At 40.4% G+C, this 55327-nt stretch carries 51 protein-coding genes and 1 tRNA gene; 21 read left to right on the forward strand and 31 right to left on the reverse strand.

The window, feature by feature from the left end:
- Window positions 1-307: 307 nt before the first annotated feature.
- The 3 genes from QVH07_RS17185 to QVH07_RS17195 form a co-directional block, all read right to left on the reverse strand.
- Window positions 308-2149: a hypothetical protein gene (locus QVH07_RS17185; protein WP_290002894.1), complete on the reverse strand. Its 1842-nt coding sequence runs from the start codon at window positions 2147-2149 to the stop codon at window positions 308-310.
- Between the two features lie 442 nt (window positions 2150-2591).
- Window positions 2592-2822, reverse strand: a complete 231-nt coding sequence (locus QVH07_RS17190) for a hypothetical protein (RefSeq protein ID WP_290002896.1) — start codon at window positions 2820-2822, stop codon at window positions 2592-2594.
- Between the two features lie 82 nt (window positions 2823-2904).
- Window positions 2905-3159, reverse strand: a complete 255-nt coding sequence (locus QVH07_RS17195) for a hypothetical protein (RefSeq protein WP_290002898.1) — start codon at window positions 3157-3159, stop codon at window positions 2905-2907.
- Between the two features lie 153 nt (window positions 3160-3312).
- On the opposite strand from QVH07_RS17195, the gene QVH07_RS17200 reads away from it, so the two are divergent.
- Window positions 3313-3651: a hypothetical protein gene (locus tag QVH07_RS17200; RefSeq protein ID WP_290002902.1), complete on the forward strand. Its 339-nt coding sequence runs from the start codon at window positions 3313-3315 to the stop codon at window positions 3649-3651.
- Window positions 3652-3845: 194 nt separating this feature from the next.
- On the opposite strand, the gene QVH07_RS17205 is transcribed toward QVH07_RS17200, so the two are convergent.
- Both QVH07_RS17205 and QVH07_RS17210 read right to left on the reverse strand, forming a co-directional pair.
- Window positions 3846-3919 (reverse strand) — tRNA-Asn (locus QVH07_RS17205).
- A 136-nt stretch (window positions 3920-4055) separates the two neighbouring features.
- Window positions 4056-4487 (reverse strand): hypothetical protein, encoded by a 432-nt coding sequence (locus QVH07_RS17210; protein ID WP_290002904.1) that lies wholly within the window; start codon window positions 4485-4487, stop codon window positions 4056-4058.
- Window positions 4488-4575: 88 nt separating this feature from the next.
- Between QVH07_RS17210 and QVH07_RS17215 the strand changes: the two genes are divergently transcribed.
- Together QVH07_RS17215 and ctlX are read left to right on the forward strand one after the other, a co-directional pair.
- Window positions 4576-5430, forward strand: a complete 855-nt coding sequence (locus QVH07_RS17215; protein ID WP_290002906.1) for a hypothetical protein — start codon at window positions 4576-4578, stop codon at window positions 5428-5430.
- Window positions 5430-6359: a citrulline utilization hydrolase CtlX gene (ctlX, locus tag QVH07_RS17220; protein WP_290002909.1), complete on the forward strand. Its 930-nt coding sequence runs from the start codon at window positions 5430-5432 to the stop codon at window positions 6357-6359. Before QVH07_RS17215 ends, ctlX begins: the two co-directional genes overlap by 1 nt.
- A gap of 95 nt (window positions 6360-6454) precedes the next feature.
- Here the strand turns inward: ctlX and QVH07_RS17225 are convergent, their stop codons facing one another.
- Genes QVH07_RS17225 through QVH07_RS17245 form a run of 5 tightly spaced genes read right to left on the reverse strand, consistent with a single transcriptional unit; the run spans window position 6455 to window position 12034 of the window.
- Window positions 6455-7954 carry a glycoside hydrolase family 3 protein gene (locus tag QVH07_RS17225; RefSeq protein ID WP_290002912.1) on the reverse strand — a complete coding sequence of 500 codons (1500 nt, stop codon included), beginning with the start codon at window positions 7952-7954 and terminating at the stop codon, window positions 6455-6457.
- The gene (locus QVH07_RS17230) at window positions 7951-9234 is read right to left on the reverse strand and encodes an MFS transporter (protein ID WP_290002915.1); all 1284 of its coding nucleotides are present in this window, start codon (window positions 9232-9234) and stop codon (window positions 7951-7953) included. The genes QVH07_RS17225 and QVH07_RS17230 overlap by 4 nt, the downstream gene beginning before the upstream one ends.
- Window positions 9231-9710, reverse strand: a complete 480-nt coding sequence (locus QVH07_RS17235; protein WP_290002919.1) for a GNAT family N-acetyltransferase — start codon at window positions 9708-9710, stop codon at window positions 9231-9233. The genes QVH07_RS17230 and QVH07_RS17235 overlap by 4 nt, the downstream gene beginning before the upstream one ends.
- A 10-nt stretch (window positions 9711-9720) precedes the next feature.
- Window positions 9721-11346 (reverse strand): glycoside hydrolase family 10-like protein, encoded by a 1626-nt coding sequence (locus tag QVH07_RS17240; protein WP_290002921.1) that lies wholly within the window; start codon window positions 11344-11346, stop codon window positions 9721-9723.
- Window positions 11347-11350: 4 nt separating this feature from the next.
- A complete protein-coding gene (locus QVH07_RS17245; protein WP_290002923.1) occupies window positions 11351-12034 on the reverse strand; it encodes an N-acetylmuramoyl-L-alanine amidase in 684 nt (227 codons plus the stop codon).
- A gap of 160 nt (window positions 12035-12194) precedes the next feature.
- On the opposite strand from QVH07_RS17245, the gene QVH07_RS17250 reads away from it, so the two are divergent.
- Window positions 12195-12944, forward strand: coding sequence for a DeoR/GlpR family DNA-binding transcription regulator (locus tag QVH07_RS17250; protein WP_290002925.1), 750 nt, complete (start codon window positions 12195-12197; stop codon window positions 12942-12944).
- Here the strand turns inward: QVH07_RS17250 and QVH07_RS17255 are convergent.
- From QVH07_RS17255 to QVH07_RS17275, 5 genes are all read right to left on the reverse strand, one after another.
- Entirely contained in the window at window positions 12925-15021 is a 2097-nt protein-coding gene (locus tag QVH07_RS17255; protein WP_290002931.1) for an acylase, read from the reverse strand. The two genes, QVH07_RS17250 and QVH07_RS17255, sit on opposite strands and share 20 nt — an antisense overlap.
- Window positions 15022-15098: 77 nt before the next feature.
- The gene (locus QVH07_RS17260) at window positions 15099-15476 is read right to left on the reverse strand and encodes a heavy-metal-associated domain-containing protein (RefSeq protein WP_290002933.1); all 378 of its coding nucleotides are present in this window, start codon (window positions 15474-15476) and stop codon (window positions 15099-15101) included.
- Window positions 15477-15481: 5 nt separating this feature from the next.
- On the reverse strand, window positions 15482-17695 hold the full coding sequence (locus QVH07_RS17265; RefSeq protein ID WP_290002936.1) for a TonB-dependent receptor: 2214 nt from the start codon (window positions 17693-17695) through the stop codon (window positions 15482-15484).
- A 57-nt stretch (window positions 17696-17752) separates the two neighbouring features.
- Complete coding sequence (locus tag QVH07_RS17270) at window positions 17753-18130, reverse strand: HYC_CC_PP family protein (RefSeq protein WP_290002939.1); 378 nt, start codon at window positions 18128-18130, stop codon at window positions 17753-17755.
- A gap of 80 nt (window positions 18131-18210) precedes the next feature.
- Window positions 18211-19200, reverse strand: a complete 990-nt coding sequence (locus tag QVH07_RS17275) for a c-type cytochrome (RefSeq protein ID WP_290002942.1) — start codon at window positions 19198-19200, stop codon at window positions 18211-18213.
- A 128-nt stretch (window positions 19201-19328) separates the two neighbouring features.
- Here QVH07_RS17275 and QVH07_RS17280 point away from each other — a divergent pair, with 128 nt between their 5' ends.
- The 8 genes from QVH07_RS17280 to QVH07_RS17315 all read left to right on the forward strand — a co-directional run bounded on the left by QVH07_RS17280 (window position 19329) and on the right by QVH07_RS17315 (window position 30620).
- Window positions 19329-20747 carry an amidohydrolase gene (locus QVH07_RS17280; RefSeq protein ID WP_290002945.1) on the forward strand — a complete coding sequence of 473 codons (1419 nt, stop codon included), beginning with the start codon at window positions 19329-19331 and terminating at the stop codon, window positions 20745-20747.
- 66 nt (window positions 20748-20813) lie between these two features.
- Window positions 20814-23096 carry a patatin-like phospholipase family protein gene (locus tag QVH07_RS17285; RefSeq protein WP_290002948.1) on the forward strand — a complete coding sequence of 761 codons (2283 nt, stop codon included), beginning with the start codon at window positions 20814-20816 and terminating at the stop codon, window positions 23094-23096.
- A 92-nt stretch (window positions 23097-23188) separates the two neighbouring features.
- Window positions 23189-23725, forward strand: coding sequence for a gluconate 2-dehydrogenase subunit 3 family protein (locus QVH07_RS17290; RefSeq protein ID WP_290002949.1), 537 nt, complete (start codon window positions 23189-23191; stop codon window positions 23723-23725).
- Between the two features lie 4 nt (window positions 23726-23729).
- Window positions 23730-25427, forward strand: a complete 1698-nt coding sequence (locus tag QVH07_RS17295) for a GMC oxidoreductase (protein WP_290003014.1) — start codon at window positions 23730-23732, stop codon at window positions 25425-25427.
- Window positions 25428-25513: 86 nt separating this feature from the next.
- A complete protein-coding gene (locus tag QVH07_RS17300; protein ID WP_290002953.1) occupies window positions 25514-26755 on the forward strand; it encodes a hypothetical protein in 1242 nt (413 codons plus the stop codon).
- A 69-nt stretch (window positions 26756-26824) separates the two neighbouring features.
- Window positions 26825-27745, forward strand: coding sequence for a C1 family peptidase (locus QVH07_RS17305; protein WP_290002954.1), 921 nt, complete (start codon window positions 26825-26827; stop codon window positions 27743-27745).
- A gap of 286 nt (window positions 27746-28031) precedes the next feature.
- Window positions 28032-29453 carry a sulfatase gene (locus tag QVH07_RS17310; protein WP_290002956.1) on the forward strand — a complete coding sequence of 474 codons (1422 nt, stop codon included), beginning with the start codon at window positions 28032-28034 and terminating at the stop codon, window positions 29451-29453.
- 69 nt (window positions 29454-29522) lie between these two features.
- Entirely contained in the window at window positions 29523-30620 is a 1098-nt protein-coding gene (locus tag QVH07_RS17315) for a Gfo/Idh/MocA family protein (RefSeq protein ID WP_290002958.1), read from the forward strand.
- 2 nt (window positions 30621-30622) lie between these two features.
- Here QVH07_RS17315 and QVH07_RS17320 read toward each other — a convergent pair whose 3' ends face one another.
- Genes QVH07_RS17320 through QVH07_RS17335 form a run of 4 tightly spaced genes read right to left on the reverse strand, consistent with a single transcriptional unit; the run spans window position 30623 to window position 33943 of the window.
- A complete protein-coding gene (locus tag QVH07_RS17320; RefSeq protein WP_290002961.1) occupies window positions 30623-31777 on the reverse strand; it encodes a retropepsin-like aspartic protease in 1155 nt (384 codons plus the stop codon).
- 8 nt (window positions 31778-31785) lie between these two features.
- Window positions 31786-32157 (reverse strand): VOC family protein, encoded by a 372-nt coding sequence (locus QVH07_RS17325; RefSeq protein WP_290002964.1) that lies wholly within the window; start codon window positions 32155-32157, stop codon window positions 31786-31788.
- 40 nt (window positions 32158-32197) lie between these two features.
- Window positions 32198-33295 carry a Gfo/Idh/MocA family protein gene (locus tag QVH07_RS17330; RefSeq protein WP_290002967.1) on the reverse strand — a complete coding sequence of 366 codons (1098 nt, stop codon included), beginning with the start codon at window positions 33293-33295 and terminating at the stop codon, window positions 32198-32200.
- Window positions 33296-33298: 3 nt separating this feature from the next.
- Complete coding sequence (locus QVH07_RS17335; protein WP_290002970.1) at window positions 33299-33943, reverse strand: DinB family protein; 645 nt, start codon at window positions 33941-33943, stop codon at window positions 33299-33301.
- A 178-nt stretch (window positions 33944-34121) separates the two neighbouring features.
- Between QVH07_RS17335 and QVH07_RS17340 the strand changes: the two genes are divergently transcribed.
- Both QVH07_RS17340 and QVH07_RS17345 read left to right on the forward strand, forming a co-directional pair.
- The gene (locus QVH07_RS17340; protein WP_290002974.1) at window positions 34122-34406 is read left to right on the forward strand and encodes a hypothetical protein; all 285 of its coding nucleotides are present in this window, start codon (window positions 34122-34124) and stop codon (window positions 34404-34406) included.
- Window positions 34407-34442: 36 nt separating this feature from the next.
- Window positions 34443-36077 carry a M28 family metallopeptidase gene (locus QVH07_RS17345; RefSeq protein WP_290002976.1) on the forward strand — a complete coding sequence of 545 codons (1635 nt, stop codon included), beginning with the start codon at window positions 34443-34445 and terminating at the stop codon, window positions 36075-36077.
- 13 nt (window positions 36078-36090) lie between these two features.
- Here QVH07_RS17345 and QVH07_RS17350 read toward each other — a convergent pair whose 3' ends face one another.
- From QVH07_RS17350 to QVH07_RS17365, 4 genes are read right to left on the reverse strand one after another with little or no spacing between them, the layout of a single operon-like run.
- Entirely contained in the window at window positions 36091-36546 is a 456-nt protein-coding gene (locus QVH07_RS17350; protein ID WP_290002980.1) for a DUF4231 domain-containing protein, read from the reverse strand.
- Window positions 36539-36979, reverse strand: coding sequence for a hypothetical protein (locus tag QVH07_RS17355; RefSeq protein ID WP_290002982.1), 441 nt, complete (start codon window positions 36977-36979; stop codon window positions 36539-36541). Before QVH07_RS17355 ends, QVH07_RS17350 begins: the two co-directional genes overlap by 8 nt.
- A gap of 9 nt (window positions 36980-36988) precedes the next feature.
- A complete protein-coding gene (locus QVH07_RS17360; RefSeq protein WP_290002983.1) occupies window positions 36989-37423 on the reverse strand; it encodes a VOC family protein in 435 nt (144 codons plus the stop codon).
- Window positions 37424-37460: 37 nt separating this feature from the next.
- The gene (locus QVH07_RS17365; protein WP_290002985.1) at window positions 37461-38057 is read right to left on the reverse strand and encodes a hypothetical protein; all 597 of its coding nucleotides are present in this window, start codon (window positions 38055-38057) and stop codon (window positions 37461-37463) included.
- Window positions 38058-38141: 84 nt separating this feature from the next.
- On the opposite strand from QVH07_RS17365, the gene QVH07_RS17370 reads away from it, so the two are divergent.
- On the forward strand, window positions 38142-38678 hold the full coding sequence (locus QVH07_RS17370) for a DUF8685 domain-containing protein (protein WP_290002987.1): 537 nt from the start codon (window positions 38142-38144) through the stop codon (window positions 38676-38678).
- 30 nt (window positions 38679-38708) lie between these two features.
- Here the strand turns inward: QVH07_RS17370 and QVH07_RS17375 are convergent, their stop codons facing one another.
- From QVH07_RS17375 to QVH07_RS17385, 3 genes are all read right to left on the reverse strand, one after another.
- Complete coding sequence (locus QVH07_RS17375; protein ID WP_290002989.1) at window positions 38709-39254, reverse strand: DUF2911 domain-containing protein; 546 nt, start codon at window positions 39252-39254, stop codon at window positions 38709-38711.
- Window positions 39255-39315: 61 nt separating this feature from the next.
- Window positions 39316-40683 carry a purple acid phosphatase family protein gene (locus QVH07_RS17380; RefSeq protein ID WP_290002991.1) on the reverse strand — a complete coding sequence of 456 codons (1368 nt, stop codon included), beginning with the start codon at window positions 40681-40683 and terminating at the stop codon, window positions 39316-39318.
- Between the two features lie 64 nt (window positions 40684-40747).
- A complete protein-coding gene (locus tag QVH07_RS17385; RefSeq protein ID WP_290002992.1) occupies window positions 40748-41869 on the reverse strand; it encodes a hypothetical protein in 1122 nt (373 codons plus the stop codon).
- Window positions 41870-42288: 419 nt separating this feature from the next.
- Here QVH07_RS17385 and QVH07_RS17390 point away from each other — a divergent pair, with 419 nt between their 5' ends.
- From QVH07_RS17390 to QVH07_RS17405, 5 genes are all read left to right on the forward strand, one after another.
- The gene (locus QVH07_RS17390; protein ID WP_290002994.1) at window positions 42289-43593 is read left to right on the forward strand and encodes a site-specific integrase; all 1305 of its coding nucleotides are present in this window, start codon (window positions 42289-42291) and stop codon (window positions 43591-43593) included.
- Between the two features lie 135 nt (window positions 43594-43728).
- Entirely contained in the window at window positions 43729-44388 is a 660-nt protein-coding gene (locus QVH07_RS17395) for a hypothetical protein (RefSeq protein ID WP_290002996.1), read from the forward strand.
- A gap of 126 nt (window positions 44389-44514) precedes the next feature.
- Window positions 44515-44781, forward strand: a complete 267-nt coding sequence (locus QVH07_RS17730) for a helix-turn-helix domain-containing protein (protein WP_353890996.1) — start codon at window positions 44515-44517, stop codon at window positions 44779-44781.
- Window positions 44778-46031: an AAA family ATPase gene (locus tag QVH07_RS17400; protein ID WP_290002997.1), complete on the forward strand. Its 1254-nt coding sequence runs from the start codon at window positions 44778-44780 to the stop codon at window positions 46029-46031. Before QVH07_RS17730 ends, QVH07_RS17400 begins: the two co-directional genes overlap by 4 nt.
- Entirely contained in the window at window positions 46024-47454 is a 1431-nt protein-coding gene (locus QVH07_RS17405; protein ID WP_290002999.1) for a DUF6965 family protein, read from the forward strand. Before QVH07_RS17400 ends, QVH07_RS17405 begins: the two co-directional genes overlap by 8 nt.
- Here QVH07_RS17405 and QVH07_RS17410 read toward each other — a convergent pair.
- Genes QVH07_RS17410 through hsdR form a run of 5 tightly spaced genes read right to left on the reverse strand, consistent with a single transcriptional unit; the run spans window position 47451 to window position 54714 of the window.
- Window positions 47451-47963, reverse strand: coding sequence for a hypothetical protein (locus QVH07_RS17410; RefSeq protein WP_290003000.1), 513 nt, complete (start codon window positions 47961-47963; stop codon window positions 47451-47453). The two genes, QVH07_RS17405 and QVH07_RS17410, sit on opposite strands and share 4 nt — an antisense overlap.
- 37 nt (window positions 47964-48000) lie before the next feature.
- Window positions 48001-49698: a restriction endonuclease subunit S gene (locus QVH07_RS17415; protein ID WP_290003002.1), complete on the reverse strand. Its 1698-nt coding sequence runs from the start codon at window positions 49696-49698 to the stop codon at window positions 48001-48003.
- Window positions 49699-51138, reverse strand: a complete 1440-nt coding sequence (locus QVH07_RS17420; RefSeq protein WP_290003005.1) for a type I restriction-modification system subunit M — start codon at window positions 51136-51138, stop codon at window positions 49699-49701. It lies immediately after the preceding gene.
- On the reverse strand, window positions 51131-52336 hold the full coding sequence (locus tag QVH07_RS17425; RefSeq protein ID WP_290003008.1) for a PDDEXK-like family protein: 1206 nt from the start codon (window positions 52334-52336) through the stop codon (window positions 51131-51133). The genes QVH07_RS17420 and QVH07_RS17425 overlap by 8 nt, the downstream gene beginning before the upstream one ends.
- 2 nt (window positions 52337-52338) lie before the next feature.
- The gene (gene hsdR, locus QVH07_RS17430; protein WP_290003009.1) at window positions 52339-54714 is read right to left on the reverse strand and encodes an EcoAI/FtnUII family type I restriction enzme subunit R; all 2376 of its coding nucleotides are present in this window, start codon (window positions 54712-54714) and stop codon (window positions 52339-52341) included.
- 191 nt (window positions 54715-54905) lie between these two features.
- Here hsdR and QVH07_RS17435 point away from each other — a divergent pair.
- Window positions 54906-55327: terminase small subunit (locus QVH07_RS17435; protein ID WP_290003012.1), on the forward strand; the 422-nt coding region annotated here is incomplete at its 3' end.

A 55327-nucleotide genomic window follows, 5' to 3' on the forward strand; every position in this document is an offset into this window, starting at 1 on the left:
AAGATTACCGAATCCAATAATGGAAAAAGAAAGACTGTTACTGTTTCAAATAATTCAAATGCTAAGATGAAGGCACTACTTTTTTTATGGGATTTGGTCAAGGAATCATAATTGCAATTCTTTCAATTTAAGTCAGGAGTTTCCGCAAAAGTAAAACTGTATTTGCCAAGTTTATGGGAGACATTCTCAAAGCTTACCCAAAAAATACGGATATAAAGAAATACTCTAAGAGGTGGCTCAAAAGTACACTTACTAGAAAGAATTTTGTAATCCCACCTCTGATAATTCTGAATTTTTAAGATTCATTTTATCTCTTTGTACATGCGTATGACACAGTGCCATTCGGATGATAGTGATTAACGGTTGTAGGAGGATAAGTTAATGGGTCTGTTGGCTGCACAGCATGTAGATTTAGAAAGAAATTTAAATGGTACCTCCCATCAATTTCTTGAACTTTCGGTACCCTTGTCCAGGGGCAACAAGGATTGTATCTTTCCCCATTTTCATAAAGTGACCACCACTTAGCAAACAAGGATCCATCCTCACGCATTTCAATTACATATTCATAATTAACGGGGGACCCGCCATTAGAAGCCACAACGTCCCATGTACCAACGGCAGCCTGACGGTAGAGTGCCAAAGAATCGACCTTCTCTGTAATATTTACTTGAAAGTTCATCGGGCTACCATAAAGATGATCGCCTTCCTGATCTTTCAATTCAGCTGTAAGGTTTACTACTGCGTTCTCCTGTTGAGGAAGGGTCCACAAAACGGTAGCAATCCCTTCCTCGTTGGTGTCAGAGAAAAGTGCGTTAAGTTCTCCATTCAATGGGGGCACACTCCAAGAAACTTTATATCCAGATTTTTCCCATTCTCCATAATTCGATTTTGCATTCATTTTGACTTGGACTGAAACTTTGTCGCCTGGTAGATATTCGCTCTCGAAACTATTGACATCAACTGCTTCTAGGATTGCAGGAATTGGATTACCTCTGTATTTCTGGAGATTCTCGTCCAGCTTGATCTGAGTTTTTTCAAACAAAGCAAAAGAATATGCCGAGGCTTCACTCACGTCATAGGCGAACTTTGCAGCCTTGTATATTTTGAATATCAGATTAGCGTTTGCAACAATTGCTTGAGATATTATTCTTTTATTCAAAAAAATCGAGGTGCACTTACCGTTATCTGTTATACTTTGTTTCAACACATTTACTGTAGCAGAAATAAAGTCAGTTAAGATTTTTTCGTTTGATGGATTATTTGACTCAAGAACGTAAGTCCTGAAAGTTTTAATTAGTTCTCCAGAAATTGTGGAAACACATCCTTTCAAACCTTCAGCAGGATTTACCCCAATTATGCCTGACATGATTGCCCCTAAAAATTTATTGACCGCCTTGTCCAAATTTCTCTCATAAACCTCTTCATCAGTTTGATCGATAGAAACATGGTAATAATCATCATTGATAAAGGGTCTTTCTATAGTTTCTTTACCAATCGGAGTCAAAGGACCGGGGTTAAGAATAAATTTTTTTGTGTAGTTATCATCTGTCAGGGATTTGAATTTCACACTTACGTAGCTACTAACTTCATTATATATGGCTAATCCTTGATCATTTTTAATAAAGTCTGAAAAAGCCTCATCACCGTTCAAAACCCTATCATTGGGATTATTATTTGAAAAATAGTTTTGAATGATGAAGTCATTTATTGCAAGTATTTGATCAGTAAATTCTGGACGTTCAGAATAGATTGGCTCCTTATTGCTGAGTATAATATTAACAGTTTCTAGTAATGCCATAAAGGAATCATCCCCTTTTACCCTATTTATAAAGTCAAGTCTCTCCTGTTCAGTTAAAGAATTGTATAGAGGAGCTAAATGAAGAAGACTCTCCGTAATAGTTTCAGGACCAAAATTGACGGTTTTGGTAGTTGGGTTATATTGTCCAACTGCATTGATTTCCCCTGATTCATTGTCAATTGCGTAAACGGTAGATGTGTAGTCTTCTGGGGCGTAAAGCTTCTCGTCAGGATCGTTCAAGGAAATTGAATCAACTAAAGTGTGGATTTCATAATTTGAAAAGTCTAGGGATTCATCAACGACAATTATTACCTCTTGAGAATTATTTGGTTGAGGCTTTTCATCTTGCACTAGATCATCATCTGGATCATTAGAAGCAGGTGCCATGTCTTCATCTTGACATCCGATTAAAAAAGCGAAGAGGAGAAAGATTGGGAGATACCGAAAAAGGGATTTCATAAAAGTGGGTAATAGAAATTGGACTATATTTAAAGTTGTAAAGTAAAAAATGAATCTTAAAACTAAAAAAGTGTATTATAAAATTTTAGGGATTGAGTAAATCAGAAGAATCAAAAAAAAAAGAAATACAAATATGGCCTCGGAGTACAAACTCCAATTAGTAACTTAAAAGTGGGTTTAAGCCTCTCTCATTCCCTGGATCATTAATTTCAACAAAAATAGAATGGGGGGTTGACAAAGATTAATTGCCAATTACCTATTAGGCGGCCAGCTTAACTTTACAATTTAGAACCGGGGTATTCCTCGGTTCTTTTTTTATTGAATCATAATGAACTCACAATACTCCTAATTCCTTGAGCTCCTTGATGGTCTTTCCTAATCCTGATTCATCACCTTCATCCAATTGCTTTATTCCTAGGATCAATAAATCACGTATCTCACGGCCCTTGCTTAGTCGTTCATGGGGTATGCTTTCACTAGTAATTACAATTCTCCTGATCTTGGCCTTAACTCGCTCAAGTTGGTTTTCCATATTCTTTCTTTGATCCAGTCTGCTGTAGAACATGATTGAATCTACAAGACTGCAAAATCAATCAAAATTCGACCGACTCAAACTGACCTGGCTTCTCTTATTTATTTAAAGGACTTTACAATTCTTTTGGCTTGTAGTACCCATTTTTTTTCATGATAAGGTAGATCATAAAATCTAATACTCTGAGTTCGGTTTTGGATAGCTCTTCAGCAGCACGCATGATCCAAAATATTTCCTGTTTGTTGTAACCCACTTCGCAGAGCTCTAAAATGCGACCTTTCAAATATTGATTTCTAGGCTTTTTTTCGTTCTTTAAAATCCATAGATGGTACATTTTTAACATTCTTCGGGCTTTTTCCTGCTTATCCATTCTCTGATTCTTTCATTTGGACTTATCTCCGATCGACTTGATTCTCCTTTCGAAACAAATCATTTAGCCAAAACCGTATACCATTCAATATGAAAATATTTTGTAGTTTAATCAAAACCAAAGGGCTGGCTTTAATCTAGCACAATAAAGATCATGTGTAGTCAAGGAGAGCGTTTTAAGTTTTGTAGCTGCCCGGGAAAGGGGGTAGTTCCTGAAAATATTTGGAAGTACCTGGAGAAGGTCTCAGGTTCGTTTGATAACGGTTTAGTGGGAGAACTTATAGCTCCCTACTTGATCAGAACAGAGAAGGGGACAATAATTGATGAGCTAGAATCCGACCTCAATTCTGAGGATGCCTTTGATTTTACGATAAATCCAAAAGACGGAGACTGCTTATGTGCGGAGTTCGAAGCAAATGGATTGGCCCATGTCTTTATTTTCAAGTACTCCAAACTGAATGGGTGGAAGACTTTCCATTTGGAGGAGAAGTGAACAAGTCAAGCTATTCAAAACTTTCTCCTCTGAGAGTATCTGCTACAAATACCCTGAGCAGTTATAAAAAAATCTCGCCCAAAGATTAATGGTTATAGCCTCAATTAGGCTATTAAGCCGCATTTTTTGTGCAAACCGTGTGCAAATAAAAAAGCCACTTACAACATGTATTATGTAAGTGGCTGATTTCTAAGCTCCTCCTCTTGGGCTCGAACCAAGGACCCTCTGATTAACAGTCAGATGCTCTAACCAACTGAGCTAAGGAGGAATATTATTCGACTTTCAGAGCTTTTTCTGAAAACGTGATGCAAATGTAGAAGCATGTTTGATTTAATCCAAACCTTACTCAGAAAAAACTTCCAATTCTTACAAGTAAATTTTCTTTCTTGTTCTATGTCAGGGGTTTATTTTTTCAGTTGATCTTTTAGACTGAATTTTCGAGTCATATTTTTAATGTTGTCCGCTTTCCGAAATCTCAATGCAGACCAGTTTTCATCCATTGCCACCTGCCGCACACCTTCATAGTTTTCCTTAGCTAAAATACCCCAGCCGGCATCTCTTGAAATAGTGGACTTGTACTTCTTCGAAGACTTTTTCGGATAACACATCCAGAAAATCTGATCTTCGTCTAAGCCACTTTTCATCTTCTTAAAAGTTGCTTCCAATTCCTTTTCATCTTTCACAAAGCCTAGTAAAAAATTGGCTGATTTTCCCTCCTCGGCCAAAAATCCTGACTTTTCAATCTCAGATTGCCAGCTTTGGAACTCCTCAGGAACATTCCAAAGCCGAATTTTCATTTCGGTTTTGAAGTTGATTTTTTTAAGTAAAGCGTCCATGGTCTTTTTTTGAATTTAATCAATCGCATGAAAGATTGAAAAATGCAAGATTGAATTTCTTTAAATTGCAGCTCCAAAATTCAAAGCTTTGAAATACCATTTCACCCTCCTTTTTCTGTTTCTTTTTTCACTCACTTTACAAGCTCAGGACAGCTTGTTTTCGGCGCCTGTGAAGGTAAGAGAAGTCCCAAATCCTAACTGGATAGAAATAAGTGGGATTACGGCAAGTAAGGATCATTCCGAGCGGCTTTACATTCATAATGACAGTGGGGGAGAGAATGCTGTCTTTATCATGTCGACAGAAGGAGAGGAGCTTGGGAAGGTTATTTTAGAGGGCATTGAAAACAGAGATTGGGAAGACATAGCTTTGGGCCCAGGCCCAAAGAATAAATCCTATGTCTACCTGGCTGAAATAGGGGATAATCTTGCGCAGCATGAGGAGATTTTTATATATAGATTTCCTGAGCCAAAGAAGGCGAAAGCTACCGTGAAAGCAGAGAAAGCCAGCTACATTTATCCTAATGGTCCCATGGATGCGGAGGCTATTTTCGTGGACCCGATTTCTGAGAGGCTTTATTTGATCTCCAAGCGCGATTCGGCTAATACACTTTTTGAGATGCCCATATCCGCATTCGAATCGGGGAAAACCGAAGAATTGAACCAACTGGGTAAGTTTGATTTTACAAGTACAGTAGCGGCGGATATTTCCCAGGATGGAAAGCAGATTTTGGTTAAGACTTATTTTGCCGTGTATCACTGGGACCGGGAGGAAGGGGATTCAGTGGAGGAGACTTTGGCTAGAAAGCCAAAGCAACTGATCTATACTCCAGAACCTCAAGGTGAGGCGGTAGCTTTTCAAAAGGATGGTAAGGGATATTTTACTTTAAGTGAAGAGCGCTTTGGAATTAAGCCAGTTTTATACCAATATAAAAAGCAGAATTGATGCAGACTTCTCCAAATATATTGATGGTTCGACCGGCACATTTTGGGTTTAATCCTGAAACAGCGGAGAATAATTTCTATCAAAAAACTGATCAGAGGCCTCAACAGGAAATAGAGGAGATCGCAAGGGAGGAATTTGACGCTTACGTAGCACTGCTTCGTGATCAGGGAGTGAATGTGGTAGTGGTGGAAGATACGGCTGAGCCGGTTAAAACTGATGCAGTATTCCCCAATAACTGGTTTAGCACCCATCCCGACGGAAAGGTTATTCTTTACCCCATGTATTCACCGAATAGAAGACTGGAAAGAAGAAAGGACTTGATCGAGTTGCTGATGGCGGCAAAATTTAAAGTGGAGGAGATAATTGATCTAAGCTTTTTTGAAGAAGATAATCAGTTTTTGGAGGGTACCGGAAGCATGGTGATGGACCATGATACCAAAACGATTTTTGCTTGCTATTCGGAAAGAACCCACCCGGTTCCACTGGATTACCTAGCCAAGTTAATTGGATATAAAGTGGTGGGATTCGATGCGGTGCAGGAGATAGATGGAGTCCAAAGCCCTATTTATCATACGAATGTAATGATGCATATTGGTTCAGATCTGGCGGTTGTATGCCTGGACAGTATACCAAAAGGCTCTGAGAAGCAGGCCGTTCAGAAAGCCTTACTTTCAGGTGGGAAGAAGATTGTGCCGATTACGGCAAAGCAGAAATTCCATTTTGCTGGGAATATGCTTGAAGTTAGCAATGATGGAGGGGAGAAATTTACGGTGATGTCTCAAAGCGCATTGGACTCCCTGAATGTGGGACAAATTCAATTGATCGAGAAATACACAACAATCATAAATCCAGCTATTCCAATGATAGAAAAACTCGGTGGAGGAAGTGCAAGGTGTATGATGGCTGAGATTTTTCTACCAAAAAGTTGAAGTAAAAGCTTTTATAGGATTAGATGATTGATAGTAGCGATGGAGTATCTCTGCGCTAATGGTGCGAACCATTCCCTCAAATTCTTCTTTACCTATCAAGTCAAAATTTGAATCACTCTTTGCTTCACTTCCTCAAAATTCTGATATCCACAAATGACCGCTTCATAGTCCTCAAGCGTTCCGAAATATTTTAGGGCTAATGGATTCCCAAAATGAAGTAGATAGCACCGTCTTTCCTTGGCTAGAGCCTTAATTTCTTTGAGTTTTTCAGCGTCTATTCCGAATTGATTTAAGGGTTTGTGACTTGGAACAAATACTGAAATAAGCAATGCTTCGGCTTGGTCTGAATCCACAAATTTAAAGTCTAAGGATTTTTTGAAATTGGAATTTTCTGTTCCGAAGAATTCTTTGTATCCGAGTTTGTCAGAATCTGAAAGCTTCTTGAGATTTGATTTATCCAGCTTTCCAGAGATTACCGACACATAGTCTTTGGCAAGCTCTTTTTGAAACTCAGAATGGGATTTCCAGTCGAATTCAGGAACTAAAACCGTTCGCTCATTCATTACACCTAGCTTTTCTTTTAGCTCCCAAACTTTCACGAAGGCGTTTTCAATTTCCTCATCCGATGCTTTACCTTCGATCATCTCAATTCCCTCTCGGACATGATCTGAAAAACAGAGAATATCATTCCCAGCTTGAAAAGCTTTTAACTCTAATTCCCCCGGCACGTCAAACATATTGGCCACTGCTTTCATATTCAGGGCATCTGAAATCACTATTCCGTCAAAACCCATTTTTCCCTTGAGCAATCCTGTGATAATTTCATGGCTAATGCTGGCTGGAATATTTTTTCCATTAGTTAAAGCCGGTACGGCCAGGTGCCCCACCATGATCATCTCTACTCCTCGATCTATTCCATATTGAAAGGGAACTAATTCCTCAGCTTCCAGCTCTTCCATGCTCTTGTCCAAAATGGGTAAACCCAAATGTGAATCTGTTGCAGTATCTCCATGGCCGGGAAAATGCTTTAAACAAGCTCCTATTCCTGCTTTAGTCAGTCCGGTATACATGGCAAAAGAAAGCTTTGAAACCCTTTTCACATCATCTCCAAAAGAACGATATCCAATCACCGGGTTATTGGGGTTGGTATTGACATCGGCGCAGGGAGCCAGATTGAGATGAATCCCACATTCTTCCATCTCCATGCCCATTCTGTAGCCAACTTCTTCCACCAGTTCCTCTTCATTTTCCTTTAGTGCTCCGAGAGTGATGGCAAAGGGGTATTGAGGGGTGCTTTCTACTCGCATAGCTAGTCCATACTCCCCATCGATGGAGATCAGTAAAGGTATTTTAGAAATGGATTGGTAGCGATTGATAAGCTCGATTAGCTTCTCCAAAGTCCCTGAAGTTTCCAGACTTTCTGCCCGTTTTTCGAAATTTGCAGCAGCAGAATGACGGCTATGAAAAAAGGTTAATCCACCAATTTCTTCTTCGGTGATCAAGCGTTCTATTTCCTGGTAGTTTTCTTCCGTATCGTGGATGAAGGCAGCAGGCGAAAAGCACTGAGCGACTATTTGCTTTTTGTTCAGGTTCATTCTTTGTCTTCAGTATTTTCTTTCTTGCCGAAATTCCTTGGATACTTTACTGATGCCGCCATAATCAGTGCTGGAACCATGGCTATACCCACCCAAATAAAGAATCCGGGATAGCCTAGCCACTCCTGAATGTATCCGGAGATCATTCCAGGAATCATCATGCCCATAGCCATAAATCCGGTTGCGAGGGCGTAGTGAGAAGTTTTGTAAATACCCTCGGCCAGATAAATCAAAAAAACCATGTAGGCAGCAAACCCGAAACCATAGCCGAGTTGCTCGATGATAACCACTATAGTGGGGAATACGAGGCCCTCGGGCTGTAAATAAGCAAGTGCGATGTAAAGTAGGTTGGGAAGGTTTAAGCTGAGTCCCATTGGGATCATCCATTTTCCCAATCCATCTCGGGAAATCACAATTCCTCCTAAAATTCCACCAAGAAGCAAGGCGATAACTCCTACCGTTCCATAAATCAATCCATAATCGGAGGTGCTAATCCCAAGCCCTCCTGTTTCAGGATCGCCAAGTAGAAATGGGGATGCCATCTTAACCAATTGCGATTCTCCAAGTCGGTAGAGTAAAACAAAGCCTAGGGAAAGTGCTATGTTTTTCTTGGTGAAAAATGTTCTAAACACATCACCAAAACTCTTCCTTTCATCTTCTTCATTTTTGGAATTTTCCTCTTCAACTTTTGGTGTGGTGATAAAGTTGATGATGGTCAGTAGCAGCATCAAACCTGCCACAATAATCATTGTGTAGGACCATGCCTGAGTATTGTCACCAAGACTGGTTTCTAAATAACCTGCCACGATGACAATTAGTCCCTGTCCGGTAATCATTCCAATACGATAAAATGTTCCCCTTAAACCCACGAAGAAGCTTTGTTGATCTGGCTTAAGAGCAATCAAATACATTCCATCGGAAGCGATATCATTGGTAGCCGAAGCAAATGCTCCCATCCAGAAAAAGGCAAGAGTCAGAAAGAAAAAATTACTAGCCGGTGTGGTGAGACCTACTCCCAGAAAAACAATGGATAGCACCAACTGCATAGATAAAAACCATTTTCTTTTGGTTCCAAAGAGATCCACGATCGGGCTCCAAATCGGTTTGATCACCCATGGCAAATACAGCAAACTAGTATAAAGCCCAATATCTGAATTGGAAATTCCGAGTTTGGTATACATCACCACCGAAACGGTAATAATGATGATATAAGGAATACCTTCGGTGAGGTAAAGGGATGGTACCCAGAGCCATGGTTTTTTAGCGCGGGTGAAACTCATTTTTTCCGGATTAGATTTTCGTAAATACTCTTTTCAGAGCCTTCAATCACACGAGCATTCACGACTTTTTTATAATATTCCTCAGGTCCAACACCTCCGATGATTGCATAGCCATAACCCATTTCTTTCATTGAGTTCAATGCTTTAATTAAGAGTATTTTTCCTATGCCCTTTCCTCGTTCTTCTTCTTTTGTACCTGTCGGGCCAAAGAAATTTCTGGCAGTGGATTCATAGCAGGCAAAGCCGAGAATATTGTTTTCTCTTTGTGCCAGCCAACAGGAGACCGGCTGTCTGCTAAAAGCTACATCTGCCTCGGAAGCCCAATACTCCCCAAAAGTTTCCTTCACCCATTCCACCACAAGGCTTTTCTCGGGAGAAATGGCCCTGCGGAATATGATTCCTTCTTTTTTGCCGAGCTGTCTCTCTTCTTGTTCGAAGGAGGGAAGGTCCAGGAGGCGTACGAGCATATCTTTCATGAGCTTAACTTTAGGGTACGAGGAAAACTTGAGAGGATGCTATTTGACCAAAATGATCGATCCAGCGGATGGCCAGATATCTTTGACCTGTGTTGGATACTTCCAAAGCTCTGGGGCGACCGGTTCCTACCCAAATCCTATGCTGTTCTGCAATTTCGAGTTCTTCAAGGCTTGAAGCCCATTGCACAACAGCCAATCTTATGGCGGGATCCAAAGGCTTCTCCAAATTTATTCTGGTCCATTCTTTTTCGTTTGAAACCGAGCTAATCGCCGGAGCTTCAATTATTGTATTGTTTGTCCTTTTAAAATCTGGTGCAAGGGTAGGTTCGTCGTAAAGCTCAGATTTGAGCAAATTGGCTACATCCTTATTCTTTGCAAATAGGGACTTTGCGGAGAAAAAGGCATTTCCATGGATATTGGGTAAGGTTCTGGTGTAAGAAATCTGGGTATTGATTTCTCGTGGGTTATCCCAGGATTTATCAGCGTTTTCCCGAATCTTATAAGGTCCATTGCCTATGTAGATTTTCGTGTTGTAGCTATTATTTGACCACCAGTCATTCAGCTTTCTATAGGAAGCAAGTTCATAATCCATGCTCCAATAAACCTGAGGGATCAAATAATCTATCCAACCTTCTTTCATCCAAGTGATTGGGTCAGCATAGAGATCATCATAGTTGGTTTGACCTGCACGGGTAGGAGAACCCATGGGGTCTTTGTCCTGATTTCTCCAAACTCCGAAAGGTGAGATTCCAAACTGTACCCAAGGTTTGATTTCCTCGATTGAAGAGTGAACCATTCGGACCAGATCATTCACGTTTTCCCTGCGCCAGTCCTCTATACCTTGACCTGGTTTCTTATATTTCTCGAAGCTTCTTTTATCTGGAAAAGCGGTGTTTGGAATCTTGTATGGGTAGAAATAATCATCGAAGTGAATGGCATCTACATCGTAGTTGCTCACCACTTCCCGGATGACATTCGTCAAATGGGCTTTGACCTCAGGAATGCCGGGATCGTAATAGTATTTGGGACCGTACTTCAGCATCCATTCCGGATGCTTATTGAAGTCGTGATCAGGGCTTAAAACTTCAGTCTTTAAATCAAAAGTTGCTCGATAGGGATTTAGCCAGGCATGAAACTCCATTCCTCTTTGGTGCGTCTGCCAGATCATCCAGCTCAGTGGGTCCTCATTGGTGTCTGGTTTCTTCCCTTCTTTACCGGTGAGATATTTTGACCATGGAGCAAGATTACTTGGGTAAAAGGCATCTCCGGCAGTCCTGATTTGAACGATTGCCGCATTGAAATTCAGGCTCTGGTAATAATCCAGAAGCTTTATAAAGTCCTCTTTCTGCTTTTCATAGGGATCATTTGGTGAAGTAGGCCAATCAATGTTTACCACCGTAGCAATCCAAACTCCACGAAACTCCCTAGGTAGCTCCGCTAACTCAAAGTCCAACGGCTGAAGCTCCAAAGGAATGTCTGATAAATTTTTTCCTGGTAGATCTGCCTTAGGCCTTTCAGGATTTTTCTTTATTTCTGTTCCTGAACTGTTTTCAGGGATTGCTTTCTGGCTTTTACATGCAGCAACCAATGCCAAAAGAAAGAGAAAAAGTAAGGGGGTTGAAAAGTTAAATTTCATAGGGTTACTCCTTTGGCAAGGGTTTCAATTCCAGATCAGAAAGATTTTTTCTCAACTTATTCATGAATTTATCCCCTGGGTCTGTCTTGACGGTTCTATAATCAGGATCTGCCTCCTTCCATAAATCCGTCTCCTGAAAAAGAGTGTACTCATGGTGACCTATCACATACTCGATCTGATATTTTCTTTTCAGATAGCGAATCAATTCTTCGTTTGCTTTGAGCTGGGCTTTGGTAAGTGGCCAATCAGAACTACCGATATTTTCTATTCCGATAGCTGTGTAATTCAATCCGATTACATGTCTGGCGAAGTAAGTATCGGGCAAAAGTCGAAAGATCGTTCCATCCCGGTCTATTAAGAATTGGCTGGACACATTTAGGTTACTCGCACTAGTCAAATCCTCTCTTCCACCCAAAGTAGGTGAATCGAAAACGTCAAAGGTCACCTCAATATTATCAATGGCAGTCCAGTGAACCACCACCATTTTTGGATCAATAACCGCATTTTCTTGCTCCAAGCCATGTCTGTCCTTCAGATATTGCAGAGAGAGGGCTTCTCGCTCTTCGTTCCATGTGATAGGTTTGTCAATAATGGTGAAAGTTGGCTTTGGGCTGCAGCCCAAAACTAAAACCAATAAGGAAATAAGGCTGAAACAAAGGCAAAGTGTATTCTTCAAAAATATCTTCATAGTGATCTTTAATATTGCCGGGAAGATGAAATTATCAAAGCTAAACTACCCAGAATTTTAAAAGAAAGAAGCATGCATTGCGATAAATTGCTGGTTTTTCCATCATTTTTAAAAACCTGCATTTTTTTGCTATTTTTCCGAAAATACCAAATAACCACCCATGCTTAAAGAAGAAAGGCAGAAATACATTCTCGATCAGGTCCATTTACATCACCGGGTTCTTTTGAATGATCTCACTGAAGAACTCAAGGTTTCTATCGACACGGTGAGAAGAGATGTTAAGGAGTTGGCCCAGCAAAAGAAAGTGAAGAAAGTCCACGGAGGAGCCACTTCATTTGGTTTTATGAATTTCACCAAGGACGAGAGTAATATTTACCTGCAGTCTAAGAAAATTAAGATTGCTGAGAAAACAATCCCTTTGCTCACTGAAGGGCAGGTCATTTTAATGAGCGGAGGCACCACCAATATGGAAGTAGCTAAGCTTATCCCTAAAAAGCTTCCTTTGACAGTTTTTACTCCAAGTTTGCACGTAGCTGTCGAGCTACTGGAGCATCCTGAGGTTGAGGTGATTTTCCTTGGTGGCAAGCTTTTGCATGAGGCTAAATTTGCTGTGGGCGGAACGGTAGTCAACACACTTTCTCAGCTTAAAGTGGATACCTGCATTTTAGGAACGGGCTACTTAGATGCAGAACACGGCCTTACGGAGTTTGATTGGGAGGTGATTCAGGTGAAGCAAGCTATGATCCGGGCTGCTAAAAAGACCATTATCCTATCTGTATCGGATAAGCTTCATTCGGTACAGAAATACAAGACCTGCGATATGACAGAAGTCGATACTTTAGTTACGGAGCTGAAACCTGAAGACGAAATGCTCGATTCTTTCAGGCCATTTAATCTCGAGTTGGTTTAGAGCCGGGGTGATAAATGGATTTGGCATTTTGGTAAACCAAGGCTTTATCCAAGGTCATAGGCTTTAACTCTTGCTTCAAGAACAATTCCATCTGATCATCGAAATGTGGACTTTCTGGTTTGTTACTCGCTCCAAAAACATTCACCGTTTCAATTTTGGGTAGACCTTCTCCAAATTTCACCATCATGATATAAGACTCTCCTTGTACTCCCTTTCGCATTCCATTTTCCCACGGCTGGCTTCGCATGGCGGTGATTACATCATCTATGCCCCAGAGGGGCAAAGCCTTTTCACCTCTTACCAACTTCTGATATTCACCCAGCTCGACTATTTCCTTTCCAAAAAAAGTTTGAAAATGTTCTTTTGCTGCCATTAAACCTTCAGCAGCCTCCTCCTCTGTCAAAGTGGTCTCCCAACTCCTGCCCAGTTCCTCAAACTTATCCCACCAGTAATAGTATTGAAAAGCGAAAAGAGCCGCTCCTTCACTTTCTACTCCTGATTTTTTATCCCAGGCTTGAATGACTTTGATGTGTTGTTTGATCTCTGGGTATTTTTTAGGGTTCAAAGTAAAGAGAGACTCCATATTTGTTCGATAAGCCAGGTTTTCTGGAAGCTGACCATCGTATTTTATGCGTTTGAAATCCTCATAGCTAATTTTGGTACTGTCATCCATAAGCTCGCGAAAACGAGTTGACCGATTGTTGTCACGTCTGAGATAATCCATACCCTTTGGATAGTCTTCAGGATTCATATTATTCATAAATCCACTTGCGAGAAAGGGGGAATGATTTGTATTGAATAGGTAACCTGATTCTGGGTTGATTTGCTGTGGAAGATCATCGAAATCATAATAGCTATCCCAGATTGCTTTTTCAGTGTTTCCAGCTACAGTTCCTGTGAAATCTATCTCCGGGTTACGCTTTGGTAAAAGGCCATTGCTTACATAAAAAATACTATCATGCTTGTCTGCATATACTGTATTAAAGCTGGTTAGTTGCATTGCAGACATCGCTTTACGAAACTCTGTAAGATTACTCGCCTTATTCATCCTCCACCATTGTTCGGGCGCTCCGATTCTATCAAGCACTCCCATTCGGATTGAAAAGGCTCCTTGGTCCGTGACCAAGGTCGGGCCATAGATACTTTTCCAAACAGATTTAGGCACAGGAATGGTGATTAGGTCCCAAAGTTTCACTTTCAGCCAAACTGTTCGCTTCTCCAATTCCAGCCATTCTCCATCCACCAAATATTGATTTTCATCATCTGGATTGATCTGCAGCTGGAAGACATCCAATAGATCAGGGAAATTTACCGTGTGGGCCCAACCTAAATTTTCATTGACGCCATGAAAAATCATGGCTCCACCGGGAAAAAGTCCACCTAAAATATTCCAGCCTTCTTCGGAGTGAAGATGAGCTTCGTACCATGCCACAGGCCCTTCTAGAGGCTGATGAGAATTAATGGCTAAAAAACTTTCCTCTGTATCGGTTCTGGAGGAATGAACGGCTATCGCATTTGAACCCTTCGGATTTAAGTCAATAGGGGCCTGATCCACTGTGCCTTCTACAATCTGTGTAACTGCCCGATCTGCTCCTGACATTTGGGCCAAAGAAAGAATATAAGCTGCAGTGATTTCTTTGGTCGTAACTGGAAAAGCATCCTTAAGTAAAACTTCTTCCGGATGGTGATAGGCGTAATCATTCATTCCGGCTGCATATCCCTCCAAAACTCTTTTGAACTCCTCCGAAAATGTAGTTTCGTATTTGGCTTCAGCCAACTCTCTGGTTTCAAGAAGATGGCCAAAGAAATCTGCTGCAGCTCCTGCCTCCCCAAAGACCCTTCCTGCCATTCTTTTTCCTGCAAGAAGAGTTGTCTGAATGGTTTTAAAATCATCCTCCGCATGTGCCCAAGCCAACCCATATGCTACATCTTCGTCCTTGGTGCCAAAAATATGCGGTACTCCATACTCATCTCTGACGATCTCTACCTGGCTCACATCCCATCCACTGGGCTGTAAATTCGAACTGCAGGAAGCTAAAAAGATTAAAGGAAGAAAAATGAAAGTGTACTTTTTCATAAGGAGATTTTGTGGAATATGGGTCAAAAATAAAAAAGCCATTCAGTAAACTCTGAATGGCCTTAACAATTCTCGGATTAATTTCCGTCTCCTTTTTTCTTTTTGTGTTTGGAATGGTCTACCTCATCTGAATGGGCACCATCTTTACAGCATTCGTCAAGTTTTGCATAAGCCTTCGGGTCACGCATCACACTGTCCGCATTATATCCAACCTTTGCAATTCTTTGTCGAAGAATTTCAGGGCTGGTTTTAGAGTCAAGGTAGGCAATGTTCAGTACCATCGTTTCTAAATCAAGATTTACGGACTTTACCCCTTTTTCGAATGTGAGGTCTTTTTCAAGAGTATTTTTACACATCTCACAGACTGCCGAAGTTTTTATTCCTATGGTCTTGATTTGGGCATGCGCCAAAAAGCCGAATGATGCAATTAGGATGGTTAGAATTACTTTTTTCATATTCTTTAGTTTTTGATTTTATATCTGATTCCAGCGTAGATCACCCTACCAGCTATCGGACCCCAAGTCATTGATGCATCAAAGTTGGGACCGAATGGATTCTCAGGGTCAACGATTGGATTTTCTTGTTTGAAATTTAAAATATTTTCTCCTCCCAGGTAAATATTTCCCCATCGGAAACCTCTGGAAACCTGGGCATTGAGCATGAAGAAATCAGGGGATTCAGGTGGAAGTTGGAACTCTACGGGGCTATCACTGGTGTCTGGTAATCGCATTGGACCATTCCAGTTTAATGTCATATCTGCTTTCCATTTTTCATAATTAGTGGCATAGGCCATGTTTAGAAAAAACCTATCCTGACTCTGAAATGGCACTTGTCTCAAAATTCCATCTGTGGTCATTTTGTTCTGGTAGTTTTTATAGGCTGCTTTGACGTCTAGTTGCTCTGTCAATGGATAGCTCACTTCGAGTTGAAAGCTTTGTCCGAAGGACTCTCCCTGAAGATTATTGATGACTAATAGATCGGAGCTTATGTCCTGATCATAGACCAGCTGATTCTCAAAATCCGTGTAGAAATAGTCTGCCACAAGAGTCAATGGTCTACTATCCAACATAAAATTGGCCGAAAGACTAACTCCTGTATTCCATGACACTTCCGGCTTTAGATCTGACAAGAATTGGATTTCTCTGGAAGAAACCCAGATCATGCTATTTTCCATGAGTGCATTCGGAGTCCGATAGCCTTTACCTACAGAACCCCGAAGGGTTAGATTAGGTGTAAATGCCCATCTGGCATGTGCTCTCGGAGTAAAGTAAGTTCCAAAGAGGTTATGGAAATCCGTCCTTGCTCCTACCACCAAAGTAAAATCATCACTCGGGATATAATTATACTCAAAGAAAAGCCCTGGTACTTTTTCAGTACGAACAAAAGTAGAGTCCAATCCTCCTTCATTTCCAGCATCAAAACCTTCATTGAATTCATCATAAAGGAAACTCGCACCGGTCTTGTACTGGTGGAAACTATTTCCGATGATGTTTTGATATATGAAGTTACCGTAAGCCGAAGTCTGCTCTCCAGAATACAGCCTTCTTCCAGCCCCACCATCAAAATCCTGATAGGAAAGCGAATATTGGAAACCCCAGCTTTGAGTTGGTTTGGCAGGGTAAATCATTCCGATTTTACCAAATAGCTCTGCCTTTTTGGTATTCAACTGGTAGCCATACATAGGACTTGTGGATAAGTCATCTCCAAAATCAAAGCCCAACTGCCCACCCGCTTGCTGTGCTGTGAAAATATTGAAGCCTATTTGAGCCATCAGTCTATCTCCCTCATACTTATATCGATTAAGTAAATTGATTTGACGGCTTTTTGGGATATCCATGAATCCATCTCCATTGCCTTCAATTTCTGAGGTAAGTTGATCCGCATGGAAAAGAATCCCGGAGCTCCATTTATCAGAAATTTGGATTTGACGATTTGTATTGAGCTCCAGCCGGCCAAAAGAATTCAGGTAAGCATTCAGGTACCATTTATCCATGGTCTCTGGTTTGAAAAGTTCAACATTAATTTGGCCAGCCATGGATTCGTAACCATTAATCACTGAACCGGCTCCTTTACCCACATCGATGGATTGAATCCAGGTTCCTGGCACATAGGCTAAGCCCTGTCTGGAGTTCAGGCCTCTAATATTCGGAATGCCTTCTCGACTGATCAGAGTGTATCGGCCGTCCAGACCCATCATTTGAATCATTTTGGTACCCGTGATGGCATCAGCATAAGAAACATCCACTGAGGCATTGGTTTCAAAGCTTTCTGAGAGGTTACAGCAAGCTGCCTTTTGCAGTTCTGCCTCAGTAATCAGAATATTCAGAAATGGCGCTTCTTCTACCACTCCATCGGATTGACCTCGGACCACAACTTCATCCATGGCCTCGTCTGATTCTTGCATTAGAATGACCATTTCCTCACTAAAAACAGGCTCGAGAGTGTCAGTCTGATAGCCCAAATAGGAAACGATCAGCCTATCCTCAGGTAGAATGTTGTCGAGAATAAAATGGCCAGAGTTATCCGTGATCGCACCAAAAGGTTTATCCATAACCTTTATACTCACTCCGATAAGTTCACCCTCAGAATCAGAGGTGACCTTACCACGGACCGAGTTTTGTGCCCAAAGAACAATTGGGCAAAACAGTACTATTAATAAGATTTTGTATTTCATAAGATTTGCTTGTAAAACAATGATTTCACTCCCAGAAGGGGCCGAAAACAAGCAATCTTATATTAGGAAGGTTTGGAAAAGTATTTGATAATCTGGAATAGGAACACTCTCATTTTCTAAACTGAAAGCGCTTTTTTGAATGTCCTTTTCTATTCCCGAGGATAAGACAATAGTATAAGCAAGAAGGAAAGAGGGACTGACCTTTAAGTCTATTTTTGTCTTACCGAAAAAATCATCGGCATCTGCCTGAGCAATTTGATCCTCGCAGCAATCCTTGGGGGCCTTTTCCTTATCACCACAGCAATGATCCTTTTGCACATTCACTCCAACATTTGTAGAGACTAATTCTTCACCACAAAAATGAGATGCCATGGTCAGATTCACCTGACCCATGAGGAATATCATTAAAAGTGATATGGAAAGAATTTTCTTCATTTCATGCAAAGTTCGAGATTCTATATTTGAATCCCAAACTAGCATGAGAACGAAGGTCACAATTTGAAGGTTTCAAAATTTTAATTTTCGGCTACAGCACCAGCTGTCCATTTGGTGACTGAATTAGGAGAAGGCGCCAAAGTCATGATATAGGCATAAATCGCACTTAGATCACTTTCTTTCATTCCGGCATACATGGTCCAAGGCATTATTGTGTTATAATCACCAGGAGCAACAGGAGGGTTCACATATGAGGAGTCTTCATATTGCTTGAACATTTGTACAAAGTAATCCTCTGTCCAGCCTCCTAAACCATTTTCATGTGGGGTAATGTTTGAAGATAACAAGGTGCCACCTGGCATGACAAAAGATCGTCCACCGGTAAAGGATAGTTCTGGAATGATTGCTCCCTGCGCATCGACGGGAGTATGACACTCTGCACAGCCCGCGGCATTTACAAGATAAGATCCATATGCTATTTGATCCGAAGGGTCTGGTCTTTTTGTTGGTTCGCCATCTTTAGGAACAGAACGGATTATAAAATTCACAGGAAAATCGGCTTTGGATTCTGGAATTTCGCTACCCTGGGCCGGTAGTGAACGGATGTAGGCGATGATATCATAAATATCCTCAGGATCCATCTTGCCATAATATTGGTAGGGCATAACTGGAAAAATCGGTTCACCTTCATTGTCTACCCCAGTGGTAATTACCCTAAAGAGTTCCCCATCTGTGTAGTCTGAAATTCCCGTCGGTGTTATGTTTTTAGCATAAAAGACTCCTGGAAAGCCCATCTGATGATCAAATACATCACCACCCTTTCCAAGGGTACCAGCCTTGGGTGGCCCGGCAAATTGCCCAAAGTCTCGTTCGGCATGGCAATCCATACAAAGAGTGACATGATGTGCAAGGTATTTTCCCCGCTCTATCCTCTCGGAAGTGTATTCAATATTCAATTCTTTAGCGGGACTAACCTTTGGAAATCCAAGCTGTAAAAAGGCCAGAATTCCAAGAACTCCGATAATAAAAATAGTTAGTATTATGCCCAGTACTTTAAGTAACTTCTTCATAGTAAGTGGGTTTAAGTTGTTTGGCTTAAAATAAAAATTTAACGAATTCAATTGACATTGGAGGAATTGAGTCTTTTTTTTTCTCGGGAATGGAAGTATTTCTATTTTGCCTGTATAAATACCCAACCATGAAAAAACTGATACTAATTTTCGCTCTGATACCTTTTTTGTCCTTTGGGCAGAGTGAGGTAATTAAAAAACTTGATGAAAAGGCAGAGTTCTACACTGACATAGCTATGCAGCTCTGGAATAATCCAGAATTGGGCTATCTGGAAACTGAGAGTTCAGCTTTGCTTCAGCAAACCTTATCTGATGCAGGCTTCCAGGTAGAAGCGGGAGTAGCTGAAATTCCAACAGCATTTGTTGCAGAATATGGTTCTGGCTCACCAATAATTGGAATTATGGCAGAATTCGATGCTTTGCCTGGAGTTTCTCAAAAAGCGGTTCCTTTCAGGGAGCCAGTGGTAGAAGGTGGAGCAGGACATGCATGTGGGCATCACCTTTTCGGTGCAGCTTCAGTTGCAGCAGCAATAAGTGCCAAGGAATGGCTAGAGGAAAATGGTATGCAGGGTACCATCAGATTATATGGAACCCCTGCTGAAGAAGGTGGTGGAGGAAAGGTTTACATGGCCAAATCCGGGATCATGGATGATGTGGATGCTATGCTACACTGGCATGCCGGATCTGGAAATAGTGCTATCGCAGCCTCTTCTCTTGCAAATATTTCTACCAAATTCCGCTTTTACGGTGAAGCTTCTCACGCTGCTGCCGCGCCAGAAAGAGGGCGATCGGCCCTGGATGGAGTTGAGGCTATGAACTTCATGGTAAATATGCTTCGCGAGCATGTTCCTCAGGAAACCAGGATGCATTATGTGATCACACGTGGTGGTGAGGCCCCAAATGTGGTTCCTGCTTTTGCTGAGTCCTATCATTATGTAAGACATCCAGACGCAAGGAAAGTGAAGGAAATTTTTGATCGTATGGTAGAGATAGCTGAAGCTGCTGCGAAGGGCACCAATACAGAAATGGAATACGAGATTATCAACGGGGTCTATAATATTTTACCAAACGAGACTCTTTCTAAATTCATGCATGCAAACCTTGAGAGCATAGGAGGTCTTGAATACACACCAGAAGAAAGAAAGTTCGCTGAAGAAATTATTTCCACTTATCCTCCGGGAGTAATGGTTTCTCCAGATGATGCAGCGGAGATTGAACCTTTTAGGGTGGTTGAACAAGGAACCGGTGGATCTACGGATGTTGGAGATGTAAGCTGGCTGGTTCCAACCGCTGGATTGCGGGTAGCCACTTGGGTACCAGGAACCTCTGCCCATACCTGGCAGGCCGTGGCAGCCGGAGGAATGTCCATCGGTGCCAAGGGGATGATTATAGCAGCGAAAACGCTAAGTCTTACCGCAATAGATTTATTTGAAAATCCAGAGGCTGTAGCACAGGCAAAAGAAGAATTGGAAAGAAGACGAGGAGATGACTTTACCTATCAGGCATTGACTGGAGATCGTAAGCCACCTTTGGACTACAGGAAATAAATGATTCACAAAACCCTATTTGCTCTATTTTTTGCCTTTTTACTGAATTTCCAAGGGTCATTTGGGATGCAGGAAACTAATCTGGTTAATGGCTCCGATAGGCCTAAACTAGGATTGGTACTTAGTGGGGGCGGTGCAAAGGGGATGGCCCATGTGGGTGTGATCAGGGCTATGGAACAGGCAGGGTTGAAGGCTGACTATGTGGTGGGAACCAGCATGGGTTCGGTCGTGGGAGGTTTGTACTCTTTAGGCTATAGCTCGGATGAAATGGAGCAAATCATCCGAAGCATTGACTGGGATCTGATTCTCTCAAACCGGGTGAGTTTTGAGGATATTTCCTTTGAGGAGAAAGAATATTACAATCGTTATCTTCTCGAGTTTCCTGTTATCAATGGCAAACTTTCATTCCCTTCAGGATTGATAGAGGGTCAAACTCTTTCGGATGTGCTCCATTACTATACCTGGCCGGCAAATGGTTACGAATCTTTTGATGATTTCCCTATCCCGTTTAGGTGCGTGGCTACGGACATAAGTACTGGAGAGCCTATTGTATTCGGCTCTGGATATTTACAGGATGCCCTAAGATCCAGCATTGCCATTCCGACAGTTTTTTCACCCTTTGAACTTGAAAATACTTCAGTGGTAGATGGAGGGGTAGTAAATAATTTCCCAGTTGACATTGTCAGGGAAATGGGAGCGGATATAGTGATTGGGGTGAATGTGAGTGATGAAGATTTCTTAAAAGCCGATGAGCTGGAAAGTTTCGCTTCTATACTTATGCAGCTTGCTATGGCGGAATCACTTAGGAAAACTTCAGAGAACATTAAGGACACGGATGTTTATATCAAACCCGATTTAGGTCCTTATTCCACTGGGAGCTTTGGGAATTATGAAGAAATTTTAAGGTTAGGTGATGAGGCTGGTCAAGCTTATTTAGGAAGATTTAAGGAGTTAGCTAAAGAAATCAACATGAATGAGACGACCGAAGGAATTGGCTTTGATCAGGAAAAAATTAAGTTAAACTCTATTTCTGTTAAGGGTAACCGGATAATTTCTGATGCATTGATTTTATCCAAATTTACATTCGAGCCAGGTGAGATGGTTGACCGGGATGATATCAGGTATGGAATTGATATGGTTTTTGGCGTGAATGCATTCTATAAGGTAGATTACTCCCTTACTCCTGTGGGTGAGGATATTTATGATTTGACCATCAATACCAAGGAGAAACCAGCGACCCTTTTAAGCACGGCCTTTCATTATGATAATAGATTTTCTGCAGGGATTTTACTGAATTTTATGGCAAGAGACTGGTTGGGTAAATTGAGTAGATCGGTCTTTTTGGCAGATATTTCAGAGAATCCAAAATTCCGATTTGACTATTATAAATACACGGGAGAGTCCAAAAGATTCGCCTTCAATGGTCGAATAAATTATTTGAATTCTGAGCTTCCACAATTTGAGGAAGGAAGAATTTCAGAAGTAATTGGTGAACGTAATTTTAGGATGGAGGCAAATATGATCTCTACCTCCTCACTCAAGCAAACTTTCTATCTAGGCATGATTTACGAGGTTAGTCGCTCAAGAGCAAAGATAAATGTTAGCGTCCCGGAGGATATCAGAAGTGCGGCTCAGGGTTTTGTCGGTTTAAGGGCTTCATATTACAGGAATTCTCAGAATGACAGAAACTTCCCAACAAAAGGAGCGGAAAGCCTATTTGAGCCTATTTTTCATGTCTCAGACTGGACTACCGTAAGATTGCAGGATGGGGTTGATTCAGTTTTTTTTGATTTTCCAAGTGGGCAGATTGGTATTCCGGCGGATGATTTTGAAGGCTTTGTAGAGGAGCTTGCACCAGACCCTCATCTCACGCTCTATTGGAGGTACTCTAAATTTTTAGGAATAAGTCCGCATGTTCAATTTCAACCCAGACTGGCAACAGGAATCACAGTTGGTTCTTCAGATGGGCTTAAGTCCTTCAATAATTTTTTCCTTGGAGGAATTCAAAATCTACGATTCGTTGACACTCCTGTTTGGGGACTGAGTTACGGGGAAGTTACTACTCCTAATTTTGTAGTGGTGGGCGGGAATTTTCAATTAATCCCCTTTAAAAAAGTTTATATCCGCGCAGGTGCGAATTGGCTAGGATACAGTGATTATGTTTCTTTAAGTGATGAAGGATTTCCAGATAGGATTTTCCAGGATGATAATTTCTTTGGTTATGGTGCAGATATCTCTTATCAATCTATTATTGGGCCAATTACGATCGGCATATCAAGTAACTCAAATGATGGTGTCGTTCGGGGTTATTTCTCTCTTGGGTACTCCTTCGCATATTCTGATCGCTAAGACTTGATGAGTTAATTCTTTAAAGCCTTCCGATTTGATTCCCATTTTGCCTTGGAAAAAAGTATATTAAAAAGAATAAGTCAATTTCATTTATGGACAGGAGAAAGTCATTAAAAATTCTAGGGGGTGCTGCAGTGGGTATTTCCGGATTGATATTCGCAGACTGGAAGTGGCAATTGATAGATCAAGCTACTCACGAAGGTTTTTTCACACTGCGCCAAGAACAAATGCTTACGGCCATTTCGGATACCATTATTCCTGAAGGAATACCACCAAAGGTGCCTTCTTCAAATTCTAAACCTATCGGAGCTTTAAGTACCGGGACTGACAAATTTTTGATCCGGCTCTTCGAACATTGCTATGAATCTGAAGATCAGGAATTGATTAAAAAACAACTGGATCAGCTCAAATCAGAGGGTTTTTTATCGGCAGAAAAAGGAAAGCGAGAAGAAATGCTTCTATCCTTGTCTAATTCTGAAGATGAAGAAAAGACGAAGTTTTTTGACATAATAAAATCCGAAACTATCCGTGGGTTCACCACAGCAAAAGAAGTGATGGTTGATTACAGAAATTATCAACTGGCTCCAGGGATGTATAAGGGATGTGAGGATGTAAACCAACAAGCTTAGAATGATGCTGCAAGACTCAAAACAAAAAAGAACATATGATGCCATAGTTATTGGTTCGGGAGCCAGTGGTGGATGGGCCGCTAAAGAGCTCTGTGAAGCAGGTCTAAAAACACTGGTTTTGGACCGGGGGCGAATGGTAAGGCATATCGAAGACTATCCTACAGCATCGAAAAACCCCTGGGATTTCGAATTTCGCGGGTCTATTCCGATTGAGCAAAGATCCGGACTGGCTAGTTGGTCCTGGAAGCGCGAGGAGACAGTGCAGTGGGCAATGACTGAGGACGAGCAGCCAGTGATTTTTGAAAAGCCATTTCGCTGGTGGAGAAGCTACCATGTAGGAGGAAAGTCTCTTTTGTGGGCAAGAGCTACTCAGCGATGGTCAGACTTTGATTTCGAAGGCCCGGCCAGAGATGGTTTTGCGATTGATTGGCCCATTCGGGCAAAGGATCTAAACCCTTGGTATACTTATGTAGAGAGATTTGCAGGTGTTGCAGGAAATAAGGACGGACTTCCCGAATTACCGGATTCGGAAGTGATGCCCGGTTTTGAATTGAGCTGCATTGAGCAATACTACAAAGACCAACTAATCAAAAATTTTGGTGATAGGCATTTGATCCAAGGGCGATGTGCACATCTGACAGATCCTCAGGAAGTTCATCGTCAGCAAGGTAGAAGTCGCTGTATGCATCAGGATATGTGTAATCGTGGATGCGTTTATGGAGGATATTTTAGCTCAAACTCTTCCACTTTGCCATGGGCAGAAAAGACCGGAAACTTAACCGTGCGACCCCAATCAATTGTGCATTCCATTATTTATGATGATGAGAAAGGAAAAGCTACCGGGGTCAAAATCATAGATCGGGATACTGGGAATGAAATGGATTTTTATGCACGAATTATTTTTGTAAATGCTTCAACTATTGCATCCAATGCAATTATGCTAAACTCGAAATCTTCAAGATTCCCAAATGGGCTTGGCAATGACAGTGGAGTCTTAGGTAAATATTTGGCCACGCATAATTACCGAGGCAAAGGTTATGCTACGTTTGAAGGTTTTTTGGATAAAAAGCAGGTTGGAAAGCATGCTGGCCATGCCTATGTTCCAAGGTTTAGAAATGTATTTCAGCAAGACACCGATTTTCTCAGAGGGTATTCTATTGGGATGTCTGGAGGTAGAGGTATGAGCTCTGATACTAGTATGATAGGGGATCAGCTCAGAGATAATCTTTTAAATCAAGAGCTTCGAAATGTCTGGGGTATGGCCGCCTGGATGCAGGGAGAAACTGTGCCGGTGGAAGATAATCATGTGAGACTGAGCGAAGATCAGACCGATAAATATGGCATTCCGAAGATTATCCTTTCTGTAGAATGGAAGGAGAATGATGATAAAATGACAGCGGATTTTGTGGAGCAGCAGACGGAAATGTATGAAAAGGCGGGATTCACAAATATCAATGTGAGTGATTCGGGGGCATTACCAGGCTCGGACATTCATGAAATGGGTGGTGTAAGAATGGGAAATGATCCAAAGGAATCAATTTTGAATAAATGGAATCAGGTTCATGGATGTAAAAATGTGTTCGTTTCCGACGGTGCCTGCATGACAAGCACAAGCACTCAAAACCCGACTTTGACCTTCATGGCCATAACTGCAAGAGCAGCCAATCATGCGATTGAAGAATTGAAAAGGATGAATTTGTAGGTTTTAAAATTACTTAAACCCAATTTAATTAGTTGGTAAACTAAAGGCAAATAGTTAAATTTTAGTTGAAATTAAATTCAACTATTATGAAATCTTCACTTTTAGCCCTCGCTTTCTTACTTTCAATTTCTTTTTCACTTTTTGCTCAGCATCAAAAGAGTGTCATAACAATTAATGACACTGAAATTGATATCAAGTCTGCTGGTTTAAGCGAACGCGTTTTTGGCCAGCCTTTAATTATTCTAGAGCAGGATTTGGCAAGTCCCTTATCATCTCTCGATTTGCTTTTTTCGGAACTCGCCAAAGAAGGGCCGGTCCTTAGCTACGATCGAAGTGATCTCTTTAATTCTGTCGGAAACCCTTCAGAACTTACTTTAGATGGCCATGCTAGGACTTTAAGAAAGTTGCTTTCTGAGATGGGTCAAAGGCCACCTTATATTCTAGTAGGGGATGGTCTGGGAGCCTATTTGGCAAAGAATTTCGTTGCAAATAATCAGGAAGATGTCAGAGGTTTAGTCCTTTTAAATCCAACATCACCCGGTGAGGAAGTCTATTATGAGAACGTTGGGTCTTTAAGTGGTGGAGAGGCTGATATGGAATTATCGAATTACATAAAATCCTTAAGATTGGCTTGCTCAATGAAGGATTTGGGGTTTTTGTCTGAATTAGAAAAAGGGTTGGATTGGGAGAAAGGAATCTCACCAAATCTTCCAATCACTATAATTTTAGGAAAAAAGCTAAATACTTTTTCTTGGAATCCGGGCAATTCAAAAATTCAAAAAACAGACCTACAAGAGGTCATTGACCAAAGAATTGAATACTTTCAAAACCTTACAGAGAAGATGCCGAATTCTAGCCTCTTGGTTACACCTGATTACACACATGGTATGGTTAATTCCTCTCCAATGATCATTAATCTACATGTTCAAAATCTAGTCAGTTTCGATCCTTTAAACCTTATCGCAAAATCTGCCAGAGAAATGAGTTCGCTCGAGTTCAAGCTTTTTATCGAAGGTCTTGAAACCTATATACCGGATTACAAGCTTTCAGAAAGGGGGTTCAATATGATGGGGTATAGTCTTATGAGATCAGACTTGAATGAAATGGCTTTGATTATATTTGAACACAACCTGAAGAAAAATCCAAATTCGGCGAATGTTTATGATAGCTATGGAGATGGACTTTTTGCTCTTGGGAGAGTGGAGGAATCTTTAGATGCCTATCAGAGAGCAGTTGCTTTAGGTACATTTGAAAGGCACAGTGATCTTGGGCTATTTATTAAGAATCTGAAAAAAGCTGAAGAAGCTTTGGCAGAAACAAACGATTAAACCTCATTTTTCTTTCTCCGACAAGATTCACCCATTGTTCCTTTTGTAAAATTGTATCCAAATAAATTAATGAAAAGAAGTCTATTTTTATTTTTGGCTGTTTCAATTTTAGCTAGTTGTCAAGATGAAACCGTCATCCTGGTCCCAATTGATCCACTGACCGTAGAATCTGAGGTTTTCGTGTCAGATTCTGGTGAGGAGTTTTTCATGGGGGCTTTGACAAGTTTTTGTTATGGGTTTGCAGGAAGCGCAAATATTCATGAAAATTCACTGGTGGATTATCCCATTCCGGATAACCTGCCTTCTGAAGTTGATTTAAGTAATTTCCTTCCGCCTGTTGGCAACCAGGGGAGGCTCCCTTCTTGCACAGCATGGGCTACAACTTATTATGGGCGGAGTCTTCAAGTGAATATTCAAAATGCTGCCCGAACCAATAAAAAAGTGGCTTTCAGTCCTTCATTCATTTATAACCAAATGACGGAAGGGAATAATTGTATTCCAACTTCAGTTCAATTTGCTATGGAAAAATTGGTAAGTGAAGGGGCTTTGGGGTTGGATTTATTCCCTTATCAGGCGGAGGGTTGCGATGAATTACCAAAGGAAGAAAACCAAATTTTGGCTCAAGAATATCGTCTGAATGGATTCAAGGTTTTGACTGGAGAAAATATGATTTCAGAAATGAAAGCCCTTTTAAATGATCAAAACCCGGTGGTGATCACGATGGGTTTGGACCTGGAATTTGGAAAAAAAGATGATGCCGGACTCTCCGCATATAGACCTCATCGAGTAGTCCCAAAGGATATTCAGGGTGCCCATGCCATGTTAGTAGTGGGGTATTCAGATGAAAATAATGCCTTTAAAGTGGTGAACTCCTGGGGTGAAGGCTGGGGAGATGCTGGATTTTTCTGGGCAGACTATGACGCTTTTGAAGATGTCTTGAATCCAGATAAGGAGTTTCGAGTTCTCTGTGAAGCCGTGGTTGGGTTTTAGTAAAGGCATAAAAAAAGCGGTAAAGCCGCTACATTTTTTTAGTGGTGCAGAGGAGGGGACAGACCCAACTTCTGCCCCTGACCTCTGTCTGATTGTTAAACACAAAATCCGACCTAACACCACATAGATCGATTTCTGATTTCTTAACGATAAATTTGTAAGCGATAGTTGCATAAAATAATTAAACATTTTTATGCAAATCATTAATCTCAGAATCCAGTCAGATTTGGAGGAAAAAAGTTTACAAAAATCTCTGATTAGCCTCCGGATTTTTTGATATTGATCTATGCGAAGACTCTTTTTAGGCTTAATCACTCTTTTTCTATGGCATTTTTCATATGCCCAAATTCCTGAAAAGTTCAACATTGTTTTGATTCATGTAGATGATTTGGGATGGACGGATATCGGGGCCTTGGGCTCAGATTTTTATGACACTCCCAATATTGACAGACTTGCCGAAGAAGGAGTTTTATTTACAAATTCTTATGCCGCTGCTGCAATTTGCTCTCCCACTAGGGCAGCACTTCTAACTGGCAAATACCCGGCTAATCTTGGCATTACAGATTGGATCAGGGCGAAGTTCCAAGGTGCTTCAACTTCAGGTGAACCAGAAGATTATGAGGAATTTGAAGATAAACCATTGAAAACTCCTACAATTCAAGGCTTCTTACCTCTGGAGGAAAAGACAATAGCGGAGTATTTGAAACCTTTAGGATACCGAACCCTTCATGTTGGCAAATGGCATCTAGGTGAAGAAGGTTTTCATCCTGAGGACCAAGGTTTCGATGTGAATATTGGAGGGAATGATCTGGGTCAGCCCCCAAGTTATTTTGATCCATATAAACCTAGTGAGCCAAGAGAATTTTATGAGATTACCACACTTGAACCCAGAAAAGAGGGAGAGTTTTTGACCGATCGGGAGGGAGATGAGGTGGTTAATTTTATCGAGAAAAATAGTCATGGGCCTTTTTTTGTTCATTATGCTCCCTATGCCGTTCATACTCCGATTATGGGGCCACCTGAACTTGTTGAAAAATATGAAAGTAAACCAAAAGGCAAGCAGGAAAATCCTGTATATGCTGCCCTGGTGGAGTCTGTCGACAGGAATGTAGGCAAAATTATATCCTCTCTTGAAGCGAATGGACTAAGAGAGAAAACCATGATTATTTTCACATCCGACAATGGTGGATTGATAGGAAACCCAGATCGTCCTATTACGAATAATTCTCCTCTAAGATCCCAAAAAGGATATCCTTACGAAGGAGGTATTCGGGTTCCAACTATCGTGAGTTTTCCTGGTATTGTGAAAGATGGAGTGAAAGAAGAAAGTCCAATTATTTCCATGGATTGGCTGCCTACAATTTTGGATATGTTAGAACAGCCTATTCCAGAGAATGGGTTGGTAGGAAAAAGCTTGAAACCGCTTCTGACTTCCAGAACAGCAAAGTTAGAAGACCGGGATTTGTTCTGGCATTTCCCTCATTATCGGGGAAGCGATGTGGTTCCTTATGCTATAATACGATCCAGAAATTATAAGTTGATCTATTACTTTGATGGAAGTCAGGCAGAGCTTTATGATTTGAAATTTGACCTGGCAGAGACAAATAATATAATTAATTCAAGACCCTTGATAGCTACAGATCTCGCTCGGAAAATAGAAATTTGGCTTAATGAGTCCGGTGCCAGATTGCCCATAGAAAAGAATTAGAGTCATCATCCTTGGTTAATCCTGAGGATTTGTATATTATTTATTATCAATTATTTAACCTGATTTCTCATGAGTAATTTTTCACGAAGGGATACCCTAAAAACTATTTCACTAATGGCTGGGGCGAGTTTAGTTTCACCTTATAGCCTTTTCTCGAAAACAAGAAAAAACAATGGTCTTGGAGTAGCTCTGGTTGGGCTGGGCTATTACAGTACAGACTTGCTGGCTCCTGCCTTGCAACAAACCCAGCATTGTCATCTGGCGGGTATTGTGACTGGGACACCTGCAAAGGAAAAAATATGGCAGGACAAATATGGAATCTCTGAGGCTAATACTTACAACTATGACAACTTTGAGGAGATCAAGAATAACCCGGACATAGATGTGATTTATATCGTGCTTCCACCTTCCATGCATATGGAATACGTGGTTAGGGCAGCTGCAACTGGTAAACATGTCTGGTGCGAAAAACCGATGGCCATTACCACAGAGGAATGTCAAACCATGATAGATGCCTGTAAAGATGCAGGAGTTAGTTTAGCCATTGGCTACCGCTGTCAGCATGAACCCAATACTTTGGCCTTCCAGAAAATCATCAAGGAAAAAACGCTGGGAGAAGTGGTAGGGATAGATTGTGCAGCTGGATACAGAGATAACAGGACGGACCATTGGAAGCAGAAAAAGGAAATGGGTGGAGGTGTGATTTATGATATGGGTGTTTATCCGATTCAAGGATTGAGATTGGGATCTGGAATGGAGCCCATCGCTGTTCGCTCAGCCAAAGCTTGGACGGATCGTCCAGAAATCTATAAAAATGGATTAGCTGATAATGTTGAGGCAGTATTGGAATTTCCAGGAGGGGTGATTGGAAAAATGAAAACTTCCTTTGCGGAGCAATTCAATTACCTTGATATAGAATGTGAAAAAGGAACCATTGAAATGGAACCCTTCTCATCGTATGCGGGCAACAAAGGTAAAAGTCCCCTTGGAGAAATTAATTTCCCGTATGAACAGCCCTGGCAGCAAGCAAACCAAATGGACCAGGATTCTCTTGCTATTATGGCTGGAAAAGCCATGCGGGTACCCGGAGAAGAGGGCTTGAGGGATATCCGGATAGTTCAGGCGATTTTGGCGTCAGCCGAAACCGGGAAGCCAGTTAAAATTTAGGTCTATTTAAGTTTGGACTTTCCAAACGTAAACCTTTCACCATCCTTTGTCTCTATGGTCATGGTTTTCTCATCGTAAGTGAAATACCATTCTACGAAATCACATTCATTGGAAAACCGGCTGGTAGGCTGTCCATTTATAGATACCACCTCTTCACCAATTTCGATCTGGTCAAAATCCTGATCGTCTTCAAGCGACTTTCCACTCACAATAACTTCCCCTTTGGAGTATTGAAGATTTAATAAAAATGGATCTTTAAACTCTGATTGGGAGCGAAGATCAAGATAGTATTTTGAGTCTGAATTGTTAATAATGGTTTTATGACTGATAGCTTTAAAAAAGCCTATACCAAGTTTGGTCGATTTGGTCTCAAAAAAATCAATAGGTATGTCATAAATCTCATAGCCAGCTAAGTCTAGAGTGTCGACCAGGACCACCGTGGTTTCATCCATAGCCTGGCTAATAGCACCCGTAGAAAGGGATATATTTTTATTCACCCGGCCCATGTTTTCCTTATTTGCCAGGTAGGTCTGAACCAAATTTGACCCATTATCAATGTCAAGAATTCTCGTATAGCCCGTATCTATTAGGACTTTGGAGAGTTTCATCCCTCCAAAAGACACGGTGGTGAATGGTCGGTAGTTTTCATACTTTACGTCTAAAGCAAGATAGTCTTCCTTCACTTCAAAGGGCTTCAGCGAAACACTTATTTCCATTTTATCAAAATCAATCACCCAGTTGATTAGCTTAATCACGTTTGATCCAAGCAGGTAATAATTTTGGCAGGATAGATAAGGCATTTCAGTCACAAGGACCTTAGGATTTGTGATTCGCATTCCACCTATGTTCATCACATCCGTGTATCCGGTTCTGACCTTCTTTGTATTGTTATTAGAATCTCTGATGGTCATTCTTTTTCCTTTGACTTCTATGCGACCATCATCAGCAAAGGATTTCCCTGCCAGACCTAACGCGGCTCCGGTGTCGAACACGAAATTGGCCTGTTTTCCATTTAGTTTTCCTTCAAAAACAATTAGTCGGGATTCCATATGAAATGGAAAAGTGTATACCGTATCTTCCTTACTGTTTTTTTGGCTGAAGGCGGAAGAAAAGGTAACCGTCAGAATCAGAACGGAGTAAATGACTTTACGAAGCATTTGGTCACTCAGATATGTTGGTCGATTAGAATTCCATTTCCATCTGGGTCAAAGACCAAAATACTTCCTGGACCTGTCCCAGAAGGGTCTGCCTCCTGCGCTAGTGGAATTCCTTTAGACTTTAGTTCGGCTTGGATTTTTCTGACGTCATCAAAGTCTTCAAGAGTTTGGGCATCCTGATCCCATCCGGGATTAAATGTCAAAATATTGTTTTCAAACATCTCATGAAATAGACCGATCAATGTCTTTTCATTTTTCATGATGAGATAATTCATCGATTCATCTCCTCCAAACTTGGTAAATCCAAGGTTCTCATAAAATTTTTTAGAAGCCTCAAGGTCTTTCACAGAAAGACTGATAGAGAAAGCGCCGAGTTTCATATTACCAGATTTTAGTTTCTATTAAGATAATCAAGTTCTATTATTTTTCCTCCAAGAAGATAGTCTGATGGGTCTGTGCACTTTCCTTAGCGGCATCCAGAATTTCCATCACCATCATATTATTCTCAAGGGAATAAACATCGAATTCTGGTATGCCTATTTCTCCTTTGACTGCTGCAGTTAGGAAAAGAAAAGGATCTCGATAGGGATTATTCAGCTCTGGTAAATCATAAATGGTTTCATCAAACCCGTCATAACCTTCAGCCATTCTAACTCTAAGTTGATTTCTATTGTCAGAAAAGATGGCTCCAGTCAAACCATAGATTTCCATGTCTTTTCGCCCTATGGGCCAATTCCAGGAGGCCTGTATAATCAATTGTGAGTTTGGGTATTGAACGATGATGGTTGCCTCATCTTCCACTTTTGGATTATTTTCAGGTTGGAGCTGCTGGGTGATCGCCGTGACAGCGAGGGGTTTCTCACCATTTGTTAACCAAACCATGAGATTTGCACCATAGCATCCAAAATCAGTCAAGCTACCTCCGCCATTAAGTTTAGGATCGGTCAGCCATTCTAGAAACTCGCCGTTCACTCCGATCTTTTTGGGCCCGCGATGACCATCCCGAACAATTACTTTTCTGATCTCCCCAATCTGATCAGACTCGTATAGCTCTTTGGCTTTGTGGTTACTTGGGTACCAACTCGTTTCGTAATTTGTAAGAAGCAGGATCTTATGTTCCTTAGCTAGCTTTTCCATTTCCAGAGCATGTTCCATGGAAACAGCTAAAGGTTTTTCTACCATCACATGAATTCCCTTAGGAGCCGCCTGCTGAACTACCTCTAAGTGTGAATAGGTATCCCCAAAAGCTGTAATGGCTTCTGGATTAATTTCGGCCAGCATCTCTTTTAGACTTGGATAAAGAAGATCGTTAGAAATATTAAAATCGCTCAGCAATTGATTTGCTAAGTCAGTATTTGACTCTGAAATACCGATGATTTCAATAGTTCCTTTTCTATGAGCATCCAGCACCCAACCCACATGTCCATGTGTTAATCCCGCGACTCCTATTTGGAGTTTTTCCTGTGCGGATAATATGATTGGAAAAAGGACTAAAGTAAGAAGGAGTAGTTTTTTCATTTCTTAAGTCAAAGTTTTTCCAACCCTTGTTCTCAAAATCCGCATCTGACCTCCATGGTTTGATTCATGCTCACAGACATGGAACCATTTCCAATAGGTGTTCACTTCCTGGCCGGGTTGAGACCATACTTCATCGATAGCAAGTAGCCACTCATCATCATATTCTTTAAGTGTTTCCAGCGTTTCCTCTCTGACCTCAGTCATGATATCCAGGTAGTGCTGAGCAGTATGTCCTTTGATTTTTTTCCCTTCTTTGCCCAAGCGCATGGCTGCACCCCAGATTTTATCCTCCTGTTTATTGAATTCCTGTTTTCCATGGAAGCTATTTAATTGGTAGAATTTATCTGTGGCGGCAAGGTGCAGTAGTAATGCTCCTATGGAATTAGAATCTTCATCCATTTGCCAGTCCAGCTCTTCCACACTTAGGTCTTTCACCGTATTCACTATGGTGTGCCTCATATAGTTCAGCATAGCCACCATGGCTCCGATTTGAGGAGAGTATCCTGTCCTTGGTCCTATTACTAATAAGGCTTCGCTAGGTTTTGCTTTTGGTGCTGCGGTAGCAGCAAAGCCAAGGGTCGAGAGGCCTGCAGTGTAGGTGAATGCCTTCTTTATAAACTCTCTTCTGTAGTGGAAATGATCCTTCATGGGATATAAATTTGTCTGGTATGGAAGTTCAGAATTCTGGAGTTCTGATCAAAAATCTTGACAATTTTTAGTTCCATAATTCCATCTTTAAAATCAAGAAAACCAATCGCTCAGTAAGAAAATGAAACATTGTTGCACTGGAATTTTGCTAAATTTCAAATAATCAAACTCCAGTAAAATGAAACCATTTCTAAAGAATTCCCTGCTATTTTTGTTTTTGATAGTTCTCATGAGTTCTTGTGCAGAAGCCGTCGATATTGAGGACTGTGTAGTAGACGAACCTTACGGGTTTTTCGGGGGATTGTGGCACGGCTTTATTGCTCCTTTCAGTTTTATTCTAAGCATCTTTATGAGCGATGTGGCCATGTATGCTGTGAACAACAATGGATTCGTTTATGACCTTGGTTTTGTACTAGGTGCCGGAATTTTATTTGGCGGAAGTGGCAAAGCCAGCTCAAGGTAAATCAATTAGCAGATCTTAAAATCAACCAAAAAATAAATGAAAGAATTACGATTTTTCATACCCATTCTCTTTTTGTTAGCCGCTTGTGGTCCGACTGAAAAGGAACCTTACATTTTTCAGGCTTCAGATATGGATAAACATATGGAAGTACTGGCCTCAGATGAGTTTGAGGGAAGAATGCCATTTTCTGCAGGCGAAGAAAAAACCATCCAATATCTGGAAGATCAGTTCAAGCTTTTTGGTTTGGAACCTGGAAATGGAAACTCGTATTACCAGGATGTTCCTCTTGCCTCTGTTACAAGCATAGCCGCTCCGACCATGACTGTGAGTTCAGCGGATGAAACTATCACCCTTGAGGGGAAGAAGGACTATGTAATCTGGACACAAAGGACTGAAGAAATTTCCTTTGAAGATGCGGAAATTGTATTTGTAGGGTTTGGTATTGTTGCTCCGGAATATGGATGGAATGATTACAAAAATATTGATGTAAAAGGTAAAATCGCCATGATGTTGGTGAATGATCCTGGGTTTGGGACCGAAGATGAAACCTTTTTCAAAGGGAATACAATGACCTACTATGGCAGATGGACTTATAAATACGAGGAGGCTATTCGCCAGGGTGCTTTGGGAGTGTTGATTGTACATAATACCATACCGGCCGGCTATGGCTTTAATGTGGTTCAAAACCGATGGAATGCAGAGCAGCTTTACCTTGACGATCGGCAGGAGGAAAATTATAAACTGGGTTTTGAAGGTTGGGTGACTTTGCCTACAGCAAATAAGCTTTTTGAAATGGCTGGTATGAATGAACGTGAGATGCTTGCCAAAGCCCGAAAAGCTGATTTTCAAGCTATCTCCATGAATCTGAATGCGAGTTCATCGCTAACTGTAGATGCGAAATATGACGTTTCAAAAAATGTGATTGCTAAAATTGAGGGGGCTACTAGACCCAATGAATATATCATTTACACAGCGCATTGGGATCATTTGGGAATAGGAACACCAGATGAAACTGGAGATTCGATTTATAATGGCGCCTTGGATAATGCGTCGGGTACTGCTGCTTTATTAGCTTTGGCCAAAGGCTTCTCAGAATCCGAGAGACCTGAGCGAACCCTCGTTTTCCTTGCAGTCACTGCAGAGGAGCAGGGACTCTGGGGTTCGCTTTACTATGCTTTAAACCCAGTTTTTCCAAAGGAGCAGACAGTAGCCAATATCAATATGGACGGAGTGAATCCATATGGAAGTATGAAGGATGTCTCAGTGATCGGGCAGGGGCAAAGTGAGCTTGAGGACCTCCTCGATGTGGAGCTAAAGAAGGTTGGGAGATATGCCTCACCGGACCCTACACCGACTGCAGGATACTATTTTAGATCGGATCATTTTAGCTTCGCCAAAGTTGGAATTCCTGCTTTATACTTTCAAAACGGAATAGATCATGTAGAAAAGGGTAAAGAATACGGTCAGCAAAAAGAAGATGAGTATGTTCAGCTCTATTACCACAAACCTTCAGATGCATATGATCCTGAAACTTGGGATTTTTCTGGAGCGGTAGATGATGTTCAGCTGCTTTATAACATCGGTATGAATCTCGGAAATTCAGAAATATGGCCTGGTTGGAAAGACGGCTCTGAATTTAAAGCAATTCGGGAAGGATACATGAAAAAGTGATTTTCTTGCTTCTTTAAAGGATATCTCTTAATCCAGACTGATGCTCTTTGGATACCTTTCGCATGTTTTGACCCCAATTATTATTCTCATGTGAAATCATGGCTTCTACTCGCTCCACAAAAAGCTTTAGGGGCTCAGGTTCATCATAGGGTATACTTCGGCCAAGAAATAAATACTTTTCCTGCTGAAGGTTTTCAGCAGTGGTCCGATATTGGATCCAGTTTTCCTGAAATTTATACAAGCTTAAAATCCCGGAAATGATGGCGATGATGGCCCCGAGCAGAGGAATCAAATACTGCAAATACAAACCACTTTTCCCTATGAAAATGCCGGACAGCGTAATTAGGGCAGCAGCTATGAGCTGGACTAGTTGACACCTTCTGTACCAGGTTTTATTAATGGCACTTTTGCGATCAAACCATTGGATCTGATCTTCCACTCTTTCTTCAAGATATTCAGTTTCACTCATATTTGATCTGATTTTTCGGGTCTAAAAGCTCTTGGATCACACCGGTTCTCAGTTGGTATTCCATTGGTGTGATCCAAGAGTCTATGGTTCCATAAGTCTTTTCAATCTCTGCTAAGGTTTGGCCTAAGCTTTTATAATATTGAAGTAGTTTAGAGTTTGAAGGATCGAGTCCATACCCACGACACCAAACCAGAAAATCTTCACTTTCCTTGTATTCTTCAAGTGCATCGAAGACCAGCCAAATAGCCATTAATGGAGTATCGGGCGAAAAGTCGTGATATTCATCCTGGATGAAAATCTGCCAAACTCTGCTCTTTGTTCTTAATTCAATCCAAAAATTATAATCATCCATTATTTCAGATTTTTGGAAATGAGTGGGTTTACTCCTTAGCAATTGCTGAAGTCTGGCTATTGGCTTGGAAACTTCCGACATGCTTGAATTTTAAGCCTCTTCTTTTTTCAAGTCATAATTCAACATCCAGCAGATACCATATTTATCCGTCAAATTCCCAAAGTAGGATCCCCAGAAAGTTTCTTCCAGAGGCATTTCTATACTCCCGCCTTCTGCTAGTTTCCCAAAGGCATCATCAACGGCCTCTTTACTTGGGAGATCAAGATAAAGGTGAGTTTGATTCCCTTTTTGCAGAGGTGGTCCAAAGCCTGGGAAGGTATCACTACCCATTAAAACCAGTCCATCATCAAGTTGGAGGGTCACATGCATGACTCGTTTTTTATCTTCATCCGACATGGGTGGGCCATCGGGCATATCTCCCATGTACATAAAGCCCATAGGAAATTCTCCGCCTAATATGGACTGATAAAATTTCATCGCTTCCTCAGCCTTTCCATCGAAGTTTAAATAGCTAAAAATTTTCATAGTGTATAAGGTTAAGTCTCACCTAAGATACTAAAAATCAGGTAATTTGATCCTCCTCAATTTTGGTTATTTTATCTGCCCTGAAACTCAAAAATGAAATGATTAATCCAAGAATAACAACCCCAAGAGAAAGTGGCCAATTCAGAAATGAAATGGGAATTGCTACTATTTGAAGCCCCAATCCGGCAAGCCAGACAAGATGTCCCTTTGTGGAACGACTACCTCTTTGAATCCAGTAGCTGTGATGGTCATTTTCATCAATGAGAGGTCTGAAAAAATCGCGGTATTGCCAAAGCAGAACAAAATTCAGAAGCAAAAGAAATCCAAGTACGAAGGGAGTGCCCTGCCAATTCAAAGATATGGTCACCATAAGGATATTACCGATTAAGGGAATCATCATGATGGACCCGATCAATTTGTAACGAGTGGTGACCAGGCAATATCCAATTATGATTTGGGATAGAGCTATAAACTGTCCATAGAGCCCCAACCCATAAGGTCTAAGTTCATCGATTAACCAGACCGGGCCGATCCACCCAAAAAATTTGTGTTCAAAAAAGAGTTTTGCCATTCCAGATCCCCAAAAAGTGAAGCCTAGGAAAACGGAAATCCCAATAATCAGAAACTTTTTCATACAAGTCAGTGATGCTTTAAGAATTAAAAAGTTACAGATTTTATATTCTTTCTTACTTTAGATTTCAAACCAAGAATTTCTCAAATGAACGCAAGTGAATTAGAAGAAGGCAGTAAGCTTCGACATCCCAGCTTTGGAACCGGAATGATTCTCTCAGTAGAGGGAGACTATTACAAAATTTATTTCTACAAAACAGAAGAAATAAAGACTCTGGCCCGCGATTTTGAGGGGTTTGAGATAGAGGAAGGAAAACAAGCTGAAAAGCCAAGTATTTCCATATCCGATATAGAAAAGGCGGTACGAAATGTCGTAGCGGATTTTTCAGAGAAAGCGCCACTTATTCCGCTTGGTGGACGATGGATGGGCGGGACTGTGGTTTTGGAACCAAATGATGAAAATCTCTCTGTGAAAGAGATTCCAATGGAGAGCTTTTTTAGAAAAATCGTGATGGTGCGAGAAAAACTACGGGTTCTGGAGCAGAATATTAATAATCATCCAAAATTGGACGATGAGGACCGGATCCATTTACAGCAATACATTACTCGATGCTATGGATCGCTGACCACGTTTAATGTTCTTTTTGCCTATAAGGAAGATCAATTCAAAGGAAGCGGGAAGTAGGTTATCCGCTTAGTGATTAACAGAGATTTTTTATGGGTTGGATATTGGGATCTTGAGGGAAACCGTATCCCATTTTATCATCATGTTTATACTTTCTCCCAATTCTTCAAAGGAAATATCTAAGGTTTCAATCACTTCCGAGGACTTTTCAACTGGTATATCCACCCGAAGAATATCTAATTCATAATCTGGCTCAGTGATTCCTAAGTAAACTCCTGTTTCTGAATTTAAAGCAATGATGAAAGAGTCAGCCCCTGGAATTGCATACATTCTGTAAGAACCTGCTTCAACAAACTGCCCGGCGAAAAGCACATTCTTAGAGAAAGTAATTTCAGTAACCGCATTGGCACCGAGCCTCCAATACTGTCCATAAGGCTGAAGAGCTCCCTCTTCTTCTGTTCCAAAAATAAGCCTGTCTTTTTTTGAAGGTTGTGAATACTCCACAGAGATATCTATTCCTCCGGAAGAAATTGATGAAGTGGATAGTGGACTTACAGGGAAAAGCATTCCATACGCAAAAAATGCGATGATTGCTATAAATAGAATTCCGATAAAGTAAAGAGCATTTTTAAGCATTATCTAAATTTTCAAGGGTGAGTGTTACTTAAATATGGGCACTAATTTTAGTCGAAAGGCTTCAGTTATTCCCGCTGAAAATTCTTTCCGGAATTAACTCGGATGATCTTTCCACCAATTTATTTGGACCTCCTTCAGTCTTGTGCAGCTCAAAGGCATCATAAAGCTCACCTAGGGGGGTATAAGATTCATAAATAAGCTTTTTGTCTTCTATGGTGATGACTTGAAAAAGCTGGGTTTTTTCTCCTGTCCGATCTTTGATTGCCCCTAGCTCTTCCCAGTTTCCTCCGATTTCATACATCTTGCCACCACTAATGGATACTACATACATTGTCCCTGCCTTATCCATCATATTCACACCTTCTGGAACATTTATTGGTTCTGTATGTCCCCTTGCATAGCTATGGTCATGCCCTTGTAGTACGAGGTCAACTCCGTATTTGTCGAAAATAGGTTTCCATGCTTTGCGAAGCTGATCATTATCCCGGTCCGAAGCAGCAGAATACATGGGGTGGTGATAGGTGATCACGACCCATTCTTTTCCATGATCTTTCAAAACTTTATCTAACCAGCGGGCCTGAGAACCTAAACTCCTGTTACTATTCAGGGACACGAATCTTGTATTTTGATAATCAAAAAAGTAGGCAGTTTCCTTAAGTCCACTTGGTCCATTTGGAGGTAAATTAAATTGAGCTCTCCACTGAATGGAAAGAATCGGAGGGTCTTCTACATTGCCTTCTGTTCTGGCACGGTACTCATGATTTCCCGGTGTAGGCATGGCGGGAATCATACTATGGATAAAACCTCCTGCAGTAAACCATTCATGCCATTCTTGCTCCCTGTGAGCATGATTTACCAGATCGCCGGCATGAATAAAAAATCTTGCTTCGGGAGCTTTGCGAAAGCTCTCCCGGATAAGTCTGGACCATAACTCTAAAATGTAATTTTGAGCATCTCCAACATAAAGGAAAGAAAAAGGATCAGTTTCATTTTCGCTGGCTGTGGTAAACTGAAACCATTCACTCCATAATGTTCCGTCACCCACTCTATAAGCATAGGTGGTATTCGGTTTAAGATTATTGACAGTGGCGGAGTGATAATTAGCCCTGGTTCCCGCGGCTTTTACATCCCTCGCGTCTAAAGTTTGAGTTCTCGCCTCAACCTGTACTGATCTTTGAATAAACATAGGGTCGGACAGCGCTTCAGCAATTTCCATAAAACCTTCTTTTACATCCGCACTTGTTCGCCAGGTTACACTTGCCTCTCTAGCCATATTTTCTGTTACATTTAACGTAATGCGGTCTGGCAAAATCTTAGGATGACTCCAGGTCTCCATGAAGGCCTGTTGAGGAGAAAGTTCTTTAATGTCCTGAGCTTGCACCAGAATTGGGCAAAAAAGAAGTAGGAAAAGTAAGTGGTGTCTTTTCATTTTGCTGGGCTTCAAAATGAAGATAATAAAAATATTTGGGTCAAAGTACCGCTGGTCTTAAGGCTTACCTAAAGTTTACTTGAAATCCCCCACCCAAGACGAGTTTGCTGCCGCCGCTGATTCGGAAGTAGGATGCTCCGGCAGTGAGAGAATAATTTACCTTAGTTTCGCCTGAGTAGATTCCTTGAGCGAGTCTTTTTTCAGGTTTTGTTAAATCATAAACTCCTCCTAGGCGAAGGTTAAACCCGAAATCTGTTCCACCTCCAAACCTCAAAGACGGACCGGCATCTAATTCCACTCGACCTCTCGTACAGGGATTGAAATTGATGCCACCGTTCGCACTGAAGATTCCGAAACCATCGTATTTGACTTCATTACCTCCGCCAAAATCTTCAGTTTGCCCTAAGAAATGATCATACTTAGCCGATACATGATAATTCCATTTATTCACCTCGTAGCCAAAAGAATAATCATTCCAATCAATTTCTTCGTCATTTTCTTCATTAAAAAATTGTTCAAAATCTGTAGCTCCTTGGTTTATCAGAGGTTGCGATCGCAAACTCAAAATGAATAAATCTTTTTGTACTTGGGGTGTGGAGTTGTATTCTCCAATGTTCCAATAGTCATTCGGCATCCCCGCTTTGTAATCAATTTTCGCCTCTGTGCCTTGCCGGGAAAGGTCTTCTAAGTATTCTCCAACCTGATAGGGTAAGACATAAGTGCCCTCTAGTGAAAGTTTAGTATCGCTTAAACCAAGAAGGACATTATCAATATTAGCATCACTTTCCAGCCGAGCTGCTGTTAAATCTGGTATAGTACCGTCAATCAACTCTCGCACAGTCTTGGTAGTGTACTTTTCATTAATGGTATAAACTCCCCGAATTTGAATGACGGGATTATTAGTTTGGCCAAAGTCACCAAGTAAATAACCCAACTCTGCAGAAACGTTTATATCACCACTTCTAGAAAAGTTACTCGAGGTTACGCTGGTGACTGGAAGGGAAACATCCCTTAATTTCTGTCGATTTAATCTTGGCTGACCGAAGACGGTTTCCTTTGCCTCTTTGTTTATTTTATCGAATTCGATTTGTTCTAGGCGCAAAGATTTGCTCATCTGAACAAAGGATTCTTGAGAATAAGCATGAAATGTAATAAGGCAAAGAATGAAAATAACTAGCTTTTTCATAGTAGTTGGGATTTAGGAAAAAAGCAATTAAAAGAATAATATTATGAAAAAATTTATTAAATCAAATTTTATTGATGAAAAATCCTTAATAGCGAAATATTTAACTATAATCTATGTTAATTACTCAAGAGTGTGATAGTGGAGGACATTAAGTTTTTAGCCATTGGTTGATTTGGTAGGGATAAACAAAAAGTCCTGACAAAACTGTCAGGACTTTAGCTTGCAGAGGCGGAGGGATTCGAACCCTTTTTATCTTCCTATACTTATATTCCCAAAAAATCGGCTTTAAAATCGTTTTTAGGACTATAAATTGGTCTTTTGATAAACCTAGATAAAGATAAATTCAATAAAAATGCACCCTAAATAACACCCTTTTTTGTATGACTTTTCGTATATTGTGATAAACAAACTAACCAACTATGGCAAAGCTTACAATTCGATTTGAAATCCGAAAAGACAAGATTAATAAGGATGGTTACGCTCCCATATCTTGCATGCTTTCGATCGCTCAACAAAGAAAAAGGGTGACCACATCCTTACGGGTACCTCCAATTAATTGGGATACCGAGAATCAAGAAGCAGTCTATGTGAAAATTGGAAAGAATTCAAATCAATCATTTCTGATGAAATCCGATGTTAGTAGGACCAATTCGCTTATAGATAGCATCCGGTCAAAATTCATTTTCATTGAGGATTCATTTAAACACTCAGGCAAGAACTATTCTGTGGAGGATGTCTTTGCTGAGTATAATAAATCAAAGCTTGGGACTGGTATTAAGGCTCAAAAGGTGGAGGCATCCAAATCTAGTGTGGTAGTCTTTATTGATGAATACATCGAAAGGAACAAAGCGATTAGAGCAAAGCGGAGTTTAGGCGTGTATTCTCAATTACAACGACACCTGGAAAGATTCCAGCATCATTCTGGTAAAAAAGTGACCTTTGATTGTATTAGGCTTTCCTTTTTCGAGGAGTTTCAGAGCTATTTGATTGAAGAAACAGAAATAAACAATATTACCATTGCAAAGCAGCTTAGTACCCTTAAAACGGTTCTTGGATATGCTAGAAGGGACGGGGTTCAGATGGATCAGTCCTATAGAGATTTCAAGATTAAAAAGCAGAAACTTGAAGTAATTACCCTTACTGAAGGTGAATATCAGTCCATCAAGAATGTGGATTTGAATGGGGTAAGCAGGCATGAGAAGGCAAGAGATATTTTCATTTTCCTTTGTGCCACAAGTATGCGCTATTCTGACTATGCGCAATTCAGAAGAGAACACATTAAAGGCCAGACCATTCAATTGACGATGAAAAAAGGCAGTAAGCCTTGGGGTATACCACTTAATTCGGATTCAATATCCATATTGGAAAAGTATAAAGAACTTGAAAAGCCGCTACCAAGTATCTCAAACCAGAAGCTTTCGAAATATATCAAAGAGGTTTGCCAGATCGCAGGTATTGATACACCTATTGAAATAGTAAGATTTAGAGGTTCAGAACCAATTAAAACTGTTCACCCCAAGTATAAGCTCATTTCTGCTCATACTGGACGTAAAACCTTTTGTACTCTTTCTCTTGAGCGTGGTGCTTCCGTAGAGATGGTTATGGAATGGTCAGGCCATGAGTCATATTCTAGCTTCAAACGCTATGTTAATTTAAGCAAGAGGCATAGTATTAGCCAGATGGGTAAAATTTGGGGAGAAGCAACTGTAATGAAGGCTTCCTAAAAAACTCTTTGTCGTAATATTGATGAATTTTGAAAGTACATTCATCAAACGGTTATAATACCATAGAGCTTTAGGAGCATGGTTGTCTGTTTTTTCGGTTGAAACCCTTTAAAAAAAGCCCTACATTAATTCCTTATGACCAAATCTAGCGCCTTTAATCAAGAACATCCATTCATGTTTAATATAGATTGGTTAGGGGACTACGTTAGGGAGTTGGTTGCAGATGATGAAAAAGAATTGGCACTTGAACACCTTGTGGTCATAAAGAAGAAGTATGTTGAAGCAAAGGCTTCAAAACAAATCCCAAAAAACTCATTTGCTTATAGCCATTTTCAGGAATATTGGAATGAAGAGAGCGAGTTGATTAAAAAGGGTAAAACTTTTCCGAATGGCTTCTCTGATAAGGTATTATATGAAATTGATCAATTGACGAGGTATGCAAAGGGAATTAGAACAACTAAAGAGCTACCAAAATCATTAGATGATTTAATTTATCGAGCCGAGGAATGCTACAAGCTGTTACTTGAAATGGAGCCGCAGATTATTAATCACGATTTTGAATTTGTTCGGGGAGATAGAAAAAAAGGAATTATTGCTGCCTGGTATTCAGTTCTCAAGCAGAGAGGTTATGTCCGAGTAATTATTTCAGATAGAGATGCGGTGACCTTGCTAAACTCAAAGTTCCGCAATCTCAATCTAGGTCAAGATGGTAGAACCCTAAGGCAAACCGATTCCTATGTATTTAATGACAATAGGAGGATTTTTTTGAGTAGAATCCCACCTTATTCAGAGTAACAAGTATTTATTCATTTTTCTACCATATCTGCCATGAACTACACATGGCAGATAGGTTTCTCCATTTTGGGTTGTATAAACCAACCAAATAAAATCATGGAGAAGAAAGTATTCCTTTCATTATCGATGAGTGAGCTACAGGCTTTACTTATTGATTCAATTAGCCATTGTTTGAAAAATTCGGACAACCTAGAACAATTCAAAACTACTTCAAAACCAAAATTAATTCTCACGACCGATCAACTAATGTTAAAACTCGGAGTAACGAGACCTACTCTATCCAAATGGAGGAAGGAAGGTAGAATACCTTTTATCCAAGAAGGTTCTGTTGTTCGATATGACTTGGAGAAGGTTCTAGAGGCTCTAGAAAATAAAAAAAGGAGGTTAAGATGAGTGCGATCAAATTAACCCCCAATAACAATTCTTTTGAGGAAAGAATAAATGAAGATAAGAAATTGAGGCAGGAGTTGGAAACTAATCGCCAACATTTTGAAGCTGCTGATTTCATCAAAAAAAAGCATAATCAGACTAATGGAGAAGCAGTAGAAATAGAAAAAATGGAGCCTTTGAAACTGTCTCCTGTTTTTGATGACCTCAAAAGCTTCCGGACATATCATGAGCACATTAAGGAAATAAAAGCTTCGCTACCCAATCAGCAACATCATTTAGGTTTATTCACAGTTAAGACCGCCAATGAATGGATTGAACAAGCTAAAAACACTCCAATTCCAAAGATGCTTTTTAGTGAATTTTGGAACGAAAATGAGATTTGTATTCTATTCGCAGATAGCAACTTAGGAAAGTCCATTCTTGCCGTTCAAATAGCAAATAGTATTAGTAAGGGTCATCCTCTTCCAGGGTTTAAATTGGAAACATGTCCACAGCCTGTTCTCTATTTTGATTTTGAACTTTCGGCTAAACAGTTCGAAGTGAGGTATTCTGTAAAAATTGAAGGTAAAAGGGTGTTTGATAACCATTATTCTTTCAATGATAACTTTAAAAGAATAGAGATCAATCCTGATGCAGCAATTCCAATCGAATCCAGTTTTGAAGAATACCTTAATCAATCTTTGGAAAAGAGCATTGTCGAGACCGGAGCTAAAATTCTGATTATTGATAATATTACCTACCTGAAGAATGAAACAGAAAGAGCTAAAGATGCCCTTCCACTGATGAAGCATTTGAAAGCTTTGAAAAGTAAGCATGGACTCTCGATTTTAGCCTTAGCTCATACGCCCAAACGTGATCTAAGCCGTCCGATAACTCAAAACGATTTACAGGGTAGTAAGATGCTTTACAATTTCATTGATAGTTGTTTTGCTATTGGACAGAGTACATTAGATAAAAGCGTTCGATATATAAAACAGATCAAAGCACGAAATACTGCAATGATTTATGACACAGAGAATGTAATTGTGTGTAGAGTTGATAAGCCCTCTAACTTCCTCGGATTTAAGTTTTTGGATTTTGGTTCAGAACGAGAACACTTGAAAGAGTTGACTCAACAAGATCGTGATAGAAAAATTTTAAAGGTTCATGAATTGAAAAAACAAGGAATGAACAATGTACAGATAGCGGAACAGTATAATGTTTCGGAGGGTACAATTAGGAAATGGTTGAAGAAGGAGGTTAAAAGTGAGTAGCACACGTAAAAGATTCGTACCAATCGTACAAGTCGTACCAGGTACGAATGGTACGACTTGTACGAATGGCTATCGATTTACTCTTGCCTCCAACAAGGCTCCTAAACTGAATTGTACCCGCTGTGGAGCCAAGAAGCATTGGCAGAGATACATTGATACTGAAACAGGTGAGGTGCTTCCAGAAAGGTTTGGAAGATGTGATAACGAAGCCAAATGTGGAGCCTGGAAAAGCCCTTACAATGATAAATCTTATTTGAACCGATTTAGTGAAGACTCCTTTGATAGGTCTTCGATCAAGGTTAGTAAGAAACAAGTTTCTTATCATGCTGAATTGACTCCGATTCCTTTTGAGGTACTCAAGGAAACAAGGCAAGGCTATGAGATAAATAATTTCATACAAAATCTACTTGAAAACGTACCTTACCCATTTGATAAGAAACAAGTAGAAAAGGTTATCTCACTTTATCACCTGGGAACCGTTAGGAGCGGATACCTCAAAGGGGCTTTGACCTTCCCCTTCATAGACCTACATGGGGAAATTAGGGCGATTCAGGCTAGGCAGTACGATCAGAAAAACCATGGCATTTCTACCAACTTCTTACACTCGATGATTAGTAAATTCAATGCTGAACATCATATGGAAAATTCAGATTGGTTGAAAGCATATTTGCAAAATGATAAGATCGTCTCATGCCTCTTCGGAGAGCATTTGCTCACTAGGTTTCCTGACAATCCTGTGGCCCTTGTGGAGGCTCCAAAAACAGCCATATACGGTACTTTGTACTTTGGGTCACCAAAGACTTCGAAAGACTTGATTTGGCTGGCTACATTCAATAAAAGCAGTCTGACCTTGGACAAATGTCTGCCTTTGAAGAACAGGAAAATTATTCTATTCCCAGACTTGTCAGAGGATGGAAAGACCTTTCGGGATTGGGAGAGGAAAGCTGTTGAAATAGAAACTCATCTGGGGGGTAAAACTAGCTTTGAAATGTCTGACCTCTTGGAAAGATATGCCCCTGAAAGTGATAGGGTGGAGGGGAATGACCTAGCTGATTTTCTGGAAAAGCTTGATTGGAGAGACTTTCAAAAACAGTCCAATTTAAGGTCTGATGCATTCCAAGAGGGTTCGCAAAATGAAAAAGACTCTGTATTGGTGAATCAAAACTCATCTGATTGGAATGAGGATAAATCTGACTCTGAGGAGCTTGAAAGTCTTGAAGAATACCTTGAAGTAAAATCTTTCTTCGAAAACTGTGAGCTACCCAAAGCGGAAATACAGCTTGACTTAGCTACCAGAGTGTTGGATGTAGACTTGTTTGTCAAGAGTCATTTAAATTTTCTTGAACGGAATAAAGAAAACAAAAAGTATTACCCTTACCTGGATAGACTAATTCACTGTAAGCAATTGATTGAAAACAATTAAGCCTTAAAAATAATTTTGAAATTTTCCGATTTGAAACGTTGAGATTTTTCGACCAACCGAACCAAGTTCCGCATTTTCATTTGTGTGTTATAATGACACTCAAAATAGATGCCCTCGATTAATTCAGGATCAGTGAACCCTTTGCCAGAACGATGGATTGCTATTTTATTGGCAAAAAACCTAGAATTACCATAGTAGTCAGGAATCGGAAGCATGACCTGTCGGATGACTGTTGTCTTAATCAGGATTTTTATTATTTCAATATAAACTTGTCTCCAAGACCTAACTGATATCTCCTTTTCATTTGCAATTAATTTCGTTGGTTTTGTCTTACCCCATTCCATATCAGCGAGTTCTTCAATATGTTTTGTGTAAGCCTTAGATACTTTTGGAGCATCGAATAGTAGGATGGCATTTTCGAGGTGGCGTATAAGCTCTTCATTGGTTTCATTCATTAGTCTCGAAACAATGGCAACTTTTCTTTCAGAAATGTCCTTTGAGTTTTTCATTTCAAAATGAGTTAAACCAAATCATGATTTCTCTTCATCACCCCTCAAAAACCTCCCTCGAACAACTTTGCATCAATTGCTGAATTTGGACTTCTCCTTCTTCAATGGCTTGATCGAGCTGATCACAAAGGGACATTAGGGTATTGACGGTTTGGACTATAGCTTTTTGTTCTTCAGTGGGAGGGAGGGCAATAATAGCTTTAACTGCTTTATCAGTGCCCATTCTTGGCAGATTCATACCATGTGTGGAGCTATTTGCATATTCTATGAAAGAAGGATTCTTTAGATACAGTCTAAGGTACTCAGGAGAGCATTGGGAGTAAATTTTTATAGGGATCATCTCCGTTGTACAAACCCCTTGCTCATCTGCCACAATAACTTTATCCAAGTATGGTCTCAGCTTTCCATAAATTACGTCTCCTTTTCTAAAAATGCTCTTGGTACTTCTAAACTGTCTATCTTTAAATCTGACTTTTTGAAGCAGTTTTGAACTTGATTTTTCAACATCTTCTAATTCTAATACCCATGTATCTTGATGCACAGAATTAGATTCAGCTTTGTCTCTTGTTCCATATGTAAAAGCCTCTCCAAGTCTTACCCATTCCCAACCCTCAGGCAGTTCATAAGGAATCTCCTCCTCGGTGATCTCGGGTAATGGTTTTTCCTTTTTGATCTTTTTAGCTTTGATGAGTGCTTCTTTCTCAGCTTTGATCTTGGCTAGAAGGGTAGAGGCAGGTTCTACGTTTGGGTTGGCAGCCCTCCAGTGTTTGGTGAGTTTGCCTTGAACGGCCAATTGTAGAATGCTTTCTCTTAATTTCTTCACTCCACTTTTTTCTGTAAAAAACTCATTGAAATGAGGTTGTAAAAAGCTCCAAATTTGGCTAGTGTTTTCTGTCGTTAATTGGGCTAGAGCAGAGGTGACAAAGTCCTCCTTCAGTTGCACTCTTACTTTGGTTTGCTCTTCTAATGCCTCGAACTCTTTAAATAGCTGTTCAACGATTGCGACTATGGCTTTTTGCTCTTCTAGGGGAGGGATGGGAAGCATTGTTTGTCTTACTTTCTCAATGTTCAAGTTTTGAACAACACCACCTGCTGCCGAATCTTTGAAACTGGAATATATGTAAGGAGATGAGAGTAAGTAGAATAAATAGTCCTTGTCTAGTGCTTTCTTAACTTCTCTGATCAATAACCAACCATCATGAATGCATCCATCAGTTTTCATGATATAAGGTTTACCAAAGCTCATAGAGTTAGAAAGCAAGAAATCTCCGGGTTCTACATATCTCGACTTTTTCAACCCTTCTGGGATTATCTTTTCAGCACATGATTCTATGTACTTCGTGGCACCCTTAGTATCGCCAATTTTTATCCAATTAAGTCCATTTGGGTCATCCGTAATATAGCTTTTAATAGGTCTAGGAGATCCTCCTCTAACAATATATGCTGCAGTAGCAAATCTACACCAAACCCATGTATCAGGAACCTCAAAGCTTTCATCTTCTTTGCTAAATGGATTAATTGGTTTCTCTTTTTTAACACCTGAATACTCCAGTACTTCAGTTTTACCAGATAAGATGATTTTTAGAAATTCTTCCTTTGATTTAGTAACCTGTTTTTTATGGCGCCAGTTCTTGGTTAACATACCCTTAATTGCCAATTGCAGTATCAAGCCTTTGATCTCCTTGGCATTCTTTGGGTGTATGGTTAATTCCTGAAAGAGGTCTAATAGCTTCATTTATTTCAGGGCTTCGGTTAATACTTGGGCGATCTCATTTTGCAGGCTATTGATTTTATCAGATGTAGCTCTGTATTGATTCAAGAGTTCTTCAGGGCTAGCAAGATCATCACTCTCTTGATGAGGATTCTTAATGTCGAGGTTATAGCCCCTTTTCTTGATTTCGTCAATGCCTACCTTCCAAGCATACTTATTCTCCTCTCTATTGTCCCACCAAGCTTTTTCAAGGTCAAACTCTTTGATGTCAATCGGCTTGCCCTTATTGTAGCTTTTCACTCCTTCAGGGTAAGGATGTTCAAAGTACCAGGTCTCTTTGGTAGGTGCTCCTTTTTCAAAGAAGAGCAGGTTGGTCTTAATACCTGTATAAGGGTTAAATACGCCATTAGGTAGCCTGACAATGGTGTGGAGGTTACATTTCTCCATTAGCTCCTCTTTGATACGGGTCTTCACACCCTCACCAAATAGAGTGCCGTCAGGTAGTACTACGGCACACCTACCACCATTCTTCAATAAGCGCATGATCAAGGCCAAAAAGAGATCTGCCGTTTCCTTGGTTCTAAAGCGAGAAGGGAAATTAGTGTCGGTTCCTTCTTCCTCCGTACCTCCGAAAGGAGGATTAGTCAAGATCACATCTACTCGGTCTTTCTTTTCCCAATCGTTATAAGGTCTTCCAAGGTAATTGTCATGCTTAATGATAGGCTGCTCAATGTCATGTAAGATCAAGTTGGTAGCAGCTAGCATATGAGGCATAGGCTTCTTTTCAACACCTTGTATGCTGTTTTGCAAGGTCTGCCTATGCTCGGCAGTCTGGACATCATTCTTTCGAATATGCTCCAAGGCACAGATCAAAAAACCACCCGTACCACAAGCAGGGTCAAGAACGGTCTCACCCAAACGAGGGTTGGTCATATCGACCATAAACTGGGTTACCGCCCTAGGTGTATAGTATTCACCAGCATTGCCAGCACTTTGCAGGTCTTTTAGAATCTTCTCATAAATGTCGTTGAAGAGGTGACGGTCTTTTTGATCATTGAAGTCGATCAGGTTGATTTTATTAACGATCTGGCGAATCAACGTACCTGACTTCATGTAGTTGTAAGAATCCTCAAAGATGGATTTCACTAACCAACCTTTAGGATCTTCAGTAGGAGAGACATTGAGTTCTTTAAGGGTCTTGAATAGGTCGTTATTGACGAACTCTAAGAGTTCATCACCAGTCAAGCCTTCTTCATCACTTGCCCATTGTTGCCAGCGTAGTCTTTCAGGTATTGGGCTTTGATAATTGTCATCCAGTAATTCCCATTCTTGCTCTTTATCATCAAATATCTTCAAGAAGATCATCCATACCAGTTGAGAGATGCGCTGTGCATCACCATCCACTCCGGCATCTTGCCGCATAATGTCTTGTATAGATTTTAAAGTCCCTGTTACGTTAGTCATACTGCTCTATTCCTTCTTTTAGTCTTAGTAATTCGTCCTTGTGTTCTAGCATTTTTGCCTCTACTTTTTCCACTATTGGAGTTATTTTATCTAAAAAGGCTCTCACTTGATCCGCTTTCTTCTCATTCCAGTTCTCCATGTTTTTCTCAAGTGGCCATTTCACACTATCCTTGAAATGGGCTTTCCATTCCTTTCCAAGTTTAGTGTTAGCGTCAGGGATTTCTGAAAGAATTTCGGTAAGCCTTTCCCAATAATCAAAGTATTGTACTGGTTTGGTTACATAAGAACTAAAGGCTATTCTCTTGCCATCGTAGAAATTGAGTTGGAAACCGAAAGCTTCCCTATCCGGCCAGCCATTCGCTTTTTTGTAATGCATGATCAAGTCTGCCATACCTTCGGGATAAAACTTAACGTCATATCGATTTTTTGAACCTAGAATCCAGCCCTTTTCTTTCACCAAACCTTCAAGTTCAACTCTGAAATCATCCCATGCATTCGGTTTATTCTTAAAAACAAAATCTAGTAGCTCACGATGGTTTTGATAGAGTTGCTTAGCCATTTCATTCACATGGTCGCTGTTCATGATATTTTGTTTAATGATCGTTGAATAATCAGCTAAATAAGTCAAAACTGAATCTCCAATTTGATGCCTTCGTATTTCGATTATATTTTCAATGATTTGATTGATTCGCTCATATGAGTAATTCACATAGAACTCGTCTTCACTCGACTCCACTCCATAAGGACTAAGAAAGACGTATGCCTTTCTTTGGTGGGGGAATTGTGACTCCACAGTGTCCTTATATTTTTTAAGCTGATTGCTATGTTCTCCAGACCAGACCTTATTTTCAATAGAGATGATAATATCATCACTGTAGACGAGTATATCGATACCCTTCCATTCTCTCCAAACTTCTATTTGACTTAGGTCTAAACCAGCTAATTCAACGAGGGAAAAGTCTTGGGACCTATTATCAATAAAAATATCCTGTAGAAACCGTCTGAGAAAACCTTCATTCAACCCGTGAGATTCAAAAGGGTCTAGTAGCCAGGCTAAGAAGTTTGAATGCCTTATTTCATAATCCTCCACCCCAAGTATTTTGAAGATATTAGGTTCTTTTAGAAGTAATTCAAGTCTGTCGAATTCCGGGTCCCGAAGAAGTTGGGCATATTTCTGTTCTAATTCTTGATGCTCCATTTCTAAGCTGTTTTATAGAGTTCCGTCTCAAGCTCCTTCAAGGCTTCCAGGTATTGATTCTTACCTCCAAATGATTTCACCAACTGAGGTAAAGAACCCATGGCATTGAAAGGTTGAACCTTTAGTATTTCCATGTCTTCAATCGAAAGGATGCCTTCATTCTCATACTTGTCCAAAAGTGCCTTTATCACATTTTGGGCTTGTTCAGAGTATTTGCCAAAATAATTGCGCTTTCGGACATTATTAGCTCTTTCTTGACGAGTAAGAGGAGGTTGATCAAAGGCTACATGAAGAATGAGATCAAAAGTATCCATCTCCTTACCAACTTCCTTTTTCAATTCATCTAGGAATACACCTTCTTCCAATAGTTCCTGAATAATGACCTCTTTCTTTTCTTCAGAAGTCCAACGACTTATGAAAGTGCTGAGGTCAGAATATCTTTCTTTGATATTTTTTCGTGAGTAGTCCGTAAGACTTTCAGTAATCAGCTTTCCATCACTATCAAGATATTGGACTCTTTCATTGGAAACATTAACCGGAACTCCTTTTATGTAATATTTTGTCGGTTCGCCAGGCTCTCCTCCAGGAGGTCCAAGTGGAGGGATGCCTCCTGACCCTCCTCCATTGCCAGTATCACCTTGGTCATTTTCCTCTTCGTCCTCTCCACCATTGGTCTCCTCGGGAGGAATAATCGGTTCTTCTGGCTTTGGCTCCCAAATTTGAACTGGGTCTCCATCAAAATCTTCATCTGCAAAAAGGTTGGTGGCCTTTCTAAAGTCCATGATGGTAAAAAAGACTTTGTTGTCTTGCTCTCTAATTCTGGTTCCTCTTCCAACGATCTGTTTAAACTCTGTCATGGAACCGATATTGGCTTCAAGGACGATTAGTTTAACCATCTTCGTGTCCACCCCTGTGGTTAAAAGTTTAGAAGTAGTAGCTATAACAGGGAGACGTTCTTCTACGTCGATAAATCTTTCTATTTCATGTTTGCCCACTTCATCATTACCTGTTATTCGAACGACATAGTTAGGGTGCTTTTTGACTAATTCTACATTAGCATTCACTAATGCTTGTCTCATACGTTCAGCATGCTCTGTATCTATGCAAAAGACTATTGTTTTTGAGAAAGGATCAGTCTGTTGCAGAAATTCAGTGATTTTATTTGCAACGGTCTGAGTTCGCTCATCTATAACCAAGGTTCTATCAAAGTCCTTGTTGTTATACACCCGATCTTCTATTTCATTACCGTATTGATCGATTTTACCTACTTCTGGTCTGTAACCATCATCAATGTTTAGTGCAAGTCTGATTACCTTGTAAGGGGCAAGAAAGCCATCATCGATACCTTGTTTCAATGAATAAGTGTAAACTGGCTCTCCGAAGTAAGCCATGTTAGAAACATCTTTTGTCTCCTTAGGCGTAGCTGTCAATCCAATGTGTATAGCACCTTCAAAGTAATTTAAAATCTCTCTCCATGCCGATGCTTCCGAGGCACTTCCTCTGTGACACTCGTCTATAATGATACAATCGAAGAAATCAGGTGAGAATTGTTTGAAAGCCTTTTTAGCTTCTTCCGGGCTGGTCAATCCTTGATAGATACCGAAATATACTTGGTAAGCTTTATCGATTTTTCGGCCAGTTATTTTAGTCATGATGTCTTGGCCAAAAGGTTTGAAATCTCCACTCTTGGTTTGATCAGTCAGGATGTTTCTATCTGCTAAAAAGAGTATTCTCTTAACTGCTCCCGCTTTATGCAATCTCCAAGCAATTTGGAAAGCTGTGTAAGTCTTACCTGTACCCGTAGCCATTACCAAAAGAATTCGATTTTGACCCTTAGCAACCGCCTCTACAGTTCTATTTATGGCAACAGATTGATAATAACGAGGCTCTTTACCTGACTCATCCTTGTGGTATTCCTGCTTTACTATCTTTTCCTCTTCTGGTGACTTAATGCCCTTTACTTTTCTGTATCTGGCCCATAGATTTTCTGGTGATGGGAAATCGTTCATGGTTAGCTCTCTCTCCATTTTTCCATCCTGGGCACTCATGTCATGGAAAAGAAAGCCATGGCCATTAGAGCTAAAAACAAAAGGTATATCAAGCATTCTGGCATACTCCAAAGCTTGCTGCATTCCTGAACCAATAGAATGGTTGGCATCTTTTGCTTCAATAATTGCAATCGGATGACCACTGATGTGGTATAGTATGTAATCTGCTCTCTTTCTTTTGCCTCTTGTGTAAAGATTCCCCCGAACATTAATTCGGCCATCAGTGAAGGTTACCTCTCTTCGTACTTGTTTCTTAATATCCCACCCGGCTTTTTGAATAGCAGGAGTGATATATTTCATGCAGATATCTATCTCTGAAAAATGCTTCATGTCATGGTTTAAAAAGCCCTTTTAAGCTAGGGCTGATTACCTTGCTATCAAAATAGTTTGGGATAAAAGGTGGATTATTTGCTTGTCACAAATTGACGACCATGACTGCTTTAGACAAGGCTCGAAATCAACACCGATATTCCCTGAGAAAGGCAAAGAATTGATTATATTTAGTTTAAAACCAACCAACTATGCTAACCAAAACGCTTGAAAAACCAAACTACCTTTCAGATAAGGAATTTCTCTTTGCAAACTATTATCTGGGAGAGGCAAATTTGAATGCGACAGAAGCAGCGAAGCTTGCAGGATATAGTGAGCATACAGCTAGACAACAAGGCTCAAGACTGTTGTCAAATGTTAACATCAAAAGCTACATCCAGACCCAAGTAGCTGAGGTATTAGAGAAAGAAGGAGTGACTCAGGAAAGAGTCTTGCAAGAAATTATTTCCATAGCCTTTGCAAGGATTTCAGATTTGTATCAAGATGGCTGGACACTAAAGCCCGTAAGTCAAATACCGAAGGACAAGATAGGAGCCATTGATGTGAAGATTACCGAATCCAATAATGGAAAAAGAAAGACTGTTACTGTTTCAAATAATTCAAATGCTAAGAT

The sequence above is a fragment of the Algoriphagus sediminis genome (genome assembly GCF_030403435.1).
GTDB classification, from domain to species: Bacteria; Bacteroidota; Bacteroidia; order Cytophagales; family Cyclobacteriaceae; genus Algoriphagus; species Algoriphagus sediminis.

What these genes read in the sequence shown, in the direction of transcription:
- QVH07_RS17295 (WP_290003014.1), top strand. Translation starts at nt 23,730, where the DNA reads ATGCTGCAAGACTCAAAACAAAAAAGAACATATGATGCCATAGTTATT.
- QVH07_RS17305 (WP_290002954.1), top strand. Translation starts at nt 26,825, where the DNA reads ATGAAAAGAAGTCTATTTTTATTTTTGGCTGTTTCAATTTTAGCTAGT.
- QVH07_RS17385 (WP_290002992.1), bottom strand. Translation starts at nt 41,869, where the DNA reads ATGAAAAAGCTAGTTATTTTCATTCTTTGCCTTATTACATTTCATGCT.
- QVH07_RS17395 (WP_290002996.1), top strand. Translation starts at nt 43,729, where the DNA reads ATGACCAAATCTAGCGCCTTTAATCAAGAACATCCATTCATGTTTAAT.
- QVH07_RS17230 (WP_290002915.1), bottom strand. Translation starts at nt 9,234, where the DNA reads ATGAGTTTCACCCGCGCTAAAAAACCATGGCTCTGGGTACCATCCCTT.
- QVH07_RS17235 (WP_290002919.1), bottom strand. Translation starts at nt 9,710, where the DNA reads ATGAAAGATATGCTCGTACGCCTCCTGGACCTTCCCTCCTTCGAACAA.
- QVH07_RS17315 (WP_290002958.1), top strand. Translation starts at nt 29,523, where the DNA reads ATGAGTAATTTTTCACGAAGGGATACCCTAAAAACTATTTCACTAATG.
- QVH07_RS17245 (WP_290002923.1), bottom strand. Translation starts at nt 12,034, where the DNA reads ATGAAGATATTTTTGAAGAATACACTTTGCCTTTGTTTCAGCCTTATT.
- QVH07_RS17390 (WP_290002994.1), top strand. Translation starts at nt 42,289, where the DNA reads ATGGCAAAGCTTACAATTCGATTTGAAATCCGAAAAGACAAGATTAAT.
- QVH07_RS17240 (WP_290002921.1), bottom strand. Translation starts at nt 11,346, where the DNA reads ATGAAATTTAACTTTTCAACCCCCTTACTTTTTCTCTTTCTTTTGGCA.
- ctlX (WP_290002909.1), top strand. Translation starts at nt 5,430, where the DNA reads ATGCAGACTTCTCCAAATATATTGATGGTTCGACCGGCACATTTTGGG.
- QVH07_RS17265 (WP_290002936.1), bottom strand. Translation starts at nt 17,695, where the DNA reads ATGAAATACAAAATCTTATTAATAGTACTGTTTTGCCCAATTGTTCTT.
- QVH07_RS17270 (WP_290002939.1), bottom strand. Translation starts at nt 18,130, where the DNA reads ATGAAGAAAATTCTTTCCATATCACTTTTAATGATATTCCTCATGGGT.
- QVH07_RS17250 (WP_290002925.1), top strand. Translation starts at nt 12,195, where the DNA reads ATGCTTAAAGAAGAAAGGCAGAAATACATTCTCGATCAGGTCCATTTA.
- QVH07_RS17420 (WP_290003005.1), bottom strand. Translation starts at nt 51,138, where the DNA reads ATGACTAACGTAACAGGGACTTTAAAATCTATACAAGACATTATGCGG.
- QVH07_RS17195 (WP_290002898.1), bottom strand. Translation starts at nt 3,159, where the DNA reads ATGGATAAGCAGGAAAAAGCCCGAAGAATGTTAAAAATGTACCATCTA.
- QVH07_RS17335 (WP_290002970.1), bottom strand. Translation starts at nt 33,943, where the DNA reads ATGAAGGATCATTTCCACTACAGAAGAGAGTTTATAAAGAAGGCATTC.
- QVH07_RS17310 (WP_290002956.1), top strand. Translation starts at nt 28,032, where the DNA reads ATGCGAAGACTCTTTTTAGGCTTAATCACTCTTTTTCTATGGCATTTT.
- QVH07_RS17350 (WP_290002980.1), bottom strand. Translation starts at nt 36,546, where the DNA reads ATGAGTGAAACTGAATATCTTGAAGAAAGAGTGGAAGATCAGATCCAA.
- QVH07_RS17190 (WP_290002896.1), bottom strand. Translation starts at nt 2,822, where the DNA reads ATGTTCTACAGCAGACTGGATCAAAGAAAGAATATGGAAAACCAACTT.
- QVH07_RS17355 (WP_290002982.1), bottom strand. Translation starts at nt 36,979, where the DNA reads ATGTCGGAAGTTTCCAAGCCAATAGCCAGACTTCAGCAATTGCTAAGG.
- QVH07_RS17285 (WP_290002948.1), top strand. Translation starts at nt 20,814, where the DNA reads ATGCAGGAAACTAATCTGGTTAATGGCTCCGATAGGCCTAAACTAGGA.
- QVH07_RS17255 (WP_290002931.1), bottom strand. Translation starts at nt 15,021, where the DNA reads ATGAAAAAGTACACTTTCATTTTTCTTCCTTTAATCTTTTTAGCTTCC.
- QVH07_RS17275 (WP_290002942.1), bottom strand. Translation starts at nt 19,200, where the DNA reads ATGAAGAAGTTACTTAAAGTACTGGGCATAATACTAACTATTTTTATT.
- QVH07_RS17400 (WP_290002997.1), top strand. Translation starts at nt 44,778, where the DNA reads ATGAGTGCGATCAAATTAACCCCCAATAACAATTCTTTTGAGGAAAGA.
- QVH07_RS17360 (WP_290002983.1), bottom strand. Translation starts at nt 37,423, where the DNA reads ATGAAAATTTTTAGCTATTTAAACTTCGATGGAAAGGCTGAGGAAGCG.
- QVH07_RS17425 (WP_290003008.1), bottom strand. Translation starts at nt 52,336, where the DNA reads ATGGAGCATCAAGAATTAGAACAGAAATATGCCCAACTTCTTCGGGAC.
- QVH07_RS17380 (WP_290002991.1), bottom strand. Translation starts at nt 40,683, where the DNA reads ATGAAAAGACACCACTTACTTTTCCTACTTCTTTTTTGCCCAATTCTG.
- QVH07_RS17320 (WP_290002961.1), bottom strand. Translation starts at nt 31,777, where the DNA reads ATGCTTCGTAAAGTCATTTACTCCGTTCTGATTCTGACGGTTACCTTT.
- QVH07_RS17410 (WP_290003000.1), bottom strand. Translation starts at nt 47,963, where the DNA reads ATGAAAAACTCAAAGGACATTTCTGAAAGAAAAGTTGCCATTGTTTCG.
- QVH07_RS17365 (WP_290002985.1), bottom strand. Translation starts at nt 38,057, where the DNA reads ATGAAAAAGTTTCTGATTATTGGGATTTCCGTTTTCCTAGGCTTCACT.
- QVH07_RS17340 (WP_290002974.1), top strand. Translation starts at nt 34,122, where the DNA reads ATGAAACCATTTCTAAAGAATTCCCTGCTATTTTTGTTTTTGATAGTT.
- QVH07_RS17375 (WP_290002989.1), bottom strand. Translation starts at nt 39,254, where the DNA reads ATGCTTAAAAATGCTCTTTACTTTATCGGAATTCTATTTATAGCAATC.
- QVH07_RS17210 (WP_290002904.1), bottom strand. Translation starts at nt 4,487, where the DNA reads ATGGACGCTTTACTTAAAAAAATCAACTTCAAAACCGAAATGAAAATT.
- QVH07_RS17730 (WP_353890996.1), top strand. Translation starts at nt 44,515, where the DNA reads ATGAGTGAGCTACAGGCTTTACTTATTGATTCAATTAGCCATTGTTTG.
- QVH07_RS17290 (WP_290002949.1), top strand. Translation starts at nt 23,189, where the DNA reads ATGGACAGGAGAAAGTCATTAAAAATTCTAGGGGGTGCTGCAGTGGGT.
- QVH07_RS17200 (WP_290002902.1), top strand. Translation starts at nt 3,313, where the DNA reads ATGTGTAGTCAAGGAGAGCGTTTTAAGTTTTGTAGCTGCCCGGGAAAG.
- QVH07_RS17415 (WP_290003002.1), bottom strand. Translation starts at nt 49,698, where the DNA reads ATGAAGCTATTAGACCTCTTTCAGGAATTAACCATACACCCAAAGAAT.
- QVH07_RS17260 (WP_290002933.1), bottom strand. Translation starts at nt 15,476, where the DNA reads ATGAAAAAAGTAATTCTAACCATCCTAATTGCATCATTCGGCTTTTTG.
- QVH07_RS17330 (WP_290002967.1), bottom strand. Translation starts at nt 33,295, where the DNA reads ATGAAAAAACTACTCCTTCTTACTTTAGTCCTTTTTCCAATCATATTA.
- QVH07_RS17225 (WP_290002912.1), bottom strand. Translation starts at nt 7,954, where the DNA reads ATGAACCTGAACAAAAAGCAAATAGTCGCTCAGTGCTTTTCGCCTGCT.
- hsdR (WP_290003009.1), bottom strand. Translation starts at nt 54,714, where the DNA reads ATGAAGCATTTTTCAGAGATAGATATCTGCATGAAATATATCACTCCT.
- QVH07_RS17300 (WP_290002953.1), top strand. Translation starts at nt 25,514, where the DNA reads ATGAAATCTTCACTTTTAGCCCTCGCTTTCTTACTTTCAATTTCTTTT.
- QVH07_RS17370 (WP_290002987.1), top strand. Translation starts at nt 38,142, where the DNA reads ATGAACGCAAGTGAATTAGAAGAAGGCAGTAAGCTTCGACATCCCAGC.
- QVH07_RS17280 (WP_290002945.1), top strand. Translation starts at nt 19,329, where the DNA reads ATGAAAAAACTGATACTAATTTTCGCTCTGATACCTTTTTTGTCCTTT.
- QVH07_RS17345 (WP_290002976.1), top strand. Translation starts at nt 34,443, where the DNA reads ATGAAAGAATTACGATTTTTCATACCCATTCTCTTTTTGTTAGCCGCT.
- QVH07_RS17325 (WP_290002964.1), bottom strand. Translation starts at nt 32,157, where the DNA reads ATGAAACTCGGCGCTTTCTCTATCAGTCTTTCTGTGAAAGACCTTGAG.